Below are 56,019 nucleotides of genomic sequence, written 5' to 3'. Positions count from 1 at the left end.
CGGAGAAGGGGCTGGTCCGATCCGACAGGCTCACCGCGTCGGAGCGGGCGATGCTGCACACCGCCCGCGCACGGGCTTTCGCGAAGCTGCGCAACGTCCAGGAGACGCTGGCCGCAGTGGGCGCTGCCGACGACGCTTTCGCCGAGCGCCGTCCCGCCGAAGAACCACCATGGATGGCCTACTACGACGAGGCCCAGCACAACGGAGATACCGCGCACGCCCTTTGGGACCTCGCGGTGGGAGTGGACGGTCACGATCCGACGCCGGCCGCGGAGCGATTCCAAAGTGCTGTACGGGGGCACGCGCCGGCATTCGTCCGGTCCAAGGCGATCTCGTGCACCAAGCTCGCCGCGCTGGTCATGCTCAAGGGCGACCCGCGCGAGGCCGCGTCGATCGGCCACCGCGCCTTGGACTTCAGCGGCGGGCTGACCTCGCGCCGGGCCTCGGAAGACCTCCGTGAGCTGGGCCGCTTCGCCGCCCGGCATCCGAAGGTGCCGGAGGCGCTTGCCCTGCGCGGGAGGATCGGCGCTAGCTTGCATGCATGACGAGCACGTCGGAACGCGGCCGCGCGGCCCTCGACGAAGCGTGCGCTGCGGTCGGCATTGATTCGCGGGGCGCCGAGCCCGTACGGGTCGCTGAGAACCAGATATGGCGTGTCTCAGGAGTGGTCGTACGGATCGCACCGCCGGACCGGCTGGCCACGGCCTTGAGAGAAATACGCGTTGCCCGCTGGCTTGCCGACAACGGCGTCCGTACGGTCGCGCCCCTCGATGTCGAGCAGCCCCTTGAGCGAGCCGGACACGTCATCACCTTCTGGGAGGAGGTCCCGTCCCACACCCACGGCACGATCGACGATGTCGCCCTGGCCTTGCGGGACCTCCACGACCTGCCACCGCCCGACTTCGCGATTGGCCGCCTGGACCCTTTCGTGCGCGTACGGGAACGTCTTATGGCCGCCAATACGCTTCCCGACAACGACCGCCGCTGGCTCCTCGGCCTGCACGACGACCTCGCCCAGCGCTGGGACGCCGGCCTTCCGCCAGGACTGCCCGAATGCGCCATCCACGGCGACGCGTGGCCCGGCAATATCGTGCGCGTCAACGGTGAACGCCTCCTGATGGACTTGGAACGGTTCTCCGTCGGACCACCAGAGTGGGACCTCACTTCAACCGCGGTGCGCACCAGGACGACTGGGGCCGTCACCGAACACGACTACGCCCGCTTCTGCGCGCTGTACGGACGCGATGTCACGGAGTGGCAGGGCTACGACATGCTCGCCCGCACCCGCGAACTCCGCCTGGTCACTTACGCTGCCCAGCACGCGGCTACACGTCCCCGATGGAGCGATCAGGCTCAACACCGTGTGGACTGTCTGCGAGGACGTTGCGGTCCTCGGCCCTGGAAGTGGGAGGGGATTCTGTGAGAGGCGTGTCCGCAGCACGTGGGCACCTGTGGGAAACGGGGCTTCGCCGCTTGCTGCAGTTCGTCAGAACCGAGTTGGCTTTCGAGTGAACCCGCAGGTGGACGAGACTGCTCCCCGCGCCCGTGGGGATGGACCTTCCCACCCACCGGCCCTTTGGTCACATGGTGTGGTGCTGCTCCCCGCGCCCACGGGGATGGACCCGGGACGACGGAGATGCAGGGTATGTTCCCGACCTGCTCCCCGCGCCGCGGGGAGGGACTGGCTTCGACCGCGACACACTGAAGCCGAACTCCGGCCGTGCGCCACGTGCTGAGGCGCTGTCATTGTGGGCGAGCGCGGATTCCGGGTCGTCGCGGTTCAGCGTGCAGTCTGCCGGGCGAGGTCCTCCGCGAATAGTCGCGGACGGAATGGACGATGGCGCGGGTCCGCTTATGGCACGGCAGTGGCACGGCCCGTCTGGCTTCGGGCGGGCGCGTGGTCAGGCCGGTGATTGCCGGGACTCCGGCTTCACCATGGGGTGACATAGGGGGGCGAAAGGGGATCTTTTCCGGGACCTTTTGTGACGCGGCTCACTGGAAATGCATCTCGCTATTCGAGAGAGCCTCGGCGTCCAGCGGTCAACCGCGGTCACCGGGTGCATTCGCGCCCCGCAATTCGCCGTCCAATGGCACGGATATGGCACGCGGCCCTCGAATTGGTCTGGACAACAACAAAGCCCCAAGTCGATGACCTGGGGCTTTCTTGTGGAGCGGATGACGGGAATCGAACCCGCGCTCTGAGCTTGGGAAGCTCATGTTCTACCATTAAACTACATCCGCAGAAAAGTCCCCGAGGGGTGCTTCGGGGATACTCTACCCTACCTCCGGGTGGGGTGGGGGAGGGTAGGTTCGGGGGCGGTGTGGCTGCGTGGGGGTGGGGCGGGGGATCCCCTAATGTGTGGGTTTGTCGGCCACGCGGAGTTGGGGAAGGGGCTTCATGGAGCGCACTGTCGTTCGTTGTGCGGAGGGGCATGTCTTCAGTACCGGGTCGTTTCCGTTGCAGCAGTTGGGGGTGCAGCGGTTGGGGCCCGCTCGGCTGGTGAGGTGTCCCAGGTGTGCGCGGCTGCGGCATGCCGTGCCGGTCGGGGACGGGAGCGGCGGGGAGAAGTAGCGGGGGTAGGGTCGTCCCGTGCTGCTCTCAGACAAGGACATCCGGACCGAAATCGACAACGGCCGCGTACGCGTGGATCCGTTCGAGCCGTCGATGGTGCAGCCGTCGAGCATCGACGTGCGCCTGGACCGGTTCTTCCGGGTGTTCGAGAACCACCGGTATCCGCATATCGATCCGGCGGTGGAGCAGCCGGATCTGACGCGGCTGGTGGAGCCGGAAGGGGACGACTGCTTCATCCTGCATCCGGGGGAGTTCGTGCTGGCCTCGACCTATGAGGTCATCTCGCTGCCGGACGACGTCGCCTCGCGGCTGGAGGGGAAGTCCAGCCTGGGGCGGCTCGGGTTGCTCACGCATTCGACGGCGGGCTTCATCGATCCCGGGTTCTCCGGGCATGTGACGCTGGAGCTGTCGAATGTGGCGACGCTGCCCATCAAGCTCTGGCCGGGGATGAAGATCGGGCAGTTGTGCCTGTTCCGGCTGACGTCGCCGGCCGAATTCCCGTACGGCTCGCAGCAGTACGGCTCGCGCTACCAGGGGCAGCGCGGGCCGACCGCCTCCAGGTCGTTCATGAACTTCCACCGCACCAAGGTGTGAGACCGGGGGCAAGGGCGCTCACGGGTGCATGCGCGCACCCTTGAGGGTCTTGTCCACGGCGTTGCGCGGACCGTGGACGGCAAGGCCCACCAGGTCCAGGCCGGCGGTCGGGACGGCGCGGACGGCGGCGCGGTTGTCGGTGTCGTTGCCGGTGGCGAAGAGGTCGGCGGTGAAGACCGCGCTGGGCAGCATGCGGGAGAGCGCTCGCGTGTGGGCGGCGGTCAGTACGTCCTTGCTGCCCTCGAAGACCAGCACCGGCTGGCGGAACATCGGCAGGTACGGGGTGCCGTCGGCGTCCTCGTAGGGCTCGCCGATGAGTTCGGGCAGGTGCGTGCCGAGGCCGCTCACCAGGAACGCCGTCACGTTCAGCCGCTGCCACGGCTCCAGGTCCTCCCGCAGCAGCACGGCGATCTTCGTATCGAAAGCTGTGGTCATGCCCCCCACCCTGCGGGACCCGGGGGCCGGGGTCTTGTACGTTCCTTGCGTGATCGGCGCGTGATCGGCCGGCCGCGGCGCCGCCCCGAGCGTCCCGCCCGGGTCAGATCAGCGGCAGCTTGAACAGCATCAGCAGTGCCACCAGTTGGAGCGACGAGGCCCCCAACGCCTTGTGCCACGGCAGGTCGTGGGACTTGCCGACCATCGACGTCATCAGGGCCGCGCAGCCCAGCCAGGTGACCCAGCCCACCAGTTGGACGAAGTCGTTGGCGCCGCCCAGGAAGAGGGCGAAGAGCAGCCGGGGGGCGTCGGTGAGGGTGGTGATGAGCATCGCCAGGCCGATGGTCGGCGCCCAGGAACCGTCGCCGCCGAGCTGGCGGGCCAGCGTGTTGGTGACCGCGCCCAGCGTCAGGCCGCACAGGGTGACGGCGATGGCGGTGGTGATGACCCAGGGGACGCTGGCGGTCAGGGTGGCGTCGAGGATGTCCTTGCGGGCGGCGTCGAAGCCGAAGACGGCGAGCAGGCCGTAGACGAAGGTCACGGTGAGCGCGGGGCCCCACATGCGGTGGTCGCGCATCTGCCAGAAGGTGCGGCCGGGGCGCAGCAGGATGCCGCTGAGCAGCTGCTTCCAGTGCAGCCGCGGGCCGGCCGGCGGGGCGGTGGTCTGGCCGGCGCGATACGTCGCCACGTTGTCGCCGTCGTGGCCGTACGGGTCGGCCAGCGGGGCCGGCTCGCCCAGCGTGAAGGCCCGGGTGTTGCCGGGGGCGTCGTCGTACGCGGGCGGCTGGCCGTACTGCGGCTGCCGGGAGTCGTACGGCGGCGGGCCGCCGTGACCGTAGTGCCCGGGGTCGCCGGGGGATGCGTACGGCCCGGGCCCGGCGGGAGGGGGGTAGCCGCCCGGTGCGTTCGGGTCCTGTCCTCGTCGGTTCTCGAATCCAGCCACGCCTTCGAACGTACCCGCTCCCCGGCGCCCCAGGCCCGGGCGGTCCGCCCGGGGCGCCGCTTTGCTGCCAACCTGTGACACGTCCGGCGGCGCCCGGTGGACGGGGAGCCGTCAGCCCGCGGAGGTGTCCCCGGCCGCCGCTCCCGCCGCTCCCGCCGCACCCGCCGTCGCGTCGGCGGTGACCGCCGCGGCCGGGGTGCGTACCGAGTCGAGCAGCAGCTGGGCCACGTCGACGACCTGCACCGACTCCTTCGCCGTGCCGTCGTTCTTCTTGCCGTTGACCGAGTCGGTGAGCATCACCAGGCAGAACGGGCAGGCGGTGGAGATGATGTCCGGGTCGAGGGACAGGGCCTCGTCGACCCGCTCGTTGTTGATGCGCTTGCCGATCCGCTCCTCCATCCACATCCGGGCGCCGCCGGCGCCGCAGCAGAAGCCGCGGTCCTTGTGTCGGTGCATCTCCTCGCTGCGCAGGCCCGGCACGCTGGCGATGATCTCGCGCGGCGGTGTGTAGACCTTGTTGTGCCGGCCCAGGTAGCAGGGGTCGTGGTAGGTGATCAGGCCCTCGACCGGGGTGACGGGGACCAGCCGGCCCTCGTCCACCAGGGTCTGCAGCAGCTGGGTGTGGTGGATGACCTCGTACTCGCCGCCGAGCTGCGGGTATTCGTTGGCGATGGTGTTGAAGCAGTGCGGGCAGGTCGCGACGATCTTCTTCGCGGAGCGCGGCTTGCGGGTGGCGGGGTCGTCCTCGTCCTCGCCGAAGGCCATGTTGAGCATGGCGACGTTCTCCATGCCCAGCTGCTGGAAGAGGAATTCGTTGCCCAGGCGTCGGGGTGAATCCCCGGTGCAGTTCTCCTCGCCGCCCATGATGGCGAAGTTGACGCCGGCCATGTGCAGCAGTTCCGCGAAGGCCTTGGTGGTCTTCTTCGCCCGGTCCTCCAGCGAGCCCGCGCAGCCCACCCAGTACAGGTACTCCACCTCGGTGAGGTCCTCGACGTCCTCGCCGACGACCGGGACCTCGAAGTCGACCTCCTTGACCCACGCCAGGCGCTGCTTCTTGGGCAGGCCCCAGGGGTTGCCCTTCTTCTCCAGGTTCTTGAGCATCGTGCCGGCCTCCGAGGGGAAGGACGACTCGATCATCACCTGGTAGCGGCGCATGTCGATGATGTGGTCGATGTGCTCGATGTCGACCGGGCACTGCTCGACGCAGGCGCCGCAGGTGGTGCAGGACCACAGGACGTCCGGGTCGATGACGCCGTTCTCCTCGGCGGTGCCGATCAGCGGGCGCTCGGCCTCGGCCAGGGCCGCGGCCGGGACGCCGGCCAGCTGCTCGGGCGTCGCCTGCTCCTCGCCCTCGGCGTTCTTGCCCCCGCCGGCCAGCAGGTAGGGCGCCTTGGCGTGGGCGTGGTCGCGCAGCGACATGATGAGCAACTTGGGCGACAGCGGCTTGCCGGTGTTCCAGGCAGGGCACTGCGACTGGCAGCGGCCGCACTCGGTGCAGGTGGAGAAGTCGAGGATGCCCTTCCAGGAGAACTGCTCGACCTGGGAGACGCCGAAGACGTCGTCCTCGCCGGGGTCCTCGAAGTCGATCGGCACCCCGTTGCTGGTCATCGGCTGGAGCGGGCCGAGGGCGACCGGGCCGTGGGCCTCGCGCTTGAACCAGATGTTGAAGAAGGCCAGGAAGCGGTGCCAGGCGACGCCCATGCCGGTGTTCAGGCCCAGCACGATGGCCCAGATCATGGTGACGCTCAGCTTGACCATGGCGGTGGCGTAGACGACGTTCTGCAGCGTCCCGGTGCTCAGGCCGCGGAAGCCGGCCACCAGCGGATACGAGGCGAAGTACGCGGCCTCGTAGTGGTCGACGCCGTGCAGGGCGCCCTCCAGGCCGCGCAGCGTCATGATCGCCAGGCCGATGACCAGGACGACGTACTCCACGAAGTACGCCTGCCAGGCCGTCGAGCCGGCGAAGCGCGACTTGCGGCCCGCCCGGGAGGGGAGGTTCAGCAGCCGGATCACGATCAGCGTGATGATGCCCAGCGTGGTGAGGGTCGCGATGAACTCGGTGTAGACCTCGTACGGCAGCCAGTTCCCGATCCACGGCAGGAGCCAGTCGGCCTTGAAGAGCTGGCCGTAGGCGTTGACGATCGTCAGGGCCAGGGTCAGGAAGCCGACCGCGACGAACCAGTGGGCGACGCCGACGACGCCCCACTTGTTCATCCGGGTGTGGCCGACGAATTCCCGCAGCATGGTCGCCGTACGCGCCTGCGGGTCGTTCGTGCGGCTGCCGGCGGGCACCGGCCTGCCGAGCCGGATGAACCGGTGGATCTGCGCGATGGCGAGGCCGAAGAGCGCGACGCCGACCGCGGTGAGGACCAGCGACACGATGATCGCGGCGAGTTGCATGGGGGCTCCTCGGGCCTGCGCACGGTGAACGGGTACCGGACTACTAAGCGGTAACTTAATGCGGTCCTGGCTGAGATTACCCGGGATCGGGGAGGCCATAAAGCCGCACCGCTGGTGATCTGTGTCGCGCGCCGCACACGCGTCACGTATGCCACGCCGTTCCGATGGAAACCCGGGCGACCGTGACACATATGCAGGAAGTACGCGATCACGGACCGGGTGCGGTCGCCAGTCCGCCAGGAGGGTGACGCTGGTCACGCGGCCCGCCGGCGCCGGATCGCTGCGATGTCCCGCGCCGTCCGGCCGCCGGCCGCCTGTTCGCGGCGCTGCGGGCGGACCGACCGCCGGTGCCGGGGGCCGGCGCCCGGCCTCGGATGCGCGGGACGCGCGCCGCTAAGTTGAGTCGCCTCGGCTCACGTCTGTTGACAGGAGAAAATCACTCAGGCACCCTTGAGCGAGTTCCACTCAAGTCAGCAGGAGGATTTCACCATGGCACGTGCGGTCGGCATCGACCTGGGCACGACTAATTCCGTCGTCAGCGTTCTCGAAGGCGGCGAGCCCACCGTCATCACCAACGCAGAGGGCGCCAGGACCACGCCGTCCGTCGTCGCCTTCGCCAAGAACGGCGAGGTGCTCGTCGGCGAGGTGGCCAAGCGCCAGGCTGTCACCAACGTCGACAGGACCGTCCGGTCGGTCAAGCGCCACATGGGCACCGACTGGAAGATCAACCTGGACGGCAAGGACTTCAACCCGCAGCAGATGAGCGCCTTCATCCTGCAGAAGCTCAAGCGGGACGCGGAGTCGTACCTGGGCGAGAAGGTCACCGACGCGGTGATCACCGTCCCCGCGTACTTCAACGACTCCGAGCGCCAGGCGACCAAGGAGGCCGGCGAGATCGCCGGTCTGAACGTGCTGCGGATCGTGAACGAGCCGACCGCGGCGGCGCTGGCGTACGGCCTGGACAAGGACGACCAGACGATCCTGGTCTTCGACCTCGGCGGCGGCACCTTCGACGTGTCGCTGCTGGAGATCGGCGACGGCGTGGTCGAGGTCAAGGCCACCAACGGCGACAACCACCTCGGTGGTGACGACTGGGACCAGCGCGTGGTGGACTACCTGGTCAAGCAGTTCCAGTCCGGCCACGGCGTGGACCTCGGCCGCGACAAGATGGCCCTCCAGCGCCTGCGTGAGGCGGCGGAGAAGGCCAAGATCGAGCTGTCCTCGTCCACCGAGACCTCGATCAACCTGCCGTACATCACCGCGTCCGCCGAGGGCCCGCTGCACCTGGACGAGAAGCTCACCCGGGCGCAGTTCCAGCAGCTGACCAGCGACCTGCTGGAGCGCTGCAAGACCCCGTTCCACAACGTCATCAAGGACGCCGGCATCCAGCTGTCCGAGATCGACCACGTGGTGCTGGTCGGCGGCTCCACCCGTATGCCGGCCGTGGCCGAGCTGGTGCGCGAGCTGACCGGCGGCAAGGACGCCAACAAGGGCGTCAACCCCGACGAGGTCGTCGCCATCGGCGCGTCCCTGCAGGCCGGTGTGCTCAAGGGCGAGGTCAAGGACGTCCTGCTGCTCGACGTCACCCCGCTGTCCCTCGGTATCGAGACCAAGGGCGGCATCATGACCAAGCTGATCGAGCGCAACACGACCATCCCGACCAAGCGCTCGGAGATCTTCACCACCGCGGAGGACAACCAGCCGTCGGTGCAGATCCAGGTCTACCAGGGCGAGCGCGAGATCGCCGCGTACAACAAGAAGCTCGGGATGTTCGAGCTGACCGGTCTGCCGCCGGCCCCGCGCGGGATGCCGCAGATCGAGGTCACCTTCGACATCGACGCGAACGGCATCATGCACGTCGGCGCGAAGGACCTCGGCACCGGCAAGGAGCAGCGGATGACCGTCACCGGCGGCTCCTCGCTGCCCAAGGACGAGGTCGACCGGATGCGCCAGGAGGCCGAGCAGTACGCGGACGAGGACCACAAGCGCCGCGAGGCCGCCGAGACCCGCAACCAGGGCGAGCAGCTGGCCTACCAGACCGAGAAGTTCATCGCGGACAACAAGGACAAGCTCCCCGAGGACGTGAAGTCCGAGGTCGAGGCCGCCATCGCGGACCTCAAGGAGAAGCTCAAGAACGAGTCCACCGACGGTGAGAACACCGCCGCGATCCGCGAGGCCACCGAGAAGGTCGCGGCCACCAGCCAGAAGCTCGGCCAGGCGCTGTACGCCAACGCGCAGCCCGACGGTGCCGCCGGCGCCCAGGCGGGCCCGGGCGAGCCCGGTGCCGACCAGGCGGGTCCGGCTGACGACGACGTGGTGGACGCCGAGATCGTCGACGACGAGAACGCCAACAAGAGGGATGGTGCCGCGTGACGGAGGAGCCGAAGGGCTTCGAGCCGGAGCCCGACGTCCCTTCCGAGCCCAGCGACAAGCAGCCGGACGCCGCCAAGGACGCCGGGGCAGCCGACGAGGCGGCCCCGGGGGCGGGCGGTGGGGACGCCAAGGAGCTGACGGCCCTGCGGGCCCAGCTGGACCAGGTGCGTACCGCGCTCAACGAGCGCACCGCGGACCTCCAGCGGCTGCAGGCCGAGTATCAGAACTACCGCCGACGGGTGGAGCGGGACCGGACCGCCGTCAAGGAGATCGCGGTCGCCAACCTGCTCACCGAACTGCTCCCGGTGCTCGACGACATCGGCCGGGCGCGCGAGCACGGCGAGCTGGTCGGCGGCTTCAAGTCGGTCGCCGAGTCGCTGGAGACGGTCGCGGCGAAGCTGGGGCTGCAGCAGTTCGGCAAGGAGGGCGAGGCCTTCGACCCGCTGGTGCACGAGGCCCTGATGCACAGTTATTCGCCGGATGTCACGCAGACCACATGCGTGCAGATCCTTCAGCCCGGGTACCGCCTGGGTGAGCGCAATCTGCGGCCCGCCAGGGTCGCGGTCGCGGAGCCGCAGCCGGGCGCCGGCAAGGGCGACGAGGCGGCGGAGGATCAGGACGTGGCAGTGGACGCGCCGGACGACGAGGAGACCGGTGGCCCGGACCAGGGCTGACGGAGGACACGTGGGGGAAAGGAGGGACGCCGAGGATGAGCATCAGTAGGGACCTGCTGGAAAAGGACCTGTACAAGGTCCTCGGCGTCCCCAAGGACGCCACCGACGCCGAGATCAAGAAGGCGTATCGGAAGCTCGCCCGGGAATTCCACCCGGATGCCAACAAGGGCGACGCCAAGGCCGAGGAGCGTTTCAAGGAGATCTCCGAGGCCAATGACGTGCTCTCCGACGTCAAGCGGCGCAAGGAGTACGACGAGGGCCGCGCGCTGTTCGGCAACGGCGGTTTCCGCCCGGGTCCGGGCGCGGGCGGCACCGGCGGCTTCAACTTCGACCTGGGCGACCTCTTCGGCGGCGGCCAGGGCGGCCCCGGCGGCGGCACCGCCACCGGCGGCCAGGGCGGCGGCTTCGGCGGCGGTCTGGGCGACGTCTTCGGCGGGCTGTTCAACCGCGGCGGCGGCACCCGGGTGCAGCCCAGGCGCGGCCAGGACATCGAGTCCGAGGTCACGCTGAGCTTCACCGAGGCCGTGGACGGGGCCACCGTCCCGCTGCGGATGTCCTCGCAGGCGCCCTGCAAGGCGTGCTCAGGCACCGGCGACAAGAACGGCACCCCGCGGGTGTGCCCGACCTGTGTCGGCACCGGGCAGGTCTCGCGCGGCGGCGGTGGCGGCTTCTCGCTCACCGACCCGTGCGTGGACTGCAAGGGCCGCGGCCTGATCGCGGAGACGCCCTGCGAGGTCTGCCACGGCAGCGGGCGGGCGAAGAGCTCGCGCACCATGCAGGTCCGCATCCCCGCCGGGGTCACCGACGGGCAGCGGATCAGGCTGCGCGCCAAGGGCGCCCCGGGCGAGCGCGGCGGTCCCGCGGGCGACCTGTACGTGGTCGTGCACGTCGGGCGGCACCCGGTCTTCGGCCGCAAGGATGCCAACCTCACGGTGACCGTGCCGGTCAGCTTCGTGGAGGCGGCGCTGGGCGGCGAGGTCAAGGTGCCGACACTGGGCGGCCCCCCGGTCACCCTCAAACTCCCGCCCGGCACCCCGAACGGGCGTACGTTGCGGGCCCGTGGCAAGGGCGCGGTGCGCAAGGACGGTTCGCGCGGCGACCTGCTCGTCACCGTCGAGGTGGCGGTGCCGGAGAAGACCGAGGGCAAGGCGCTGGACGCGCTGGAGGCCTACAGGGAGGCGGTCGGGGACGCCGACCCGCGGGCCGAGCTGTTCAAGGCGGCAAAGGGAGCGTGAACGGATGAGCATCGACGGCCGGATGGACGGTATGACGCCCGGGCCGGGGCCGCGCGGCCCCGGTGGCCCGCGCGGCCGCAACCCGTACCAGCTGACCGAGGAGTCACCGGTCTACGTCATCTCGGTGGCCGCCGAGCTGTCGGGCCTGCACCCGCAGACCCTGCGGCAGTACGACCGCCTGGGCCTGGTCTCGCCCGACCGCACGGCCGGGCGGGGCCGCCGCTATTCGGCCCGCGACATCGAGCAGCTGCGCGAGGTGCAGCGGCTCTCCCAGGACGACGGCATCAACCTGGCCGGCATCAAGCGGATCATCGAGCTGGAGAACCAGGTCGCCGCGCTCCAGGCGAGGGTGGCCGAGCTCAGCGCGGCGGTCGAGGGCGCGGCCGCCGTCATCCAGCAGCGGGAGGCGGCGGTGCACGCCTCCTACCGCCGCGACCTGGTGCCGTATCAGGACGTGCAGCACACCAGCGCGCTGGTGGTCTGGCGGCCCAAGGCCTGACCGGGTCCAGGGCCTGACCGGGTCCAAGGCCTGACCAGGCCCAAGGCCTGACCGGGCGCGGCCCGCCCCTCCGGGCGGCGGGCCGCGCCCGGACCCGTACAGCCGGGCGCGCCCGGCTGTACGGGTACAGCCGGGCGCGCCCGGCGCGCCGGCCGCGTCAGGCGTTGCCCATGGCCCGGGTCAGGGCGATCTCGATCACCACCCGCTGCGGGTTGGGCGCCGGGGTGCGCCCGTAGCGGTCTGCGTAACGGGCGACGGCGTCGGCGACGCGCCCCGGGTCCTCCGAGACGGTGGCCAGGCCTTCGAGCGTGGCCCAGCGGCCGCGTTCGACCTGGCAGACCGCGACCCGCGCGCCGCCCGGCCCCGCCGCCCGTACGTGCGCGGCCTTGGCGCTCGCGGTGTTGGTGATCACCCGCGCGAGCCCGCCCTCCGGGTCGTACGTGACGCCCACCGGTACGACGTGCGGCGAACCGTCGGGGCGCGGCGTGGTCAGGGTGCACAGATGGTATTCGCGCCAGAAGTCGAGGTAGCCGGCCTCGGGGGCGCGGGGGTCACGTCGTGCCATGTCCCGACGTTAGCCCCGGCGGCACCGCCCAACGGCCCCCGCACCCCGTGCGGGTGACGACCCGTGTCGCACTGTCGGAACGAAGTTGAGCGGAGTAGACTCAACATCGTTCATGTTCCTTTACGCAACAAGTCATGCAATGTGCTGCGCAACGTCCGGTACGGCCAGCACAATGGACGGAACACAGCACCTTGAGGAGGATCAGGCCCCGTGGACGCCGAGCTGACCAACAAGAGCCGGGAAGCGCTCAACGCCGCCAACACGCGCGCGGTCTCCGAGGGCAACCCCGACCTGACGCCCGCGCACCTGCTGCTCGCACTGCTCAGCGGCGCGGACAACGAGAACGTGCTCGACCTGCTCGGCGCGGTCGGCGCCGACCCGGCCGAACTCACGGCCGAGGCCGGGCGGCTGGTGGCCGCGCTGCCCAAGGTGCAGGGCTCGACGGTGGCACCGCCGCAGGCCAACCGCGACCTGCTCGCGGTGATCGCGGACGCCGCGGAGCGGGCCAAGGAGCTCGGGGACGCGTACCTTTCCACCGAGCACCTGCTGATCGGGATCGCCGTCAAGGGCGGCCAGGCCGGCGACCTGCTCACCCGTCAGGGGGCCGGCGGCAAGCAGCTGCTGACCGCCTTCGAGACCGCCCGTGGGGGGCAGCGCGTGACCAGCCAGGATCCCGAGGGGACGTACAAGGCGCTGGAGAAGTACGGCACCGACTTCACCGCCGCCGCCCGCGAGGGCCGGCTCGACCCGGTGATCGGCCGCGACCAGGAGATCCGCCGGGTCGTCCAGGTGCTCTCCCGCCGCACCAAGAACAACCCGGTGCTCATCGGCGAGCCCGGCGTCGGCAAGACCGCGGTGGTCGAGGGCCTGGCCCAGCGCATCGTCAAGGGCGACGTGCCCGAGTCGCTGCGCAACAAGCGGCTGGTCTCGCTCGACCTCGGCGCCATGGTCGCCGGCGCGAAATACCGCGGCGAGTTCGAGGAGCGGCTCAAGGCGGTGCTCGCCGAGATCAAGGACAGCGACGGCCGCGTCATCACCTTCATCGACGAGCTGCACACCGTCGTCGGCACGGGCGCCGGTGGCGACTCGGCCATGGACGCCGGCAACATGCTCAAGCCGATGCTCGCCCGCGGCGAGCTGCGGATGGTCGGAGCGACCACGCTGGACGAGTACCGCGAGCGGATCGAGAAGGACCCGGCGCTGGAGCGGCGCTTCCAGCAGGTGCTGGTCGCCGAGCCGACCGTCGAGGACACCGTGGCGATCCTGCGCGGCCTCAAGGGCCGCTACGAGGCGCATCACAAGGTCCAGATCGCCGACTCCGCACTGGTGGCCGCCGCGACGCTGTCCGACCGCTACATCACCTCGCGCTTCCTGCCCGACAAGGCCATCGACCTGGTCGACGAGTCGGCCTCCCGGCTGCGGATGGAGATCGACTCCTCGCCGGTCGAGATCGACGAGCTGCAGCGTGCGGTCGACCGGCTGCGCATGGAGGAGATGGCGCTCAAGAACGAGACCGACCCCGCCTCCGTGCAGCGCCTCGACAAGCTGCGCAGGGACCTCGCCGACCGCGAGGAGGAGCTGCGCGGCCTGACCGCCCGCTGGGAGAAGGAGAAGCAGGGCCTCAACCGGGTCGGCGAGCTCAAGGAGCGGCTGGACGACATCGGCACCCGTATCGAGCGCGCCCAGCGCGACGGCGACTTCGAGACCGCCTCCAAACTGCTCTACGCCGAGCAGCCCAAGCTGGAGGCCGAGCTGGAGGAGGCCACCCGCGAGGAGCAGGAGGCCGCCGCCCAGGGTCCCTCGACGAACATGGTCAAGGAGGAGGTCGGCCCGGACGACATCGCCGACGTGGTCGCCGCCTGGACCGGCATCCCGGCCGGCCGGCTGCTCGAAGGCGAGACGCAGAAGCTGCTGCGGATGGAGGAGGAGCTGGGCCGCCGGCTCATCGGGCAGACCGAGGCGGTCCGCGCGGTCTCCGACGCCGTACGCCGCTCCCGCTCCGGCATCGCCGACCCGGACCGCCCGACCGGCTCCTTCCTCTTCCTCGGCCCGACCGGTGTCGGCAAGACCGAGCTGGCCAAGGCGCTGGCGGACTTCCTCTTCGACGACGAGCGGGCCATGGTCCGCATCGACATGAGCGAGTACGGCGAGAAGCACTCGGTCGCCCGGCTGGTCGGCGCGCCCCCCGGCTACGTGGGGTACGAGGAGGGCGGCCAGCTCACCGAGGCGGTGCGGCGGCGCCCGTACAGCGTGATCCTGCTCGACGAGGTCGAGAAGGCGCACCCCGAGGTCTTCGACGTGCTGCTGCAGGTGCTGGACGACGGGCGGCTCACCGACGGCCAGGGCCGCACGGTCGACTTCCGCAACGCCATCCTCATCCTGACCTCGAATCTGGGCAGCCAGTATCTGGTCGACCCGGCGCTGAGCGACGAGCAGAAGCGCGAGCACGTGCTGAGCACGGTCCGGTCGTCCTTCAAGCCGGAGTTCCTCAACCGGCTGGACGACATCGTGGTCTTCTCCGCGCTGTCCAAGGACGAGCTGCGCCTGATCGCCCGGCTGCAGACCGACCGGCTCGCGGCCCGGCTGCGGGACCGCAGGCTCACCCTGGACATCACCGACGGGGCCCTGGACTGGCTGGCCGACGAGGGCAACGACCCCGCCTACGGCGCCCGCCCGCTGCGCCGCCTGGTGCAGACCGCCATCGGCGATCCGCTGGCCCGCGCCCTGCTGTCCGGCGAGGTCGCCGACGGGCAGACGGTACGGGTGGACCGCGCGGCCGACGGCCTGATCGTGGGCGCCGCCACCGGTCCCGACCTGAGCAAATGACGTCAGCCCCGGGCGGTACGCGCGATGCGTGCCGCCCGGGGTTGTGACGAGCGGGGGAGGATGAGAGAGGATGGCAGGGAGACGTCACGAAGGGACTTCACGGTGAGCATCGACCCGTCCTCGATTCCCAGTTTCGGGGGCCAGCCGGACCCCGACCCGACCGGATCCAACGGCAGTGTGGTCATTCCGGACCAGGACCTGGTCAAGCAGCTGCTTGACCAGATGGAGCTGAAGTACCTCGTCGACGAGGAGGGTGACCTCGCCGCGCCGTGGGAGGACTTCCGCACCTACTTCATGTTCCGGGGCGAGGGGGACCAGCAGGTCTTCGCCGTCAGGACCTTCTACGACCGTCCGTATTCGGTCGACGACAAGCCGCAGCTGCACGAGGTCATCGACGACTGGAACCGTCGCACTCTGTGGCCGAAGATGTACACTCACACGCACGACGACGGCAGCGTCCGGCTGATCGGCGAGGCGCAGCTGCTGATCGGCCTCGGCGTCGGCCTGGAGCACTTCGTGTCCAGCACGGTGAGCTGGGTGCGCGCGTCCATCGAGTTCGACAAGTGGGTCGTGGAGACCCTGGGCCTGGCCAAGGACGCGGACAGCGAGGCCGACGGCGACGGACCGGCGGACGGTCCCGCCGAGGACTGACCCAGCCGCGCCACCCCGCCGCCGCGCCCGCCCGCGCGCCGGCAGCAGCCCGGTCCCGCGCACCCGGCCGACGTACCCACGGCGGCCGGGCGCGCGAGGCCGGGCTTTCGCGTGCGCCGATCCGCCCGTCCGCACGCCCTTCGCCAGGAAGAACGCGGCCGCCTCCCGGACACTGGTCCGGGGGAGGGACGGACGCGCGAGCCAAGGGAGCCCTGCCATGTCGGAGACCACCACCGTCGCCGTGCTCGGCGCGGGCGCGCTCGGCGCCGCGATGGCGACGCGGCTCGGCGGGACCGGGCACGAGGTGCGGCTGTGGAACCGCACGCCGGACAAGGCCCGCGCCGCCGCGGAGCACGCCGCCGGGGTGACGGCCGTGGCAGCCCTGGCCGACGCGGTCGCCGGCGCGTCCGCCGTCATCACCGTGCTGCGGGACGGCGAGGCGGTGTCCGCGGTCATGGCGGAGGCCCTCCCCCGGCTGGCCGAGGGCGCCGTCTGGGTGCAGGCCAGCACGGTGGGCCCGCAGAGCGCCGCCGCCCTCGCCGGGCTGGCCCGCGACCACGGGGCCGCCTACCTCGACGCACCGGTGTCCGGCAGCACCGCCCCCGCCCGGCAGGGCAAGCTCGTCTGGCTGGTCGCCGGCCGGGCGGACGTCCTGACCCGGGCGCGTCCCGTGCTCGACGCGCTCGGCTCGTCGGTGCTGCATCTGGGGACGGGGGTGGAAGGCAGCGCCGTCAAGCTCGCCGTCAACGCCTGGATGGCCGCCTCGACGGTCGCGATGAGCGACGTCCTCGCGCTGTGCGACGCGCTCGGCGTCGACCACGCGACCTTCGTCCGGGTGCTGGAGGCGGGCCCGCTCGCGATGCCGTACGAGGTGCAGAAGGTCGGCGCCATGGACGACGCCGCCTACGCCCCCGGCTTCGCCGTGCAGCTCGCCCTCAAGGACCTCGACCTGGCCTCGGCGGCCGCGCCTCCCAGCCCCCTGCTGCGCACCGTCCGCGACCGCCTCCGCACCACCGCCGCCGCCGGCCACGCGGACGACGACCTCGCGGCCGTCGACTACCTGCGGAACACCTGAGACCGCCGGTTGCTACCGGAGCGCGGGGGCGACCTCCTCGCGCAGGACGACCATGCCGTGGCCTTCGGCCAGGTCCACCGTGAGGTGTACCTGGCCGTCGCGGTAGGTGAACGGGAGCTCCGTGCCGTGCGGCTGGAGGGCGACCGCGGCGGGCGGTGCGGGGAAGCGTATCCGCAGCGGGACGCCGACCAGCGGGAAGGGGTCGTTGACCAGGTCGATGCCCTCGGTCCTTGAGGTGATCGGGCTGACCCCCTCGCCCTGCCGGGAGGGCGAGGGGGTCAGCAGGTGGACCACCCGGGACTCCGGCGTGTCGACGACCACCGCCTCCAGATGGGCCGGGCCCTGCGCCCGGACCTCCCGCTCGGGCAGGATGCGGGCGAAGACCTCCGCCAGCAGCCGGTGGTGCGCCTCGGCTGCGTGCCGGCCGATCGCGGTGAAGAGGGGGGCGCCCGTGGTGGCGGTCACGCCGTGGACGACCACCGCGGCACCGGCCGGCCCCGCGGTGCCGACCGGGGTGCAGTCGTGGCCGCTGAAACGGTCCCAGGTCCGCGGGAAGTACCCCGCCACCAGGTCGTACAGCGTCTCCGCCCCGGGCGCGGGCACCAGCGGGAGGCTCGGCTCGTACATCACCTCGGCGAACGCCGCCGCGTCGCCGGCCCGGCGCAGGAAGGCGTGGTCCAGCGGGGCACCGGCGCCCGCCAGGCCGAGGGCCGGCAGCACGGGGGAGCCGTCCTCGCCGAGCGCCGCGTCACCGCTGACCAGCAGGGCCCCGCCGGCGGCGGTGAAGTCGCCCAGCCGGGCCGCGAGGCCGGCGGTGATCCGGGTGGTCTCCGGGACCACGACGGCACGGTAGCCGTCCAGGGCGGCGTCCGGCGGCAGGATGTCGAACTGCAGCGCGAGCCGTTGCAGCCCGCGTACCGCTCCCGCGCCGGCCGGGCGACGGACCACCGGCTCCTGGTGCGCGCCGGGTCCTTCGGCCAGCACACCATGGGCACCCGCAGCTACACCGTGCCGCTGGGCACCACGACGCCCGTACCTCTCGACGCCACCATGAGTGACGGCGCCACCGTCGACGTCGCCGCCAGCGACGCCACCTACACCGTCGCCGACCCGTCGGTGGCCTCCGTCGACCCGGACGGCACCGTGCACGCCCTGGCGCCCGGGGTCACCGTCGTCACCGTCCAGGCCGTCTACCAGGGGCAGATGGCCACCGGCCAGTACACGGTCACGGTCCCCCCGGCCACCGTGCGACTGCCGGCCGGATACAGCGTCACCCACCTCGGCAGCGACATGGACGGCGGCGCCGCCAACGGCTTCGCCACCGTCGACCCCGCGACCGGCGCGGGCAGCATCGCCACCACCGGTTACAACATCTGGAGCAGCACCGACAGCGGCACCTTCCTGCACACCGAGGTGGCGGGCAGCAGCGACGTCACCGCGACGGTCACCATCACCGCCCAGTCCCTGCCGCCCAGCGGTGTCGGCCTGATGTTCAGGGACGGCAGCGCGGAGAACGCCAAGGAGGTCGGCTTCCGCTCGCAGGACGGCGGCCTGCGACTGGTCTACCGCAACGACTCCACGCTGCCGGTCACCGGCTACCTGACCACCGCCAAACCGGTGATCACGCTGCCGGTGCAGCTCAAGCTCGTCAAGTCCGGTTCGACCTTCACCGCCACCTACAACACCGGCTCCGGCTGGACCTCGATGGGGACCGCCACCGCGGCCATGGGCAACGACCTCCAGGTCGGCCTCGGCATCTACTCCGGCGCCTACTCCGGCACCGGGGCGACCTTCGGCGACCTGTCCGTGACCACGGCCTGACCGTCCCGGCGGGCCCCTCGAACACCCGACCCGTACCCGTGGCCCGGACCCCTGTCCCCTGCTGTCCCCGGAAAGGAGAAGGCCGTGCGACTGCCCGCCCCCGACCACGGACTCTCGCCCTACACGGGCTGGACCCGCAGCCACTGGGAAGCGGTGGCCGACCGGCTCCTTTCCGCCCGGCGAGCACACCAGCGACTCGGGCCGGTGGAGCGACGGCCTCGAAGGCTTCGCCCGCAGCTTCCTGCCGGCAGCCTTCCGCCTCGGCGCCGCCGGCCCGCCCCAGGACGGTCCAGGTGATCCGGCCGGGCCGTCCCGGCGCGCCGAACTCGCCGACTGGTACGCGCGCGGGATCGCGCACGGTACGGACCCGGCCGCCGCCGACCGCTGGCCCACCCTGCGGGAAAAAGGCCAGGCCAAGGTGGAGTGCGCCTCGATCGCGCTCGCCCTGCACCTGACCCGGCCGCTGATCTGGGACCGGCTGGACGACGCCGTGCGGGCCAGGACCGTGGCGTGGATGGCCGGCATGATCGGCGCCGGCACCCCGCGCAACAACTGGATCTGGTTCCAGAACATCACCGAGGCCTTCCTCCGCTCGGTCGGCGGCCCCTGGAGCCGCGCCGACCTGGACCGCAACCTCGAACTCACCGAGTCCTGGTACGCCGGCGACGGCTGGTACGCCGACGGTGAATTCGGCGGCGGCCTGCGCGACTTCGACTACTACAACGGCTGGGCGCTGCTCTTCTACCCGCTCTGGTACTGCCTGATCTCCGGCCCCGACACGGAGCCGGGGCTGCGGGACCGCTACGCGGCCCGGCTGGCCCGCTACCTGTCCGACGCCCAGCACCTGGTGGGCGCGGACGGCGCCCCGCTCTTCCACGGCCGCTCGCTCACCTACCGGTTCGCGATGCTCGCGCCCTTCTGGACCGGCGCGCTCTTCGACGCCACCCCGCCGGCGCCGGGGCTGACCCGGCGGCTGGGCAGCGGGGTGCTGCGGCACTTCGTCCGGGCCGGCGCGGTGGACGACCGGGGACTGCTGTCGCTCGGCTGGCACCGGTCCTTCCCCGCGATCCGCCAGACGTACTCGGGCACCGGCTCCCCGTACTGGGCGAGCAAGGGCTTCGCGGGGCTGCTGCTGCCCCCCGGCCACCCCGTGTGGACCGAGCCGGAGCAGCCCCTCGCCGTCGAACGCGCGGACGTGCAGAGGACGTTGGCGGTGCCTGGCTGGCTGGTGTCGGGCACCGTGGCCGACGGCGTGGTCCGGGTGGTCAACCACGGCGGCGACCACGCCCGCCCCGGGCGGGCCGCCCTCGACGAACCCTGCTACGACCGCTACGGCACCGTCGCCGCTCCCGATCACGGCGCGCCCGACGGCGCCGCCCCGCTGGACTCCCACGTGGCCCTGCTGACCCCCGACGGCCGGGCATCCGTACGACGCCCCAACGAGCGGCTGTTCATCGGCGGCCGGGTCGCGGTCTCCCGGCACCGCGCCCACTGGCCGCTCGAACCAGCCGTGCACGGCGGCCCGCCCCGGACCCGGCTCGGCCCGGTCCTGACCACCGGGTCGGTGCTGCGGGGGGCCGTCGAGGTGCGGATCGTCCGGGTCGACCCCGTCCCGCTGCCCCGGGCGAGCAGTCCCGAGGGCCTGCTGGGCGCCGAGGCCTGCGGGCTGCCGGACGGCGAGGCCCCGCATCCGGGTCCCTGGCGGCTGCGCATCGCAGGGGCGGCGCTGGCGGCGGCTGGCAGGACGGCCTGGTGGCCCGGGTCGGCGCCGACCCGGGCCGCGGTCGAGACGGCGGAGGAGATGGTGAGCGCGGTGGTCCTGCTGGGCGGACGCGCGCCGGCCGGCCGCTTCGAGACCGGCGTCAGCCGCCTGCGGGAGGCCAATCCGTTCGGGCGCCGGTCCGCGAGCCCGTGGGTGCGGACCGTCGCACCGGTGGCGGCGGGCGAGATCCACGCGGTCGCCGTCGTGCTCGGCAAGGCCGCCGAGGGCGCGGCCGCGGTACGGCTCACGGTGACGCGCGCCGGCGGCGGCGGGGACGCGGTCACGGTGACCTGGCCCGACGGCGAGCAGGACCTCGTACCGATGCAAGGACCGCCGCCGCCCTGAGCCGCGCGGGCCACTGAGTTCCCGGACCGCCCGGCCGTGGCGCGGCGCCGGTCCGACGCACCCCCGCGTACCCCTCCCGCGTACCCCCCTGCGTGACCTCCCGAAAGGACGCCCACCACCGTGGCACTCTTCGACCTCACCCCCGACGAGCTGCTTGACTACCGGGTCAAGCCCGAAATCCCGCCGGACTTCGAGGAGTTCTGGCGCCGCACGCTGGCCGAGGCCGCCGCCTTCCCGCTGGCCGCCCGCTTCACCCCGTACGACACGGCCCTGCCCAACGTCCATGCCTACGACGTGCGCTTCGCCGGCTGGGGCGGTGAACCGATCGCCGGCTGGCTGCTCGTACCGCGGACCGGGCAGGACGCGGATGGCGGCGGGAACCGGTGCCGTGCGTCGTGCAGTACCTCGGCTACGGCAGCGGGCGCGGCTATCCGCACGACCACACGGTGTGGCCGGCGGCCGGCTTCGCGGTGCTGGTGATGGACACCCGCGGGGTCAGCGGCACGGGCGGTATGCCCGGCGTCACCCCCGACCCGCACGGCGGGTCGGGGCCGCAGGTTCCCGGGTTCGTCACCGCCGGCATCCACGACCCCGAGCGCTACTACCACCGGCGGGTCTTCACCGACGCGGTGCGCGCCCTGCACGCCGCCGCGGCGGCGCCCGGCGTCGATCCGGCCCGCATCGCGGTGGCCGGCGGCAGCCAGGGCGGCGCCATCGCGCAGGCGGCGGCGGCCCTCCACGCCCACCTGCCCGGCCCGACCCCGGCCGCGGCCCTGATCGACGTGCCGTTCCTGACCCACGTCCGCCGGGCCGTCGACATCACCGACTCCGAGCCGTACCGCGAACTCGTCCGCTACCTGTCCACCCGACGGCACGACGTGGACGAGGTGTTCGCCACCCTGTCCTACTTCGACGGCCTGAACCTCGCGTCGTACGGCTCCGTCCCGGCGCTGTACTCGGTGGCCCTGCGCGACCCGGTCTGCCCGCCCTCCACCGTCTTCGCCGCCTACCACGCCTGGCCCGGACCGAAGGAGATCCGGGTGTGGCCGTTCAACCAGCACGAGGGGGGCGGCACGGAACAGCGCGGCGAGCAACTGCGCTACCTGCGCGACCTGTGGGGATGAGCCCGCCGGGAGGGGGACGGCCACCGGCCCGTCCCCCTCGGGCATACGTTCCCCTGGAGCGGAGGCTATTGTCCGGCCTCCCAGAGTGTCCTGAATCGCTGCACCCGCTTGGCCACCCGGTCGGCGCGTAGATCCATCATCGTCTTCATGTTGACTCCGCGCAGGTCGGAGGAGATCTCGTAGGAGAGCGACTCGTCGAAGACGATGAAGTCGTTGGTCTCGTCCATGCGGGCGACGGGCGGCAGTTCGGACAGCGCCAGCACCCGCACTTCAATGCCGAGGCTCTGCTGGTCGTCGCAGAGCCGGCCCAGCTCTGGACTGTCGTCCTCGGGCCTTTCGATGATGAAGAGCCGCCGGATTCGCACGTGCCGCATCTCGATCGCGTCGCGCTGTGCCCGCAGGTACCGCTGCCCGAGCTCGCTGGGCCAGAAGTCGCTGTCGACCGAGGTGCTGGTGGCCTCGATGGTCGTGGCGGCACAGCCGGTGAGGGTGACGATCCAGTCGTGGTCCTCCCCTTCGTAGTCGACGAGCTTCTGATTGAGGTTCTCCATGAGGCCGGTGAGCCGCTGGATCTCCTCGCGCACGAAGGCCTGCGTGATCGCCGGAGCGCTCGACCCGGCGAGGGCGGCGCTGCGGACCAGCCGGGTCACCCCGTCGGGCGGCAGTGCCGAGCGGTCGGCCGGTCCGAAAAGCCCGGTGGCCTCGCTCATGCGGGCGAAGCTGTCGGCAACCAGGTCTTTCATCTCGGAGTCGCGCGACGCGAGCGTCTCCTCGAACGAGCCGAGCCGCCTCTCGAAGCCGATCACGTACTGAACGACCAGTGCCGCGCTGCCGAGGACGATCGATGCGGTCAGCCGCCAGACCTCGGGCTGGCTGGTGATGTCGGCGACCAGATACGTCGCGGCCCCGACCACGGCGCTGATCAGCGTCTTGACCAGGAATAACGGAAGTCGGGGCGGGGCGGAAGGCGCTGTGGAAACTGCCGGGTCCATCGATCGGGCCATGCGACGTCATCTCCCCCGGTGGGACGGTGCGCGTGTACGCCCGTCGGTTGGCGGTCAGAACTGCGGGTGTCCGGCGGCCCGCAAAGCCGGTGTTCCTCTCATTCCCGCCTGCCGGGTGATGGACCCGCACACCCAGGAAGTCGTCCTCCAAGGTCGGCGTCGCAGTCATACGGTCGGGTGGCTGCCTCACCTGCCGTCCTGGGGGCTCAGCTGAAGTAGGGGCCCGTCGATCAGCACCGCCCTGCGCGAACGCGGCGCAGACGAGCTCACCGCGCGACTGGGCGCGCAGGTGGCGATGCTCGCGTTTTCAATCGCCGTCGAGCGCTGGATCGAGTCCAGCCACGACGAACGGTTCCCACTCCACGCCGCAGCGGCTCTGGGCGACCTGCGGGAACGCGCGGCCGAGCTGGACTCCCCGTCCCCCCTTTCCGCCTGACGCGAGCGCAGTGACGGGCCCGGCGGTGGTCCGCCGGGCCCGTCGTGCGGTGACTCAGCCCCGGCGGGCCGAGGAGCGCCGGCGTGTGCCGATCAGGGCCGCGGCACCGGCAGCGAGCACGACGCAGCCGCCGACTGCCGTCCACAGGGTGGCGGCGCCGGAGCCGGTGGCCGCGAGCTCACCGCCCTGGTCGCCGTCTCCGGACGGCGTGTTGGCGGTGGCCGTGGCCGTAGGCGTGGGCGAGGCCGCGGCGGTCGTCGCGTCGATCGCCACGTGCGCGGAGTTGTTCCGCTGGTCGGCCGTCTGGTCCTCCGACGCGAACACATACATCCCGGCGTACTGTCCGGACTCCGCCGTCAGCGGAACGATCTGGAAGGTGAAGCCGGTCGTCTGCCCGGGTTCGAGGGTGACGGTGCGCACGCAGTAGTACAGGACCGGCTTCTTCCCCTGCGGGTAGGCCGACAGCTCCTCGGGACTGCCCAACGCCGTGCGGCAGTCCTTCGGTACGTCCTTGACCTGTACCGACGACGGGAACTCCAGGTAGGCGCCGACACTGCCGCCGACGTTCTCGCTGTACCCGCTGATGGTGGTGGTCCCGGAGTTGCGGGCTTCGAAGGTGATCGCGCTCGGCCGGCCGATGACCGCGTCGAGGCTGCGGTCGACGCCCGCGACGTCGGTGACCGTGCCGGTGTCGAGCTGCGTGTAGTAGAGGTTGTTCTGGGTGTCGATGTCGATGGACGGGTCGTACATCTTCTTGGAGTTCGCGGCCGGGACCGGCACCAGCCTGAGTTCGCCGCCGGTCCCGGCAGTGCCCTCCGGACTGCCGACCCAGTCGTCGCCGGTGAGTCCGGCGCCGTACTGGATCTCGTCGCTGTGCGCCCCGGCGGGGGTCGATATCGTGAAGGGGTCGGACAGCTGGAGCTGCTGGCCGGGCTCGATGTCCGCGTCGGGGAAGGTGCAGTACGCGCCGCGCTGACCGTTGCCGGAATGCTCGTACAGGCAGTTGCTGTAGTTGCCCGGCACCTCCGCGTTGCCGAACTGGTCGTGGACGAAGACCACGATGCCCTTGCCGTCGCGGCTGCCCGCGTTGGCGAAGCGGAGCGGCAGCGCGGCGGTGCCGCCGGGCGTGACCTTGAAGGAGCTGCCGAGGTCGTTGACGACCAGGTCGGGGCCGTCCCCGACCGTCACCCCGACGCTCTGCGCACTCGCGTCCGTGCCGTTGGCCGCCGTCACCTTGAAGGCGACACTGCCGGTCTGCCCGGCCCTTGCCGCGGTCAGGGCACGTACCCCGACCGCCAACCGGCCCGACCCCCCACGGACATCGCCCAGGGCGCAGGACTCGTGCAGGTGATCGGCGGAGGTGTACGCACAGCCGGTCGGCAGGTCGAGCTCCGCGAAGCCGTGCAGCCCGGAGCCGTCGACGGACACCTTCACGCCGCGCAGCGTGTTGCCCGTGACGTCGAAGAACTGCACGCTGAGCGGGCGGTAGTCCGCCCCGTTTCCGGTGTCGCGCACGGGCACGGTGCGATCGAAGCCGGCCGACACCTGCAAACGCTCGGTGGCTGCAGCGTTCGCCACTCCCGTGCCCGCTCCCAGAGCGAAGCCCGTGGCCGCGACACACAGCGCGGAGACGGTGCTGACGAGGCGTGGCAAGGAGACGCGCTGTGCGTTTATGCGAGTCATGGGATCCTTCTGTGAATGGTGAAGATCAGATCGTATGGCCGGGAGTGTCGGCCTGTCCGCGGATTTCGCAGGGAGAACGAAGAACGCACGCGGGCCCCGCGAAAGCGGAATTCCCTTGGGCGGGGACTGCCTCGGGCTAGGAGTACCTCTGAAGGATCTGTGCAGCGATGTCTCGGATGCGCTCGCGGGCTTTTGCGGGGCCGGTGACGGTGACGCTGTTGCCGAACTGCAGGAGCAGGCGAACGTCCTCCACGTCCCGAGCGGTGACCGTGATGCGTACTCGTTGCGTTCCCGCGGTGTCCCGAACGGTCAAGCGGCGGCCGAGGATGCGCCTCGCTCGACTGAGTTGGTCCGAGTCGATTTCGGCGTGGATCCGGAAGGCTTCCGCGTTGTCCCAGTGCGCCGTCAGTTCGCTTGCGACGCTTTCCAGGGTCACGTTCGGACGCATTCGACGAGCTGCCCGAACCGGCTCCCAGTCGACGATCCGTTCCAGCGCGTGAAGCAGGGGACGGCCCGCGGAGTCCGCCACGAGATACCACCTCCCGGCTTTGGCCAGCAGCCCGTACGGGTCTACGACCCGCCAGGTGGCCTCGACGTCCTCGGATCGGCGGTAGCGGATACGCAGCCGCACACCTCGCCGCAGGTCACCCACCAGCGCTGCCGGAGGCAGTCCTTCGATGTCTCCGGAGAACCACGGTCTGTTGTCGGTGGTCACGACCGCGCTCAACGGCAGCACATCGGTGTTCGACAGGCGCAGGGCCGATCGCATCTTCTCGTGCGCGCGCTGGGTGTCGGCCGCGGCTCCCAGTTGCTCGCGCTGCATGTCGTCGAGGCCGTAGAGCGCGAGATGGTCCCGCTCGCCGGGGGTGAGCCGTGACGTGTCGAGCAACCCACCGGAGAGAAGGGTCACCCCGCCCCAACGGCCTCGTCGGATCAGCAGCGGGAAGCCCGCTTCTTGCAGCCACCGCAGGTCGCGCAGGACGGTACGGACCGACACACCGACGTGCGCCGCCAGATCGGCGGTCGTCACGGGCTCCCGAGTCTGCAGCGCCAGCAGCAGTGCGAAGAAACGATCCGAAGTCACGGGATCAAGAATCCCAGGAAACATGACGGAAGCCGTCATGTATGACGGGCAAGCTGCAGTCGTCCAGTGAGACCGACCGGCCCGAGGATGTACAAATGACGGTCCTTCTTGTAGGCGACAGCAACCTCGCTCGCCTGTACGACGAACTCCCCGACCTGGTGCCGCAAGCGTTCGGCGCCGACGTCGAGTGCCGCGCCGCAGGAGGCGCATGGTCCGGATCCCTTCGCCAGCAGATCGGCGACCGGACAGTGCGGGACTACGAGGCGGTCGTGGTGTCGATCGGAAGCAGCGACAGCCACCCGCCCTTCGGCAGTTCCCCGGCAGCCTTCCGCGAGAACCTGTCCCGGGAAATGGAAGGCGGAGGACGGTGGATCGCCCTTCTACCGCGTGACCTGCTGCGCGCTTTCGCCCCCTACACAGCCGACGAGGTCAACCCCCGGATCCGGGGCTTCGGTCGGATTCTGGCCGAGTTGGTCAAGGCGTCCGGCGGCATCGCACTGGATGTCGGGGCGATAACCGGACCACTCGCGCTGGCGGCGTACGACGACGATGGCATCCATCTGACGCGCGAGGCCTACGAGAAGCTGGTGCCCGAGATCGCCGACGCGATCAGGGCGGTCGCACGATGAAGTAGCTCCTCGCGGCATGGGAACGCGGGGCAGGTCGTCGGGCAGAAGGCGGAAGGACTTGTGGCGGCCGAGCGGGCGGACGGCGCGGAAGTCGCGGCGGTCGAGGGTGAGGACGGCGTCCGTGTCGTATTCGGCGGCGAGGGCGACGTTCACAGCGTCCGCGAGGCCGAGGTTGAGCGCGGCATACCGGGCTGGCAAGGTCTGTGCGCCGGAGAGGTGGGCCTCGCGGCCGGCTCACGGCCCCGCTGCGGCGCTGGGCTGGACCCACTGGAGCATCTGCTCCATGACAGTGGTGGGCAATGCCGGGTGCCGCGCTGCCGTCTGTGCGGTGTCAGTGTCCCGCAGCAGCCGGATCAGCACCTGTGCGGGCAGGCTGGGGTGCAGGGCGGCCGCGTGGCGTACGCGTTCGTGCGGGTCGTCAAGCAGGCGTACCGCCGATTCTGCTGTCAGCCGAGGGTCGGTGGCGGCTCGGTGTCGAACTTCCCCATCACTGTCCCGGCTGAACCGTTCGACCAGAACGGCTGTCGACTCCGGGTCGTCCAAGGCAAGTTGGCGCATCCGTGGGTTCGGGTCGTCGGCGTGACGGAGCAGGTCGCGGCGGGGGAAGTTCGGATGACCGTGGGGGCGGTCGGGAGTGCTGAGGCTGCCGGTCCACCACTGCCACACCCTGAGCAGCATGTCCGCGGGCGCGTCGTCGCAGGATTCCGCGAGAAAGAGCTGGACGACACGGTCTTCGTCGCCGGCAAGGCGTTCGACGACGTCCGGCGGGAGGTGCTGGGCCCGGGCGACGCTCCTGCGGACGAGGGGGTGGGTGGAGGCGGCCAAACGGCGCGTGGCGTCGGGATCCTGGTGAAGTGCCATGACCCAGTCGAGCGGAGAGTGGTGGCCGCGCGGGTCGAAGTCGATGGGAATGGAGGCCCGCTGTTCCTCGGAGAGGTCGGAGCGTATGGCCACCACGGACCGAACGCTCTCGTCGGGATCCTGGGATAGGAGGCTGACCAGGTCCGGGTCCAGGTGCGGATTGCCCGCGAGGGAGCAACGCTGAGCCGGACTGCCGTGGCGGGCCAGGTGTTCGGCGAGGCCGTGCTCCAGACGGCATGCGCCCAGCGCGCGGTCGGTGAATTCCGCGGTCTCAAAGACCGACCGGGGCATCGGGTGCTCCTGGTGGTATTGGAGCAGCGCCTCAACGCGGACCTTGCCGGAGGGATCGTTCAGCAGTGCGCGCCGGGCCGGAGTGTCCAGATGAGGCCAAGCCCTCCGGCAGGCCGAGGCTCGCACGGACGGGTCGACGTCGACGGCCAGGGCGGTGAGTATCCGTACGGGCAGGCCAGGAAGGCGAGCGGTCTCTTCGCGGACCCGCACGGACGGGTCGGTGGCGAGCTGCTCGTACGCGTAGCTGGTGAGTTCGGCACGCCGGTCCGCCGCGAGCATGGTGAGGATCCACCGGTGCCGGGATTCCGGTTCGCTCAGGATCAGGCGGCCCCACTGCTCAGCGGTGATGTTCGGCTGGGCCTCGGCGAGCAACTGCCGCAGCTTCCGATCCGGGTGGGCCATGGCCGCCTCGACGACCGCCGTCGGCAGGGGGCGCCACAGGAGGTGGTGCGACAGGCCCAGGAGGCGGGCGCGGAGGTCATCGGGTGCGGCCGGGTTGAGGGCAAGCCCGTGCGCCCACTTCTCGCCCAGTCTCGTCGAAGGCTTCGGTCCTTGAATCAGCCCTGCCCAAGCTGCTTCCCGTTGCTGAGGGGTTTCCCGGGCTGCCGCCCGAGCGGCTGCCTCCTGCCGCTCTGCGATGTGGTCCAGCAGGGTGAACCAGATCTCGTCCTCTTCGGTGGTCACCCCGATCAGGACGCTGCCGTCCGTCGAGAGAGTGACGAACTCCGGCTGCCCGGGCCGCTCACCGAGGACCCCGGCGAGGTCCCACTGACCGGTGAGCCGCACCCGTGTCCAGCGCCTGGGGGCACTTCCTGTCCAGCGGCCGGCGACATCGACGAGGAATACTCCGTCCTCGCCAATGACCCCGCTGCCGGCCGCGAGCAGGTGCCACTGCGCGTTGAGCTCGGCGATCAGGTCGGGCCGATCGTCCCGCACGGCCACGGTCGGTTTGGCGCTGCCCGAGATGACCGGTCGCCAAGCTGCTCGGGGCGGCAGTACCTCCTCGATCTGCCGGTCCCCTACGACTTCCAGCCCCGCACGCTGCAACAGCCCTATGAGCTCGTCCTTCCCACCCGCCATGCCCCTCATCCTGCCCGAAGCGGCTCTCTGCTTTCCCAACTACGGGCGGGGAGCAGACTCCATCCCCCTTGCCGACGGTCGCATTTTCACCCTGGACCTCGACGAACTTCCGCGCCCCGGGGAAGACGCCCGCTGACGAACGCGGCACCGACCCAGGACCGGCTCAGGAACCGCGGCCCGGCCGGAAGCCCGATCGCGTGAGGACACGTACACGGTTGCCGTGACGAAGGCCGCCCGGGGGGCGTCAGCGCGGTGGACATCCGCCTTGTAAGGGCGGGGCTCAGCCGTTGAAGGCCTTGCGAAGCTTTGATGCCGCTTCGGTGAGGACGTTTTCGCGTTTGCGGAAGGCGAAGCGGACCTGGGTGTGCGGCCGGCGGCGGTCAGGAACTGCTTCGCGGTGCGGACCGCGGCGCCCATATCCGCGGAGCCCGTCACCCAGCCCACTCCGCGTTCACACACCCATTCGGTTGAGTGCTCGGCGCCCGATGTGGGGCTCAGGAAACAGCGGATGGCAGTACCAGAGATATACCGTCTACTCGGGAATATAGACAGCAAGCCCTAGGCTGCATACCGTCTACTATAGAAGTAGACGGTGTACTATTGGAGAGGTCAGGCCGTGGAAGACCGAGACCGGCAGTTCGTCGCTGTTCATGTGCCGCAGGAGTACGTCATGAAGGTGTACGCGTTCATCGCCGAACTGGACGGGAGCGCAGACCTCGGAGCGGAAAGCCCTCTGCCAGGAGGTACGAAGGGCGCCGATCCGGACGCGAATCGGCCGTATGCCGAGTGGGAGGTGGCAGACCTCCGCTCCTTGGCCGCCACCAAGTTGCCGTCGATCAGCCGGGTCGCGGCGGTCCTCGATGTGTTGGCCGGACACCCCGGTACGAGATTCAGCACGACGGTCCTCGTCGATCGGCTCGGCATCGAGCGTGAGCAGTTGCGCGGATCGCTGGCTGCTCTCACACGGCATATCCACGCGCACTACGGCCGCGGGAACTGGCCCATGACCTTCACATGGGGTGGGGAGGTGGACGGCAAGCAGACAGCGGAGGCGTTCTACTCGGTGGATGAGACCTCCGCGGCACGCTGGCTCGAAGCACGTGCCGCCCGCTGATCAGGGGCGCATACGAAGGGCGACCGTCGGTACACGGCGGTCGGCCTGATGCACCTGGTGCGATCGACCTCGTTTGCGACTCATCGAGCCCGGTGACGCCGGACTGTTCGCCGTATTCTGACCACACACGGGAAGGAGCCGTCCATGAGCGTCGACGCGATCGCGCACACCGAGTTCCCCGAGGGGTACACGGTCCTGTTCGGGGCCGACGGAAAGGTGATCATGACCCCGCAGAGTGAAGAGCACTCCAGCACCATCAGGTCGATGCAGATCGACTCGGCTCTCGCTCTCGGCCGCCACGCGAAAGTCACCTCTGACGTCTACATCGACTTCCCCGCCGACGAGAACTCAGCTCCTGATCTGGCCATCCTCCGCGAGGATGCTCATAGACAAGGCAAGCGCTACAGCTTCGAAGACGTCCTGCTGATCTCGGAAGTGGTCTCCACGTCCTCGGCACGCAAGGACTACGACGACTGCACTGCGAAGTACGGCCGGTACGGCATTCCCGCCTACCTGGTGGTGGACCCGTACACCCAGGAAGTCGTCCTCCATACCCAGCCGACCGCCACCGGTTACATCGCTGCGCACACCCACAAGTACGGCACCGGCAAGCTCTCCATCCCCCTTGCCGACGGTCGCACTTTCACCCTGGACCTCGACGAACTTCCGCGCCCCGAGGAAGACGCCCGCTGACGAACGCGGCACCGACCCAGGACCGGCTCAGGAACCGCGGCCCGGCCGCGAGGCCCGATCGCGTGGGGGTACTCGCTCGACTGCCGTAGCGAAGGCCGCCCGTGGTGCCCATCCGTGTGGTCCTGTCCCGGGGGCGTGGCGGCGTGCGGGTCATCCCAGGTGGGTGGTGGGTAGGCCCAGGGCTGCTCGGAAGGCGCGTTCCTGGGGCGTTGTCGTCTGCGCCTGCGCGTTTCGCACCGCCTTCTTGAGGCTCGGGAGGGTCACCATCCGGGAGGCGTTGCGCCAGAGGGGGGTGAGCGTGGCAAGCCGTTGGAGGAGGGCGCTGGCCGGCCCTTGGTCCGGGACGGGCCAGCGGTGCATCTTCACCAAGTGCGCCTCGGTGGTCAGGGAGTCGGCGATACCGCCTGCCCAGTTCTGGTAGGAGTCCAGGCTGTTTTCTCCCCACTTCTGCGGGGTCTCCGCGAGTGCGGACTCGGGCCGCTGCGCCGCGTCGAGGTAAGCGTACTGGTCGGGGGACAGCGTGGTGTGGTCGTGCCGCAGGCTGGCGGCGGCTGGTCCGGGGGCCGGGGCCCAGTAGCAGACGCCGCTGTGGTCGCCGTCCGCCCACTGGCCCCGCGTCGGCAGGAAGAAGCGAACGGGGGCGACGGATGGTGCAAGCGTCCAGCTGTCCATGTCGTATTGCGGGGCCAGATTCCCGCAGTCGATGTCGGCAAGGGGACCCCAGGACCGCGTGGTCGGGTAGTCGGAGCCGGCGACGATGAATCTGCCGAACACCTCCGCGTTGTGTGGTCGGTCGCAGGGCACGACGTGAACTGCCCCCGGTGCTCCGATCCCGCCCTTCAACGTGACGCGACCGGCGGTGAAGCAGTCCCCGAGGACCAGGTGCCGCGGGTCGGGGTCGGAGGTGGGCGCAGCGCTCCGGGGACTCGCGGTGGTGCTTGCCCGGCTGGTGGACGCCGAGCCCGAGTCACCGCTCTTGGCGCCGGAGCACCCGGCCACGAGGGCGAGCGCCAGCGCCGCGGCACCCGCTCGTGCAATGACGGCGACCCCACGACGACAGTCCCCCATGCCCATCCCCCCCGACGAGTCCACGCGAGTGACGGCCCCCCACTCGTGGACCCGCCGACCGTACGCTGCCTTCTCCTTCGCGCGCCAGCGGCAGTTCCGTCAGCGCTCAGCTGTTGAAGGCTTTGCGGAGGCGGGAGGCTGCTTCGGTGAGGACGGTTTCGCGTTTGCAGAAGGCGAAGCGGACTTGGGTGCGGCCGGCGGTGGGGTGGTCGTAGAAGACGGAGTTGGGGACGGCGACGACGCCGCACTTCTCGGGGAGTGTGCGGCAGAAGGTCAGGGCGTCGGTGCCGGGGGCGAGGTCGGCGATGTCGGTGGTGATGAAGTACGTGCCCTGCGGGGCGTAGACCTGGAAGCCCGCGTCGGTGAGGCCCGCGGCGAGCAGGTCCCGCTTGGCCCGCAGGTCCTCGCGGAAGTCGGTCCTGACCGAAGTCTGCTGGCTGCTCTCATTCGCTGCCGCCTGCCCGACCCGTCGCTCGAACGGTGGTGGGCCGGCCAGCCGTGCCCCGCACGTGGTCTTCTCAGCGAGCGGGAGCGGGGGTACGACCAGGGGGCCGGCGGCCGTGATGGCCGCGGCGGCTCCCTGGATCGGGCCACTCCTTGACCGCTTACGCGGGCTCCTGCAGGACGGAGAGCACATTCCCGGCGGGATCGGTGAACCACGCGATCAGCGGGCCGCCGCCGCTGGAGATGCCCTTGTCGTCCGTCTTGACGTGGGCGTAGCGCTCGAAGTCCACGCCCCGTCGGCTCAACTCGTCGACCGCCGCCTCGATGTCGGCGACGGGAAAGTTGAGAATCGTGTATGTCGCCGGGGTGTGGTCGGCTTTGGGGTAGACCAGGGTGTCCCGGTCACCCGCGATGTGCAGGGTCAGCATGCCGTTCTGCTCGGACACCCTCAGCCCGAGCGTCTCGCCGTAGAACTTCCTGGCCGCCTCGATGTCGTCCACCGCGAATCCGCTGAACGCCTTGGTCGAACCGAACATGGTTGCCTCCTGGATATGGTTCCTCCCTATGAGGACCGGGACGCGGCCGGAAACTCATCGGTCGCGCGGACTCCGCCGTAGCCGCTCGCCGTGGCGTCTGCCGACGTCACCGGCCGCGGGGTGGTCGTAGAAGACCTCTCGCTGGGCGGAGTCGACGCATCGGTCATCGCCGTCGCCGAGCACTTCGGCGTGGACAGCGTGGCCACGCTGGATCGACGGCATTTCGGCGTCGTGAGGCCTGCCCATTTGCCCGCGCTCACGTTGCTGCCTCAGCGGCGGGGCTCAGCCGTTGAAGGCTTTGCGGAGGCGGGAGGCGGCTTCGGTGAGGACGTTTTCGCGTTTGCAGAAGGCGTAGCGGACTTGGGTGCGGCCGGCGTCGGGGTGGTCGTAGAAGACGGAGTTGGGGACGGCGACGACGCCGCAGCGCTCGGGGAGGGTGCGGCAGAAGGTCAGGGCGTCGGTGCCGGGGCCGAGGTCGGCGATGTCGGTGGTGATGAAGTAGGTGCCCTGGGGGGCGTAGACCTGGAAGCCGGCGTCGGTGAGGCCGGCGGCCAGGAGGTCGCGCTTGCGGCGGAGGTCCTCGCGGAAGGCGGCGTAGTAAGTGTCGGGCAGGGCGAGCGCCTCGGCGACGGCGTACTGGAACGGGCCCGAGGCGACGTACGTCAGGAACTGCTTGGCGGTGCGCACCGCCGCGACCAGTTCGGGGGAGCCGGTGACCCGGCCACTCCGCGTTCACACGCTCATTCCGTCACAGGGGCAAGTCGTCGGGCAGAAGACGGAAGGACTTGTGGCGGCCGAGTGGGCGCAGCGCCCGAAAGTCGCGGCGGTCGAGGGTGAGGACGGCGTCCGTGTCGTATTCGGCGGCGAGGGCGACGTTCACTGCGTCCGCGAGGTCGAGGTTGAGGGCGGCATACCGGGCTCGCTGGGTTTGTGCGGCGGAGAGGTGGGCCTCGGTGATTTCTGGCACGACGATCCGACCCGCTCGCATCCACCGCCTGATGTCGTCGATCGCGCTGACAGCCGCCTCGCGTCCCAGCTCGCGCGTCGCGACGTGGTCGATCTCAGCGAGCAGTAGCGGGGACATCACGAGGAGGCCGGCGGCCATGATCGCCTCGTTGGCTCCCTGGTGCTCGGGGTGCGTCGAGTCCAGCGCGGCCAGCAGGCCCGAGGTGTCGGCCACAACGATGATCACGCTGTGGTCCCGGAGCCGCCCTCGCGCCGGACGGCGTCAGCCACGGCGTTGCGGACGTGCTCTTTGGAGGGAGTACGCCCCGGGCCTTCAAAGGTTCGGGAGAAAAGTGGTTCGTCCCAGACCCGGTTTGCCATGGCCGCGAGGTGGATGCCCTGCCTGATGATCTCGGCCTCGCTGATACCGCGACGCGCGGCGGCTTCTTTGATGATGGCGAGATCTTCGGGGTCTGCGTAGACGTTTGTGCGCTTCATGGACATGTACCAATGATAGTTCATGTACCACTAGTGGGGCACGTGGGAGTTCGAACCGGTGCGGTCGAGTCATGGCCTTCCGGACGCGACATCCTCGCCGCCCACGGCGGTAGGGTCGCACGCATGTGGGCGGGACTGGATTCGGTTGACTGGGCGGGTCTGGAGCACAACTACGGGTCCGCCGAGGACGTACCAGGTCTGCTGCGCCGGTGTACGGGGCCGAATCCGGATGACGCGAACAGCGCGGCTTTCGATCTGCTCAACCATCTCTTCCATCAGGGTGGCTGGATCTGCTCCGCAGCGCCGGCCGCGCTGCCCTTCCTGCTGCGCCTGGCCGCGGCGCCGAACGTGCCGACCCGTCGGACGGTCCTGGAACTGTTGGTGCGACTGGCGGCCGAGGCCGGGCAGGTCGTTGAGAAGTTCCTGGATCCCGGCTGGCAGCCCGCCTGGGAACGGGCTCTGCCGGAGGTGCTCGCCCTGCTCACCGATCCCGAGCCGGAAATCAGGCGGGCGGCAGCCGACCTGATCGGTGCCTGCGGCAGTCCCGGTGAGTTCACGCTGCCCGCCCTGCTGCGGTGCTGGCGGTCGGAGGCGGATCCAGCGACCCGTCTCGATCTGATCCTCGCGCTCGGCGGGGCGGCCCGACGAGAGCCGGCCGGTGTGGACGCGGCCGGCACCTTCGACCTGCTTCGCGAGCTTCTCGACGCTTCGGATGCCCAGATACGTCTGGCAGCGGTGCACACGCTCACCCCATGTGACCCGACCCTTCCGGCCCGTCGGCTCGATCTCCTGTTGGAGGCGGTCCGAGAGCCCGGCGTCGAGTTGTGGCGCCGCACCAGTTCGGTGGAAGCCGGCGTTCAGGGTGTCCTGCGCTGGACGGCGGCACTCAACCCGGGACCGTGCCCAGCGTTCGCACTCGGCCTGCTAGTCGACCATTCCGACGAGGAGCAACGGGTCGGCGCCCTCGTTCAGGCGGGTGGGTTGCTGGCTCAGTGGCGCTCACCGACCGCTGCGATCCTTCCGAGACTCGTGGCGCGGCTGGACGACCCCGCTACCGAGGTCCGATTCCGGGCGGTCGAGCTGCTGGCCTGTCTCGGGCCGGCAGCTGCGGCTCACGTTGACGAGGTGGCCGCGATGATCGGCGACTCGGCCGCCCGGGCCACAGGCAAACGAGAGAAGGTCGTCGAGGCTGCGCTGTGGGCGTTGGCCCGCATGAACGATCCGCGCTGCGTACAAGGCTTGATCGAGGTGATGGCCGGCTCGCCGTCCGGTTTCGCGTCGAACTCCGGTCACTACCCCGCTGAGAGTTGGCACCACGCCGTCCTCCCCTCCGTTCCCGAGGTGCTCGGTTATCTGTCCGACCACGCCGAACCGCTCCTGCCGACGATCCGCGAACAGCTCGACGGAGCCACGGACGTCTCCGTGCTCGACAGGCTCTGCGCCGTGCTTGCGGACTGGGGTCCTGCGGCGAAGGCGGCGGTTCCGCAGCTGCTCGGCCTGCTGGAGGACGACCGGACCTGGACGGCGGCGGCCAAAGCCCTGGTGGGAATCGGCAGCGCGGGGAGCAGCGCACAAGACCTGCTCTTGGCCCGATGGGGCACTGGCGGGCCAGACGCAGAAATCGCCGCCTGGACCTACTGGAAAGTCAGTGGCGAGCCCGGACCAGCCCTGGAAGCACTCCGGCGCGCGCCCGACGAGGGAAGTATCCCGCGCCCCGTCCTCCTCAAGCTCGCTGACCTCGGCTCGCTTGCCGCCGAGCATGCGGATCGACTCCGGGTGATGACCGCGGACACCGACCCCTGGACGCGCATCGAGGCAGCGCACGCCCTGTGGGCAGTGACTGGAGACACCGACAGCACTGTCCCGGCCCTGATCAGTGCCGTGCGGGGCCTCGCCGAGGGCACCTACCGTCCGGTCATGCTCCCCGCAGTGCACTACCTGGTCCGGATCGGCCGCGCGGCCCGGCCTGCCGCCCAGCTCTTGGGCAGCGTGTCGGCCGGCGATCACCGGCTGCGCAGCGACGGCGGCTGGCGAGGATTCACCCAGGACGAGACGATCCGCACCGCCGTCGAGGCACTGCTCACCGTGTGCGAGGGACAGTCTTCCCCCGGCTCCTGACGGAGCACCGCATGGGCCCGATCCGGGCGGGGCTCAGCTGTTGAAGGCTTTGCGGAGGCGGGAGGCGGCTTCGGTGAGGACGGTTTCGCGTTTGCAGAAGGCGTAGCGGACTTGGGTGCGGCCGGCGGTGGGGTGGTCGTAGAAGACGGAGTTGGGGACGGCGACGACGCCGCACTTCTCGGGGAGTGTGCGGCAGAAGGTCAGGGCGTCGGTGCCGGGGGCGAGGTCGGCGATGTCGGTGGTGATGAAGTAGGTGCCCTGGGGGGCGTAGCCGGCGTCGGTGAGGCCGGCGGCCAGGAGGTCGCGCTTGGTGCGGAGGTCCTCGCGGAAGGCGGCGTAGTACGTGTCGGGGAGGGCGAGGGCCTCGGCGACGGCGTACTGGAACGGGCCCGAGGCGACGTAGGTCAGGAACTGCTTGGCGGTGCGCACCGCCGCGACCAGTTCGGGGGAGCCGGCGACCCAGGCCACTCCGCGTTCACACGCTCATTCGTATGTCGATGGCGGGCCCGTCAGGGCAGTCGGTACGGGTGGGGGCACTGGCCGAGATCGGTCCCCCCTCCTTGTCCGGACCGCTCAGCCAGCGGCCGGGCGACGACCTCAGAGCTCGGAGCACGGTTTCTGCGCTCGATCCGATGGGATCCCGTCAGCTCTCGTAGTGGTAACGGCACTGTGCGATCAGGACACTGTCCTCGGTCGCCTTGTGGATCAGTCGGTGCTCGTCGTTGATACGGCGCGACCAATAACCCTGGAATCCGTGCTTGAGGGGTTCCGGCTTGCCGATCCCGTCATTGCCGTTCCTGGCGATGTCGGCGATGAGCGTGTTGATGCGCTTCAGGGTTCCTCGGTCCTGAAGCTGCCACCACAGGTAGTCCGCCCAGGCACGGGAGGAGAAGGTGATCTTCATCGGTCGGCTCTTATTCGTCGGTCGCCAGCTTGCGTACCGTGCCGCCGCCGGTTTCCAGCTCATCGATCGAGGCGAGCAGGCGCCGGGCGTTCGCCGGACTACGCAGCAGGTAGGCCGTCTCTTTCAGGGACTCGTAGTCCTCAACGGCAGCCGACCCGGTCGGCTCCGGCGTGACGATGCCGATGCTGAGGTGCCGCACGTCAGGTGGGACGTGGCCGATGTCCTCGAGGGTGGCCTCGTAAGGAGAACGCCATCTGCGCCTCCGCGGTTGCGCACCGGTGGTCCAGCTCGAACATGACGACGTCGTCGCGACCTCGTCCACGCCGGTTTCCGTATCCACCCCGCCGCAGGCACACCTGAGCCACGACCAGATCCGAACCGTATGGGGGAGCCGGTCTTCCAGTACGCGGACTTCCCCCTCGGCAGAGTCGACGCCTCGGTCATTGCTGTCGCCGAGTGTTTCGGCGTGAACCGCGTGGCCACCCTCGACCGTCGGCACTTCGGCGTCGTGAAACCCACCCATGTGCCTGCCTTCACCTTGCTGCCGTAACCACCCGTGAACGCCAATGACTCCGCACGCTGCGACGGCCGTATGAACTCATTGCCGGGCGAGGACGCGGTGATCATTTCAGCCCTCCCGCCGTCGCGGGTCCCGTCTCCTCGGCCCAACGTCGACTCCAGGCGTCCAGCGGGCTCAGCGCCTCGACGAGGTCCTGGCCGAGCTGGGTGAGGTGGTAGCCATCGCCGTCCGGGGCGAGTAGGCGGGCGCCGGACAGTTCCTCGATCCGGGTACTGAGCACGCTGGAGGACATGCGCTCGCACCGGCGCTGCAATTCTCGGAAGCCGATCGGAGCTTGACTCAGTTCCCACAGGATCCGCATCGTCCAACGCCGTCCGAGCAGGTCGAGTGCGGCCATCACTGGGCGACCCGATTCGGACCCCCGCACTGGCACACCCGGACGTGGCGCGCTTGCTTCCATGCTCACTCCTTGCGCTTCGGTTATCGAAGCATCATACTGATTCGAAAATCGAAGCAGGAGGCACGATGCCACGCATCGAACCGCTCACCCCGCCCTACGCCGCCGACGTCGACCGGGCGCTCCGCCGATGGATGCCGCCGGGGGTGCCGCATGAGCCACTCGCGCTGTTCCGCGTCGTGCACCGCAACCCGGATCTGGCCTCACGAATGTTCGCCCTCGGCGCTGGACTGCTGGCCCACGGACTCCTCCCCGCCATAGACCGGGAGATCGTCATCGCCCGCGTGACCGCGCGATCCGCGTGCGCTTATGAATGGGGCGTCCACGCCGCGACCCTGGCGCCGCAGGCCGGACTCAGCTTGGAACAACTCCGGGCAACTACCCAACCCGACGCAGCAGCCAGTGCTCCATGGTCGCCACACCACACGGCACTGCTCCACGCGGTTGACGAACTGAACGACACGGCCCAGCTCACACAGTCCACCTGGGACACCTTGCGCATGGACTACGAAGAGACTCAACTACTTGAACTGCTCGTACTGATCGGCTGGTACCGAACCATCAGCCATCTGGCCAACGGGCTCCTCCTGGAAGAGGAACCCTGGGGTACTCGGTTCCCCACCCGCTGACTACGTTTCGCCCCTACCCGCCACCGCGGCGCCGGTCGGCATCGGCGCCATGGTGATCACGAGGCTGACAAGCCTCGCTCTCGCCCGCCGACTCTCGTCCGAGACAAATCCGTAAGTCAGATGCACTCATCCCAACACTGGAGGTTCCATGTCTAAGGGCTACTGGGTCAGCGTCTACCGCACCATTTCAGACTCCGAGAGGCTGGCTGCCTACAACAAACTGGCCGCTCCCGCCGTCAAGGCCGCGGGCGGTCGAACCTTCGCCCGTGGCGGCCGGGTTGTGGCGTATGACGCCGGAATCGCCAAGCGTACCGTCCTCGTCGAGTTCGACAGCTTCGAACAGGCCGTCGCGGCACGCGAGAGTGCGGCCTACCAGGAGGCGCTGGTCGCCCTCTCCGACGGCGTCGACCGCGACTTCCGCATCGTCGAAGGCATCGACTGACCGAGGTCCGGTCGGATCCTCACTGAGGTTCATTGCGGGACAAGCACGTGATGTCTTCCGTGGCTCGCAAAATCGTGCTCGGGCTCCTGGTCGACGGATTTGAGGTGAGGGTTGAACAGGGGGAATGCGGTCCGACTGCTGGGGCATCTGCGTGGCTCGAGAGATTCGGTCTCCCGTCCCACGTCGCGCACGTCCGGTTCAGCTCGCTGGAGGGTCTGGTTCGTCCTGCGGGGGACTGCTGGCCTTCGCGTCGGATATCGAACCGCAACGGGCTCAGCCACTTGAGCAGCGGTGGGTGGCATCGCTCCAAGGCGGAGGCCGGACCACTGGTTTCACCCCGTGAAGGCCTTGCGGAGGCGGGAGGCGGCTTCGGTGAGGACGTCTTCGCGTTTGCAGAAGGCGTAGCGGACTTGGGTGCGGCCGGCGTCGGGGTGGTCGTAGAAGACGGAGTTGGGGACGGCGACGACGCCGCACTTTTCCGGTAGCTCGCGACAGAAGGTCAACGCGTCGACGCCGGGGGCGAGGTCGGCGATGTCGGTGGTGATGAAGTACGTGCCCTGGGGGGCGTAGACCTGGAAGCCGGCGTCGGTGAGGCCGGCGGCCAGGAGGTCGCGCTTGGTGCGGAGGTCCTCGCGGAAGGCGGCGTAGTAAGTGTCGGGCAGGGCGAGCGCCTCGGCGACGGCGTACTGGAACGGGCCCGAGGCGACGTAGGTCAGGAACTGCTTCGTGGTGCGGACCGCGGCGACCAGTTCGCGCGACCCCGTCACCCAGCCGACCTTCCAACCAGTGAAGGAAAAGGTCTTCCCCGCCGAGGAGATGGAGACCGTGCGGTCGTGCATGCCCGGCAGGGAGATCAGCGGGGTGTGTTCGCCGTCGAAGACCAGGTGTTCGTAGACCTCGTCGGTGACGACCAGGAGGTCGCGCTCGACGGCCAGTTCGGCGATCGTGGTGAGTTCGGCGCGGGTGAGGACCATGCCGGTCGGGTTGTGGGGGGAGTTGAGGAGCAGCAGGCGGGTGCGGGGGGTGACGGCGGCGCGCAGGGCGTCCAGGTCGGGGCGGAAGTCGGGGGCGCGCAGGGTCAGCGGGACGCGGACCGCGCCGGCCATGGCGATGCAGGCGGCGTAGGAGTCGTAGAAGGGCTCGAACGCGACCACCTCGTCGCCCGGTTCGAGCAGCGCGAGCATCGCCGCCGCGATCGCCTCGGTCGCCCCCGCGGTGACCAGCACCTCGGTGTCGGGGTCGAAGTCCAGGCCGTAGAAGCGGCGTTGGTGTGCGGCGACGGCCGTGCGCAGTTCGGGGACGCCGGTCCCCGGCGGGTACTGGTTGCCGCGCCCGTCGCGCAGGGCGCGAACCGCCGCTTCGCGTACGGACTCCGGCCCGTCGGTGTCGGGGAAGCCCTGGCCGAGGTTGATGGCACCCGTCGCCGCGGCGAGCGCCGACATCTCCGCGAAGATCGTCGTCCCGAGCCCGTCCAGCCTGCGGTTCAGCGGAGGCCTTGCCATCATCTCGGCTCCTCGTGCGCGTCCGGTGGTCATGTCGGCGGTGTGCCGGCCACGCAGCGGCCGGCCCACGACAGCGTATGCGGCGGCCGGCCCGCGGCAGGGTCCGCCGGGCGCTCGCCGCGGGTGTGTCCGCGGGGCGGACGGGTCCGGTGTGCGCAACGGGGCGGACGTGGGTGAACACGTGAACTTGTCGGCGCTCCAAGGGATGGAAAGTGCGCACAGATGGGTAAAAACGCTGAAGGCGACCCGCGATTCATGATTCGGTAGCTCTCGGACCCATTTCGAGGGCTTCAGCAGAGACCACTCGGAGACTCCCCGGCCTCTCCGGGGGCGGCTCGGAGGGCCCGGAGGACTTCGGAGGTGTTTCGGGGGCTCCATCAGGACCTCCGGGGATCGTTCGGGTTCAGCGGACCCCACGTGGGCACGAGCCGACGCGCGCCCTGTTGCCGGGCGCGCGGACCGGCCCATCTCATCCACTGCGTGCTCGATCCACTGCGTGCTTGCGGAGCCGACCCATGCTCACCACCCTGCATACCTCCTACACCGACACCCGCGCGGGAGACCTCGCCTGGTGCCTCGGCAAAGCCGCGCTGCCCGCGCTCGCCACGCTCAACGTCGAGGTCGGCGACGCCCGCAGGCTGCGGGCCAAGGTCGAATTACGCCTGCTGGGCGCCTCCCACCAGGTGCTGGTCGACGCCGGGCGCGGCGAGTGCTCGGAGACGGTCGCGTGCATGCCGGGCAGCCGGGCGCCGCTGCCGTTCGGGGTGGCGCGCAGGGAGGGTGTGTGGGACTACGAGTTCGCGGCCCGCATCGAGACGCTGTCGCAGGGCTCCTTCGCGGGCCGGGCACAGGAGTTGCTCGCGCTGGTCGCCGACCACCCGCACGGGCTCGCCGGTACCTTCCCCGGCGACCCGCACGCCTTCACCGCGATGCTGGTGCAGTACGCGGAGGGGGGCGTGCGCTGGCGCACCTGGCACGCGTATCCGCAGGAGGGGCGACTGGTCACCACCAGGACCCGGGTGAACGCGCTGGACTGACCCGAATACTGCCCCGGTTTGCCGCCCGCGGCCGCCGATTGCACCCCTGTGGGTGACCGGTGGCGGCTCGACCCTGACATAGCGTGCACTCATGATCGACCAGCGTCACCGCAACGAGGCCCCGCGACTCGCCCTGCGGTTACCGGTGCCCGCGGCCGCGGCCCGCGCGCTGGTGCTCGCCGCCGTCTTCGTCTGTGCCGCCTGCGGGCTGGTCTACGAGCTGGAACTGGTCGCACTGGCCTCGTATCTGGTCGGTGACTCGGTCACCCAGGCCTCGGTGGTGCTGTCGGTGATGGTCTTCGCGATGGGCTGCGGCTCGCTGCTGGCAAAACGGTTACGCGGCCGCGCCGCCGCCGCCTTCGCCGCCATCGAGGCCGGACTCGCCCTGGTCGGCGGCCTGTCGGTGATGGTGCTCTACGGCTTCTTCGCGTGGTTCGGCCAGGCCACGCCCGCCATGGTGGGCTGCGCTTTCGCCATCGGGGTGCTGACCGGGGCGGAGGTGCCGCTGCTGATGACGCTGGTGCAGCGGATCAGGCGGCAGGACGCGGGCGGCGCCGTCGCCGACCTCTTCGCCGCCGACTACGTGGGCGCGCTCGTCGGCGGGCTCGCCTTCCCCTTCCTGCTGCTGCCGCACTTCGGCCAGCTCACCGGGGCGCTGGCCACCGGCGTGGTCAACGCGGCGGCCGGCGGCGCCACCGTGCTGTGGCTCTTCCGCGGCGACCTCAGCCGCCGCGCCCGCGGCTGGCTGCTGGTCGCCAACGTCCTGGTGCTCGCGGTGCTCGCGGGCGCCGCGGCCGCCGCGGGACCCTTCGAGCGGGCGGCGCGGCGCGCGGTCTACGGCGGCGACGTGCGGGTCGCCGAGCAGAGCGCCGTCCAGGAGATCGTCCTGACCGGCGGCGAGAGCGGCGGCCGCCCGTTGCGGCTCTACCTCGACGGCCGGCTGCGGGTCTCCGGCCCCGCCACGGCCCGCTACGCCCAGGCACTCGTCCACCCGGCGATGAACGGCCCGCACGCCCGGGTGCTGCTCCTCGGCGGCGGCGACGGCCTGGCCCTGCGCGAGGTGCTGCGGTACGGGGACGTGGCCGAGGTCACCGCCGTCCAGCCCGACGCCGAGCTGCTGCGTCTGGCCCGCGCCGACCCGGGCCTGAGCGCGCTCAACGGCCACGCCTACGCGGACGCCCGGGTGCGGGCGGTCACCGCCGACCCCTTCGACTGGTTACGCGGCCTGCGCGGTGACGGTCCCGGCAGCTACGACGTGATCGTCGCGGACCTGGCGGACCCGGGGCTCTCGCGCAGTGCCAAGCTCTACTCGCAGGAGTTCTACGGTCTGGCCGCCCGCGCGCTGGCCCCCGGCGGCCGGCTCGCCGTACGGGCGGGCACGGCGGCGGGCGCGGCCCGCACGTTCTGGACCATCGACGCGACCGTACGGGCCGCGGGGCTGCGCACCTCGCCGTACTGGCTGCCGGCCGACTCGCGGCCGGCGGATTCCCCCGACCAGGCCTATCTGCTCGCCGCCCGTTCCGGCGCCCCCCGCCTGGCCCTGCCCCCGGGCACCCCGCCGACGCTCACCCCGCCGGCCCTGCGGCTGGCCGCCCGGGCCCCGCTGCCGACCCGGCCCAGCCGCGCGCTGCCGCCGTCGACGCTGCTGCGGCCGCGCATACCGGCGTCATAGGGGGCGGCGGGAGGGTGCGCCGGTGGTCCCCGCCGGGTCCCCCGCCGGGGCAAAAAGTAGCGGCCGCGGGAACGTCAGCCGGGCGTGCTGGTGGGTAGGCTCCGCCGCATGGAGCATGAGTCCTTCGTTCCGGGCATGACCACCGTGCGTATGGTGCAGGCGCTGCGCACGCCGGATGTGGTGCGGGCCAGCCTGCCCGGCTGGCAGCCCGATGCCGGGGAGGGCGCCGCAGCCGCGTCCGGCGGTGCCGCCGTGGGGCGGCTGCGGCTGCGGGTCGGCGGGTCCACGATCACCTACCGCGGCACGGTGGCGGTGAGCGGCGAGGGGCCGGGCTTCACGGTCACGGCGGCCGGTACGGAGGTACGCGGCGGTGGCGGTGTCACGGCGACCGCCGAGGTCAGCGTCGTGTCTGCGGTGCAGCCCGAGGCCGGGGTGACGCTGGTCTGGCGGGCCGAAGCGGAGGCGCAGGGCCGGCTCACGACGTACGAGCCTGCGGCCGTGGAAGCGGCCGTACGGCGGCTGCTCGACCGCTTCTGCGCCGACCTGGCGGCGAACGCCCCGGACGCCGACGGACGCGGGACGGACGCGGCGGACGTACCGGAAGGCGAAGCCGAGCCCGAGGCGCCGCCCGCCGAGGCCGCGTCGGCCGAGGCGACGCCCGGCGACGCTGCGGACGAGGCCCCGGAAGAAGCCCTGGACGAGGCCCAGGATGAAGCCCCGGACGAGGAGCCCGAGCCCGAGGCGGACGTTGTGGACGACCTCGGCGAGCCCGGGCCGGCCGCCGAGCTGGACGACTTCGAGCTGGTCGAGGTCGAGGTGGAGGTCCCGGAGAGCGCCGCGGCGCTGGACGACCTCGTACCGCCCGCCGAGGCCGCGCACGCCCGCCGGACGATGATCGGCCGCAGCGCGGAGGAGGTCGACCACGCGCCGCCGCGCGGCCGGTACGCGCCCGTGCCCGCGCCGGACAGCTCCTCGGCGGCCGCCACCCTGCGGTGGGCGGCCCCGGTGGCCGCGGCGCTGGTCGCGTCCGCGGTCGTGGTGGGCCGCGTGCTGCGCCGCCGCGGATAACCGCGGAAGCCGCACGGGCTGGCGCGCCACGCCACCCGCTCGCCGGACCATAAGTGAACGTCAGAGCACCCGCCCGATACGCTCGTCGCGTGGAGAACGAGACGAAGCTGACGGCGGGCGACGCCGAACTGACCTTGGAGCCCGGGCACGGCTGCCGGATCGCCTCCCTGCGGGTCGCCGGAACGGAACTCCTGCGCCAGGGCGACCGGTTCGGTGCCTTTCTTATGGTGCCCTGGGCGGGCAGAACCGAGAACGGGGTCTTCCGCAACGGCGGGGTCACCCACCAGCTCCCGGTGGACGCCGCCCCACACGCCATCCATGGCACCGGGCGGCACGTCGCCTGGCAGGAGGCGGCCCCCGCGACGGAGACCAGCGCGGCCTACTACTTCGACCTGGCCGACCCGTGGCCCTACCCGGGCCGCGTCACGCACACCGTGGAGCTCGCACCGCACTCGGTGACGCTGAAGCTGAGCGTCGAGGCGGCGGCGGACGGCGACTCCTTCCCGGCGCAGGCCGGCTGGCACCCGTGGTGGAAGCGCAACCTCGGGCAGGGCGGCCAGGACGTCGAGTTGGCGTTCAGCGCGGCCTGGCAGGAGGAGCGCGGCAGCAACCACCTGCCGAACGGCAACCGCATCGACCCCAAGCCGGGCCCCTGGGACGACTGCTTCGGCATGCCCGACGGGGTGGACGTGACGCTGACCTGGCCGGGCGAGATGCGGCTCGACGTGCGCAGCCCGGCTCAGTGGGTGGTGATCTACGACGAGCAGCCGGAAGCCGTGTGCGTCGAGCCGCAGTCCGGGCCGCCGAACGGCCTCAACACCGCGCCGCGCCTGGTGACCCCGATCGACCCGCTGGAGATCTCCACCGTCTGGACCTGGCACCGGATCGGTTGACCCCGGACCTGCCCGCACCTTCCTGGATCTCCCCCGGACCGGACGGACCTGGCCCGGACCCGGCCCCGTGACCGGCGCTGCGTGCGCCCGGCTGCGGGGCCGGATACTTGTGGGCATGAGTGACGACGTACGCAGTGCGCTGCTGCAGCAGATCAAGGACAAGGCCGTGGTGCACGGCAAGGTGACCCTCTCCTCCGGGCTGGAGGCCGACTTCTACATCGACCTGCGGCGCATCACGCTTGACGGCGACGCGGCGCCGCTGGCCGGCCAGGTGATGCTGGACCTCACCGCGGACCTGGACTTCGACGCCGTCGGCGGTCTGACGCTGGGCGCCGACCCGGTGGCGGGCGCGATGCTGCACGCCTCCGCCGCGCGCGGGCAGCGGCTGGACGCCTTCGTGGTGCGCAAGGCCAACAAGGCGCACGGGCTGCAGCGCCGTATCGAGGGCACCGAGGTCAAGGGCCGCCGGGTGCTGGTGGTGGAGGACACCTCGACCACCGGCGGCTCACCGCTGACCGCGGTCGAGGCGGTCAGGGAGGCGGGCGGCGAGGTCGTCGCGGTCGCCGTGATCGTGGACCGGGGCGCGGAGCGGAAGATTACGCAGGAGGGTCTGCCGTATCTCGCCGCCTATTCGCTGGCCGACCTCGGCCTGGGCTGACCCGCCCGCCGCCGTGGCCCGTCTCCCGGGCGGCGGCGGCCTGACGGCCTCTCCCCAACGCCGCGTTGACCTGCGGTTTTACGGCCCTGATGATGTTTCACGTGAAACACTGCGCGGGGCGCGGAAGACTGCCGCCCTACCAAGGTGGTGTATCCGTTCGAGAATGGGAAGATAGGGCCGACGATGACGTCGCCACGCCAGCACCACCACCCCGCGGAATCTGAGGAGCGGAAACGATGCCCATCGCAACCCCCGAGGTCTACAACGACATGCTCGACCGGGCGAAGGCAGGCAAGTTCGCCTACCCGGCCATCAATGTCACCTCGTCGCAGACGCTGCACGCCGCGCTGCGCGGCCTCGCCGAGGCGGAGAGCGACGGCATCATCCAGATCTCCACGGGCGGCGCGGAGTTCCTGGGCGGCCAGTACAAGAAGGACATGGTGACCGGCGCGGTCGCGCTCGCCGAGTTCGCGCACATCGTCGCCGAGAAGTACCCGGTCACCGTCGCGCTGCACACCGACCACTGCCCCAAGGACAAGCTGGACGGCTACGTGCGTCCGCTGCTGGCCATCTCGCAGGAGCGGGTCGACGCCGGCCGCAACCCGCTGTTCCAGTCCCACATGTGGGACGGGTCCGCCGAGATCCTGGACGACAACCTCGCCATCGCCAAGGAGCTGCTCGCCCAGGCGGCCAAGGCCAAGATCATCCTGGAGATGGAGATCACCCCGACCGGCGGTGAGGAGGACGGCGTCTCGCACGAGATCAACGACAACCTCTACACCACCGTCGACGACGCCTTCCGCACCGTCGAGGCCGTCGGCCTGGGCGAGCAGGGCCGCTACCTGCTGGCCGCCTCCTTCGGCAACGTCCACGGCGTCTACAAGCCGGGCAACGTGGTGCTGCGCCCCAGCATCCTCAAGGAGCTCCAGGACGCCGTCGCGCAGAAGTACGGCAAGCCCAACCCGTTCGACTTCGTCTTCCACGGCGGCTCGGGCTCCACGATCGAGGAGATCAACGAGGCGCTGGAGAACGGCGTCGTCAAGATGAACATCGACACCGACCTGCAGTACGCCTTCACCCGGCCGGTGGCCGGGCACATGTTCAGCAACTACGACGGTGTGCTGAAGGTGGACGGCGAGGTCGGCAACAAGAAGGCCTACGACCCGCGCGTGTGGGGCAAGGCGGCCGAGGCGGGCATGGCCGCCCGCGTCGTCGTCGCCGCGCAGAACCTGCGCTCGGCGGGCAACAAGCGCAAGTAGGGCCGCTTCCGTAGTCGCCCCGCAGGACGACTCGCAGACCGACCCGCCGGACGGACCGGAGGCCGACGTCTTCCGCGCACCGCGGCGGCGCGGCCGTACCGCTGATGAGGACCCCTGGCGACTGCCGGGGGTCCTTTCACGTGCCGGCTCGGGCAGACTGGAACCCATGGTCAATCACCAGAACCTGCTCGGGGGCCCCGCCCCCACCCACCTGCCCGACGACCCGGAGCCGCGCGAACTGCTCGCCTCCGGGGCCGCGCCCGCCGAGGTCGCGGCGAAATACCCGGCGTCCTCGCTGGCCTGGGCGCAGCTCGCCGACGATGCCTTCGACGGCGGCCGCGTCGTGGAGTCCTACGCCTACGCCCGCACCGGCTACCACCGCGGCCTGGACTCGCTGCGCCGGGCCGGCTGGAAGGGCCACGGCCCGGTGCCCTTCGAGCACGAGCCGAACCGCGGCTTCCTGCGCGCGCTGCACGCGCTGGGCCGGGCCGCCCAGGCCATCGGTGAGCAGGACGAGTACGAGCGCTGCACGGTCTTCCTGCGGGACAGCTCGCCGACCGCCGCCGACACCCTGAGCTGAGCTCCCGCCGGCCCGTCCCCGGCCCCCTTCGGTCCGTTATCTGACGGGCCGGCTCAATGTTGCAGTCGTGCCACAGACCGGCAGCGCTTGGTATTGCCACGTATCCGTGTGCGATCGTTGGGCCCTGTTGTTCGTGTCGTACACGCGTGTGTCCGACCGCATGTCCACACGCAGCACGGATACGCCATGGGGGGCCGGTGCGGGGCCGGGGCCGTGGACCCGGCTGCGCGGCCGCAGGGGGAGTCTTGGCAGCACAGCGCAGCCGCCGTCAGCACGGGCGCCGGCGAGGGAAGGGCCGTGCCGCGGTAGTCGCGCCGCTTGCCCTGGGCGTCGTCCTGGTCGTCGCCGTCAGCGCCGGTTACGCGGCCTGGCACAAGACCCAGGGGACCACTACGGGCTCCGCGGTGCTCGACAACGGCGTCACCGCGACCGACACGGCCACGTCGTCGCCCTCGGCCACCGCGGACGCAATCGACGACAGCCCGTCCGCCCGGCCGTCCACCAGCCACACCCCGACGACCACCCCGCCCAGCGCCTCCCGCACGCCGTCCGCACCGCCGCCGACAGCCGTGCCGAAATCCGGCACCGGGAAGTTCACCATCGCCAAGGCCGACGGAAGCGCTTCCGGCCACGGCGTCATCCGCCGCTACAAGGTCGAGGTCGAGGGCGGCATCATGCTGTCCGCCACCGACGCGGCCCACGAGATCGCCGACGTCCTGGCCAATCCGCGCGGCTGGACCGCGGACGGCCGCGACGGCTTCCAGCTGGTCTCCTCCGGGCGTGCCGACTTCGTGATCAAGATCGCGACGCCGGACACCGTGGACGACATCTGCGGCGCCGCCGGCCTGCTCACCCGCGGCGAGGTCAACTGCGACGTCGGCGCCACCGTCGTGGTCAACCTCAAGCGCTGGATGCTCGGCTCGCCCGAATTCGACGGGCCGATCGAGGACTACCGCGCCCTGATCATCAACCATGAGGTCGGCCACCGCATCGGCCACCACCACGAGGGCTGCCCGGGTCCCGGCAAGCCCGCCCCGGTGATGATGCAGCAGATCAAGGGCCTGAAGGGCTGTGTCGCGAACCAGTGGCCCTACGACGTCCACGGCCACTACATCTCCGGGCCGCCCGTCGCCTGACCAGGCCCCCGGCCACGGCCCGGACCGGCCGGGCGGCGGCGCGCCGCCGGGGGCTCGGCCTTGCCGGATTCGTCCGCACCACAGATGATCTCGGCGTGGCCCGGTGATCCCGGGCGACCCGTTCTGGAGGTAACCCATGTCCGACACACCGACCGACGAGGCGGCGACCCCGAACCTCTCGTTCGAGGGCAGCACGCCGTACGAGGACTACGTGCAGGCGTCCGTGCTCACCCATATGCAGCACCCGCTGTCCGACGAACCCGGCGAGATGGCCTTCCTGGTCACCACCCAGGTCATGGAGCTGTGGTTCACGCTGCTGGTCCACGAATGGACCACCGCCGCCCGGGCGCTGCGGCAGGACGACCTGCCCACGGCCATGGCGGCGCTGCACCGCAGCCTTCCGGAGCTGGAGTCGCTGAACGCCTCCTGGAAGCCGATCGCACACCTGACCCCCGGGCAGTTCAACGCCTACCGCTCCGCCCTCGGCGAGGGCTCCGGCTTCCAGTCCGCGATGTACCGCCGCCTGGAGTTCCTGCTCGGCGACAAGTCCGCCTCCATGCTCGTACCGCACCGCGGCACCCCCAGCGCGCACGCCGAACTGGAGAAGGCGCTCACCGAGCCCAGCCTCTACGACGAGGTGCTGCGGCTGCTCGACCGGCGCGGCTACGCCATCCCCGCCGCCGTACTCGACCGCGACCCGTCGCTGCGCTACGAGCCGCACCCCGAGGTCGAACGGGCCTGGCAGCGCGTCTACGCCGCCGACGACCAGGACTCCGACCTCATCCGGCTCGGCGAGACCCTCACCGACGTCGCCGAATACGTCTGGCGCTGGCGCAACGACCACCTGGTGGCGACCCGCAGGGCCATGGGCGCGAAGACCGGGACCGGTGGCTCCGCGGGGGTGGCCTGGCTGGAGAAACGGGCCACGAAGAACGTCTTCCCCGAGCTGTGGACGGCCCGCAGCCATGTCTGAGCTCACCGAGGTGTCCGAACTGACCTCCCGTGCGGCCGCCCTGGACGCCGCCGACCCGCTCGCCGCCGTACGCGACCGCTTCGTGCTCGACGACGCCACCGTCTATCTCGACGGCAACTCGCTGGGCGCGCTGTCCACCGGGGTGCTGCCCCGGCTGGCGGACGTCGTCAGCCGGGAGTGGGGCGAGCTGCGGATCAGGTCCTGGGAGGAGAGCGGCTGGTGGACGGCCCCCGAGCGGATCGGCGACCGCATCGCCCCACTCGTCGGCGCCGCACCGGGGCAGGTGGTGGTCGGCGACTCGACCAGCGTCAACATCTTCAAGGCCCTGGTCGCCGCGGTGCGGATGGCACCGCGGCGACGCACCGAGATCCTGGTGGACGCCGCGACCTTCCCGACCGACGGCTACATCGCCTCCGCCGCCGCCCGGCTGACCGGGCACACCATACGGCCGGTGCCCGCCGGGCAGATCGGCGCCGAGGCCGGAGAGCTGACCGCGGCGGCCCTGGTCAACCACGTCGACTACCGCACCGGACGGCTGCACGACCTGGCCGGCACCACCGCCGCCCTGCACGCGGCGGGCGCGCTGGCCGTCTGGGACCTGTGCCACAGCGCGGGCGCGCTGCCGGTCGCGCTGGACGCGGACGGGGTCGACCTGGCGGTGGGCTGCACCTACAAGTACCTCAACGGCGGCCCTGGCTCGCCGGCCTACCTCTACGTCCGCCGCGAGCTGCAGCCGCGCTTCGACTCGCCGCTGCCCGGCTGGAACTCGCACGCCGACCCCTTCGGCATGGCGCCCGGCTACGAGGCGGCCGACGGCGCGCTCCGCGGCCGGGTCGGCACGCCGGAGATCCTGTCGCTGCTCGCCCTGGACGCGGCCCTCGACGTCTGGGACGGGGTGACAACCGACGCCGTACGGGCCAAGAGCCTCGGGCTGACCGACTTCTTCCTGGACTGCGCGGCCGCGCTGCTGCCGCCCGGGCGGGTCGAGTCCGTCACGCCCGCCGAGCACGCGGAACGCGGCAGCCAGGTCTCGCTGCGGTGCGCCGGGGCCGCGGAGGTGATGCGCGAGCTGACCGCTCGGGGCGTCGTCGGCGACTACCGCCGGCCCGATGTGCTGCGCTTCGGCTTCACCCCGCTCTACACCCGTTACGCCGACGCGCTGCGCGCCGCACGCGTCCTGGCCGATGTGATCGAAGGGACCCCCTGACCGATGGCCGCCGACTCCGCCGCGTCCCCGCCCGTGTCCCAGGCCGAAGCGGAGGAGGCGTCGGCCTTCCGGCACGCGCCGGTGCCGGCGGATGCCACAGCCGCCTACGGTGACCACCCGGACCAGCTGGTCGACTTCTACCGCCCCCGCGTCCCGCGCGGCGGCGACGCCCGGCCGGCCCCGCTGGTCGCCCTGCTGCACGGCGGCGCCTGGCGGGCCCGCTACGACCGCCTGCACGTCTCGCCGCTGGCCGCCCACCTGGCCGGGCACGGCTTCGCGGTGGCGTCGGTGGAATACCGCAGGGGGGCAACGGACCAGGGGCCGGCCGCCGGGCGCTGGCCGGACTCCTTCGACGACGTGGCCGCCGCCGTCGACGCGCTGCCCGCACTGGCCGTACGGGCGCTCGGCCCCGACGCGGTCGACCCGCGCCGCGTCGTGCTCACCGGGCACAGCGCGGGCGGCCACCTCGCGCTCTGGGCCGCCGCCCGGCACGTCCTGCCCCCCGACTCCCGCTGGCACCGCCCCTCACCTCCCCCGTTGCGCGGCGTCGTGGCACTCGCGCCGATCGCCGACTTCACCTCCGCGATGCGGCTGGGCGTCTGCTCCGACGCGGTGATCGAGCTGCTCGGCGGCCCCGACCACCTCACCGCCCGCCTCCCGCACACCGATCCCGCGGCGCTGCTCCCCACCGGCATCCCTGTCACCATCGTGCACGGCACCACTGACATCGACGTCCCGCCGCAGGTCAGCCGCGCATTCGCCCGCGCGGCAGCAGCAGCCGGCGAGGAGATCGTCACCTCCTGGCTCCCGGGCACGGGCCACTTCCCCCTGATCGACCCCACCACCCCAGCGGCCTCCGCCGTCACCGACGAACTCACCCAACTGGCCTGGTAGCCGACAAGGAGGGGGCACCCACCCGGGGGCGCGGGGAACTGCGCGCGCAACCACGGCGGTGTGGAGGATGCAGCACCACAGCGAGGGGCACCCACCCGGGGGCGCGGGGAACTGCGCGCCCAGTCACGACGCAGGCGACGAGGCAAGGCCACAGCAAGTGGCAGGGACGGGGCGCGCCCCCCGTAAACCCGGAGCGGCTAGCGACTGCGCTTGGCCAGGCGCTCCACATCGAGCAAGATCACCGCACGCGCCTCAAGGCGCAGCCACCCGCGTCCGGCGAAGTCGGCCAGCGCCTTGTTCACGGTCTCCCGCGACGCGCCGACCAGCTGGGCCAGCTCCTCCTGGGTGAGGTCGTGGACGACGTGGATGCCCTCTTCCGACTGGACGCCGAAGCGTCGGGAGAGGTCGAGCAGGGCCTTGGCGACCCGCCCGGGCACGTCGGAGAAGACCAGGTCGGACATGACGTCGTTGGTCCGCCGCAGCCGGCGGGCGACGGCCCGCAGCAGGGCCGTGGAGACCTCGGGCCGTACGTTCAGCCAGGGCTGCAGGTCGCCGTGGCCGAGGCCGAGCAGCTTGAGCTCGGTCAGCGCGGTGGCGGTGGCGGTCCGCGGGCCGGGGTCGAAGAGCGACAGCTCGCCGATCAGCTCACCGGGTCCGACCACGGCCAGCATGTTCTCCCGGCCGTCGGGCGACGTGCGGTGCAGCTTGACCTTGCCTTCGGTGACGACGTACAGCCGGTCCCCGGGGTCGCCCTCGTGGAACAGCGAATCGCCACGCGCCAGCGTGACCTCGGTCATGGAGGCACGCAGTTCAGCGGCCTGCTCGTCATCGAGCGCCGCGAAAAGCGGGGCACGGCGCAGAACGTCGTCCACGAGCTCTCTCCTTGTCGGCATCGCTGGGATGTCCCCATGATGCATGACGTCTCAAACAGTGCGATCAATCACAAGGATGTCTTATCCGGGGCCGTATCCGTGCTCCGGGGGTCCGATTGGGCGTCGCCGGATGTGCCCTCGACGGCTGAACGGGTGGCCTTGAGCACGAATTCCGCTGTCAGCGAACAACCCCTGGTGCGGCCCGCCGACATCGGCCGGAGTGATCTCCGCCGGGTGTCGGTGGCTGCCCGTAGTCTTTCGGCATGGCGACAAGTAGTGGCGCGAGTGGCGGCGACCTGGCCGGCGGGGCCGCCGTCAAGAAGGCGAAGGTCGCGCAGACGCATACGGGCCTGGTGCGGCAGGCCCGCCGGATCAACCGCGAGCTGGCCGAGGTGTATCCGTACGCGCACCCCGAGCTGGACTTCGAGAACCCCTTCCAGCTGCTGATCGCCACGGTGCTGTCCGCGCAGACCACCGACCTGCGGGTGAATCAGACGACTCCGGCGCTGTTCGCGCGGTATCCGACGCCGGAGGAGATGGCGGCGGCGAAGCCGGAGGCGCTGGAGGAGATCCTGCGGCCCACCGGTTTCTTCCGCGCCAAGGCCCGCGCGGTGCTCGGCCTGTCCACGGCCCTGCGCGACGACTTCGGCGGCGAGGTGCCCGGCCGCCTTGAGGACCTGGTCAAGCTGCCCGGCGTCGGCCGCAAGACGGCCAACGTGGTGCTCGGCAATGCCTTCGGCGTGCCGGGGATCACCGTCGACACCCACTTCGGACGGCTGTCCCGCCGGTTCGGCTGGACCACCTCGCAGGACCCGGAGAAGGTCGAGCAGGACGTCGCGGGGCTCTTCCCGAAGTCGGACTGGACGATGCTGTCGCACCGCGTCGTCTTCCACGGCCGCCGGATCTGCCACGCCCGCAAGCCCGCCTGCGGCGCGTGCCCCATCGCGCACCTGTGCCCGTCGTACGGCGAGGGCGAGATGGACCCGGAGAAGGCGAAGAAGCTGCTCAAGTACGAGAAGGGCGGCGCCCCGGGCCAGCGGTTGAAGCCGCCGCCGGACTATCCGGGGCAGCCGGCGCCCCCGCTGGCGGCCTCATGACGCAGGCACGGGGGACGGGGGCCGGGGTGGCGGTCAGCCGGGAGGGCCTGCCCGGCTGGCTCGACGCGGTCGCGGACGCGGCGGAGGGGATACGCCCCGAGCAGCTGAGCCGCTTCCTGCCGCCCGCGACCGGTGGGCGGCAGTCCGCGGTGCTCATCCTCTTCGGCGAGGCGCCGGCCGAGGTCCCCGGGAACGGCTCGGCGAAGGGCCCGGGTGAGGACTCCGGGGCGGCCACCGCCCCCGACCTGCTGCTCATCGAGCGTTCCGCCGCCCTGCGCTCGCACGCCGGGCAGCCGTCCTTCCCCGGTGGCGCCCTGGATCCGGAGGACGGCGACCCCGAGGGCGACGGGCCGCTGCGTGCGGCGCTGCGCGAGGCCCGCGAGGAGACCGGCCTGGACCCGGCGGGGGTGCAGGTCTTCGGGGTGCTGCCGCGGCTCTACATCCCGGTCAGCAGCTTCGTGGTGACGCCCGTGCTGGGCTGGTGGCGTGCCCCGAGCCCGGTCGGCGTGGTCGACCCGGCCGAGACCGCCCGGGTATTCCGGGTCCCGCTCGCCGAGCTCACCGACCCCGCCAACCGCGCGACGCTCACCCACCCCAGCGGCTTCCGCGGCCCGGCGTTCCTGGTCCGCGGCGCCCTGGTGTGGGGTTTCACCGCCGGCCTGATCGACAAGATCCTGCACTTCGCCGGCTGGGAGCTGCCCTGGGACCGGGACCGTACCGTCCCGCTCGGCTGACCGGGCCCGCCGGCGTAGGGACGTCGCGGCGGCGCGCGGGGCCCGGCCGGTCCGGCCGCGTACGGCACGCACGCACTTGTGAGGGCCGTACGGTCCCGCGCGCTCAGGTCGCCGTGAGACCGTGTTCCCCGTGAACGTGCTGGACTTCCTGCTCATCCTCGCCGCCGCCTGGTTCGCCGTGATCGGCTACCGGCAGGGTTTCGTCGTCGGCATCATGTCGGTGGTCGGTTTCCTCGGCGGCGGGCTCGTCGCGATCTACCTGCTGCCGCTGCTGTGGGACAAGGCCACCGGCCATGCGAGCCCCGGTTCCGCGGCGGTGGTGACGGCGGTGGCGATCGTCATCGTGTGCGCGTCGGTGGGGCAGGCGTTCACCACCCACCTGGGCAACAAGGTCCGTACGAAGATCACCTGGTCGCCGGCCCGGGCGGTCGACGCGAGCGGCGGCGCGCTGGTCAACGTGCTGGCGATGCTGACGGTCGCTTGGCTGATCGGCAGCGCCCTGGCCACCACGGCGCTGCCGACGATAGGGCGCGAGGTGCGGTCCTCGAAGGTGCTGCTCGGGGTGTCGCGGGTGGTGCCGGCGGAGGCCGACACCTGGTTCACCGACTTCAGCTCGACCCTGGCGCAGAACGGCCTGCCGCAGGTCTTCGGCACCTTCGGCTCCGAGCCGATCACCTCGGTGCCGCCGCCCGACCCCGCGCTGGTCGACAACCCTGTGGTGACCAAGGCCCGGCGCAGCATCGTGAAGGTCGTCGGCACCGCGCCGAGCTGCGGGAAGGTGCTCGAAGGCTCGGGCTTCGTCTTCGCCAAGGACCGGGTCATGACGAACGCGCACGTCGTCGGCGGCGTCTCCGAGCCGACCGTCCAGGTCGGCGGCAAGGGCAAGCTGCACGATGCCCGGGTGGTGCTCTACGACTGGCGGCGCGACATCGCGATCCTGGACGTGCCGGGCCTGGACGCGCCGGAACTGCACTTCGCCACCGCCGACGAGCAGAGCCGCGACGACGCGATCGTGGCCGGTTTCCCGGAGAACGGCGCCTTCGACGTCCGCGCCGCGCGCGTCCGCGACCGTATCGAGGCCAACGGCCCCGACATCTACCACCGCGG

53 protein-coding genes, 1 tRNA gene and 4 pseudogenes (2 of these 58 only partly in view) are annotated in these 56,019 nt (G+C 71.0%); 35 read left to right on the top strand and 23 right to left on the bottom strand.

Annotated elements, in window-relative coordinates:
* Both OG702_RS16600 and OG702_RS16595 read left to right on the top strand, forming a co-directional pair.
* A protein-coding gene (locus tag OG702_RS16600) for a helix-turn-helix domain-containing protein (RefSeq protein ID WP_327289661.1) crosses the window boundary here: on the top strand, positions 1-545 show its end. The gene continues 859 nt to the left of window position 1, outside the view; 545 of the gene's 1,404 nt are visible here — the last part of the coding sequence; its start codon lies beyond the left edge, outside the window; it ends in the stop codon at positions 543-545.
* Complete coding sequence (locus OG702_RS16595) at positions 542-1,423, top strand: aminoglycoside phosphotransferase family protein (protein ID WP_327289660.1); 882 nt, start codon at positions 542-544, stop codon at positions 1,421-1,423. Before OG702_RS16600 ends, OG702_RS16595 begins: the two co-directional genes overlap by 4 nt.
* Before the next feature lie 744 nt (positions 1,424-2,167).
* On the opposite strand, the gene OG702_RS16590 is transcribed toward OG702_RS16595, so the two are convergent.
* A tRNA-Gly gene (locus OG702_RS16590) sits at positions 2,168-2,241 on the bottom strand.
* A gap of 349 nt (positions 2,242-2,590) precedes the next feature.
* Between OG702_RS16590 and dcd the strand changes: the two genes are divergently transcribed.
* Positions 2,591-3,166 carry a dCTP deaminase gene (gene dcd / locus OG702_RS16585; protein ID WP_327289659.1) on the top strand — a complete coding sequence of 192 codons (576 nt, stop codon included), beginning with the start codon at positions 2,591-2,593 and terminating at the stop codon, positions 3,164-3,166.
* Between the two features lie 18 nt (positions 3,167-3,184).
* On the opposite strand, the gene OG702_RS16580 is transcribed toward dcd, so the two are convergent.
* The 3 genes from OG702_RS16580 to OG702_RS16570 form a co-directional block, all read right to left on the bottom strand.
* Complete coding sequence (locus OG702_RS16580; protein WP_327289658.1) at positions 3,185-3,601, bottom strand: DUF2000 domain-containing protein; 417 nt, start codon at positions 3,599-3,601, stop codon at positions 3,185-3,187.
* A gap of 103 nt (positions 3,602-3,704) precedes the next feature.
* Positions 3,705-4,544, bottom strand: coding sequence for a Yip1 family protein (locus tag OG702_RS16575; protein ID WP_327289657.1), 840 nt, complete (start codon positions 4,542-4,544; stop codon positions 3,705-3,707).
* Positions 4,545-4,655: 111 nt separating this feature from the next.
* Positions 4,656-6,944, bottom strand: a complete 2,289-nt coding sequence (locus OG702_RS16570) for a (Fe-S)-binding protein (RefSeq protein WP_327289656.1) — start codon at positions 6,942-6,944, stop codon at positions 4,656-4,658.
* Between the two features lie 489 nt (positions 6,945-7,433).
* Between OG702_RS16570 and dnaK the strand changes: the two genes are divergently transcribed.
* The 4 genes from dnaK to OG702_RS16550 are packed head-to-tail and all read left to right on the top strand — an operon-like array spanning position 7,434 to position 11,725.
* Positions 7,434-9,317, top strand: coding sequence for a molecular chaperone DnaK (gene dnaK / locus OG702_RS16565; protein WP_327289655.1), 1,884 nt, complete (start codon positions 7,434-7,436; stop codon positions 9,315-9,317).
* Positions 9,314-9,991 (top strand): nucleotide exchange factor GrpE, encoded by a 678-nt coding sequence (grpE, locus tag OG702_RS16560; RefSeq protein ID WP_327289654.1) that lies wholly within the window; start codon positions 9,314-9,316, stop codon positions 9,989-9,991. The genes dnaK and grpE overlap by 4 nt, the downstream gene beginning before the upstream one ends.
* A 35-nt stretch (positions 9,992-10,026) precedes the next feature.
* Entirely contained in the window at positions 10,027-11,226 is a 1,200-nt protein-coding gene (gene dnaJ, locus OG702_RS16555) for a molecular chaperone DnaJ (protein ID WP_327289653.1), read from the top strand.
* A gap of 31 nt (positions 11,227-11,257) precedes the next feature.
* Positions 11,258-11,725, top strand: a complete 468-nt coding sequence (locus tag OG702_RS16550; protein ID WP_327293252.1) for a heat shock protein transcriptional repressor HspR — start codon at positions 11,258-11,260, stop codon at positions 11,723-11,725.
* A 157-nt stretch (positions 11,726-11,882) separates the two neighbouring features.
* Here OG702_RS16550 and OG702_RS16545 read toward each other — a convergent pair whose 3' ends face one another.
* Complete coding sequence (locus OG702_RS16545) at positions 11,883-12,290, bottom strand: pyridoxamine 5'-phosphate oxidase family protein (RefSeq protein ID WP_327289652.1); 408 nt, start codon at positions 12,288-12,290, stop codon at positions 11,883-11,885.
* A gap of 210 nt (positions 12,291-12,500) precedes the next feature.
* Between OG702_RS16545 and clpB the strand changes: the two genes are divergently transcribed.
* From clpB to OG702_RS16530, 3 genes are all read left to right on the top strand, one after another.
* Entirely contained in the window at positions 12,501-15,116 is a 2,616-nt protein-coding gene (gene clpB / locus OG702_RS16540) for an ATP-dependent chaperone ClpB (protein ID WP_327289651.1), read from the top strand.
* Positions 15,117-15,218: 102 nt separating this feature from the next.
* A complete protein-coding gene (locus tag OG702_RS16535; protein WP_327289650.1) occupies positions 15,219-15,767 on the top strand; it encodes a YbjN domain-containing protein in 549 nt (182 codons plus the stop codon).
* A 172-nt stretch (positions 15,768-15,939) separates the two neighbouring features.
* A complete protein-coding gene (locus OG702_RS16530; RefSeq protein ID WP_327293251.1) occupies positions 15,940-16,842 on the top strand; it encodes an NAD(P)-dependent oxidoreductase in 903 nt (300 codons plus the stop codon).
* Positions 16,843-16,854: 12 nt separating this feature from the next.
* Here OG702_RS16530 and OG702_RS16525 read toward each other — a convergent pair whose 3' ends face one another.
* Positions 16,855-17,826: a beta-galactosidase trimerization domain-containing protein gene (locus tag OG702_RS16525; RefSeq protein ID WP_327289649.1), complete on the bottom strand. Its 972-nt coding sequence runs from the start codon at positions 17,824-17,826 to the stop codon at positions 16,855-16,857.
* On the opposite strand from OG702_RS16525, the gene OG702_RS16520 reads away from it, so the two are divergent.
* The 4 genes from OG702_RS16520 to OG702_RS16505 all read left to right on the top strand — a co-directional run bounded on the left by OG702_RS16520 (position 17,800) and on the right by OG702_RS16505 (position 21,894).
* Entirely contained in the window at positions 17,800-18,663 is an 864-nt protein-coding gene (locus OG702_RS16520) for an Ig-like domain-containing protein (RefSeq protein ID WP_327289648.1), read from the top strand. The two genes, OG702_RS16525 and OG702_RS16520, sit on opposite strands and share 27 nt — an antisense overlap.
* Before the next feature lie 58 nt (positions 18,664-18,721).
* Positions 18,722-20,770, top strand: a complete 2,049-nt coding sequence (locus OG702_RS16515) for a DUF2264 domain-containing protein (RefSeq protein ID WP_327293250.1) — start codon at positions 18,722-18,724, stop codon at positions 20,768-20,770.
* Positions 20,771-20,890: 120 nt separating this feature from the next.
* Positions 20,891-21,250 (top strand): acetylxylan esterase, encoded by a 360-nt coding sequence (locus OG702_RS16510; RefSeq protein WP_327289647.1) that lies wholly within the window; start codon positions 20,891-20,893, stop codon positions 21,248-21,250.
* Positions 21,166-21,894 carry an acetylxylan esterase gene (locus OG702_RS16505; protein WP_327289646.1) on the top strand — a complete coding sequence of 243 codons (729 nt, stop codon included), beginning with the start codon at positions 21,166-21,168 and terminating at the stop codon, positions 21,892-21,894. The genes OG702_RS16510 and OG702_RS16505 overlap by 85 nt, the downstream gene beginning before the upstream one ends.
* Before the next feature lie 65 nt (positions 21,895-21,959).
* Here the strand turns inward: OG702_RS16505 and OG702_RS16500 are convergent, their stop codons facing one another.
* Positions 21,960-22,898 carry a hypothetical protein gene (locus tag OG702_RS16500; RefSeq protein WP_327289645.1) on the bottom strand — a complete coding sequence of 313 codons (939 nt, stop codon included), beginning with the start codon at positions 22,896-22,898 and terminating at the stop codon, positions 21,960-21,962.
* 295 nt (positions 22,899-23,193) lie between these two features.
* On the opposite strand from OG702_RS16500, the gene OG702_RS16495 reads away from it, so the two are divergent.
* The gene (locus OG702_RS16495; protein WP_327289644.1) at positions 23,194-23,334 is read left to right on the top strand and encodes a hypothetical protein; all 141 of its coding nucleotides are present in this window, start codon (positions 23,194-23,196) and stop codon (positions 23,332-23,334) included.
* Between the two features lie 54 nt (positions 23,335-23,388).
* On the opposite strand, the gene OG702_RS16490 is transcribed toward OG702_RS16495, so the two are convergent.
* Positions 23,389-24,912, bottom strand: a complete 1,524-nt coding sequence (locus OG702_RS16490) for a hypothetical protein (protein WP_327289643.1) — start codon at positions 24,910-24,912, stop codon at positions 23,389-23,391.
* A 241-nt stretch (positions 24,913-25,153) separates the two neighbouring features.
* The gene (locus OG702_RS16485) at positions 25,154-26,101 is read right to left on the bottom strand and encodes a helix-turn-helix transcriptional regulator (RefSeq protein ID WP_327289642.1); all 948 of its coding nucleotides are present in this window, start codon (positions 26,099-26,101) and stop codon (positions 25,154-25,156) included.
* Between the two features lie 41 nt (positions 26,102-26,142).
* Between OG702_RS16485 and OG702_RS16480 the strand changes: the two genes are divergently transcribed.
* Positions 26,143-26,730, top strand: coding sequence for an SGNH/GDSL hydrolase family protein (locus OG702_RS16480; protein WP_327289641.1), 588 nt, complete (start codon positions 26,143-26,145; stop codon positions 26,728-26,730).
* 27 nt (positions 26,731-26,757) lie between these two features.
* Here OG702_RS16480 and OG702_RS16475 read toward each other — a convergent pair.
* Together OG702_RS16475 and OG702_RS16470 are read right to left on the bottom strand one after the other, a co-directional pair.
* Positions 26,758-26,919: pseudogene (locus OG702_RS16475) on the bottom strand (VapC toxin family PIN domain ribonuclease); the annotation flags it as partial.
* A 45-nt stretch (positions 26,920-26,964) separates the two neighbouring features.
* Positions 26,965-28,962 carry a PE-PGRS family protein gene (locus OG702_RS16470; protein WP_327289640.1) on the bottom strand — a complete coding sequence of 666 codons (1,998 nt, stop codon included), beginning with the start codon at positions 28,960-28,962 and terminating at the stop codon, positions 26,965-26,967.
* 616 nt (positions 28,963-29,578) lie between these two features.
* Between OG702_RS16470 and OG702_RS16465 the strand changes: the two genes are divergently transcribed.
* A complete protein-coding gene (locus OG702_RS16465) occupies positions 29,579-30,076 on the top strand; it encodes a hypothetical protein (RefSeq protein WP_327289639.1) in 498 nt (165 codons plus the stop codon).
* Positions 30,077-30,220: 144 nt separating this feature from the next.
* The gene (locus tag OG702_RS16460; protein ID WP_327289638.1) at positions 30,221-30,769 is read left to right on the top strand and encodes a Uma2 family endonuclease; all 549 of its coding nucleotides are present in this window, start codon (positions 30,221-30,223) and stop codon (positions 30,767-30,769) included.
* A 150-nt stretch (positions 30,770-30,919) separates the two neighbouring features.
* Here OG702_RS16460 and OG702_RS16455 read toward each other — a convergent pair whose 3' ends face one another.
* The 6 genes and pseudogenes from OG702_RS16455 to OG702_RS16430 form a co-directional block, all read right to left on the bottom strand.
* On the bottom strand, positions 30,920-31,543 hold the full coding sequence (locus OG702_RS16455; RefSeq protein WP_327289637.1) for a hypothetical protein: 624 nt from the start codon (positions 31,541-31,543) through the stop codon (positions 30,920-30,922).
* Positions 31,544-31,943: 400 nt separating this feature from the next.
* Positions 31,944-32,318: pseudogene (locus tag OG702_RS16450) on the bottom strand (aminotransferase class I/II-fold pyridoxal phosphate-dependent enzyme); the annotation flags it as partial.
* A 124-nt stretch (positions 32,319-32,442) separates the two neighbouring features.
* Positions 32,443-32,817 (bottom strand): VOC family protein, encoded by a 375-nt coding sequence (locus tag OG702_RS16445; RefSeq protein ID WP_327289635.1) that lies wholly within the window; start codon positions 32,815-32,817, stop codon positions 32,443-32,445.
* Positions 32,818-33,099: 282 nt separating this feature from the next.
* A pseudogene (locus OG702_RS16440) lies at positions 33,100-33,540 on the bottom strand (aminotransferase class I/II-fold pyridoxal phosphate-dependent enzyme); the annotation flags it as partial.
* Between the two features lie 25 nt (positions 33,541-33,565).
* Positions 33,566-34,009 carry a PIN domain-containing protein gene (locus OG702_RS16435; RefSeq protein ID WP_327289634.1) on the bottom strand — a complete coding sequence of 148 codons (444 nt, stop codon included), beginning with the start codon at positions 34,007-34,009 and terminating at the stop codon, positions 33,566-33,568.
* Entirely contained in the window at positions 34,006-34,266 is a 261-nt protein-coding gene (locus OG702_RS16430) for a CopG family transcriptional regulator (protein ID WP_327289633.1), read from the bottom strand. The genes OG702_RS16435 and OG702_RS16430 overlap by 4 nt, the downstream gene beginning before the upstream one ends.
* A gap of 117 nt (positions 34,267-34,383) precedes the next feature.
* Here OG702_RS16430 and OG702_RS16425 point away from each other — a divergent pair, with 117 nt between their 5' ends.
* A complete protein-coding gene (locus OG702_RS16425; RefSeq protein ID WP_327289632.1) occupies positions 34,384-36,378 on the top strand; it encodes a HEAT repeat domain-containing protein in 1,995 nt (664 codons plus the stop codon).
* A 33-nt stretch (positions 36,379-36,411) separates the two neighbouring features.
* Here OG702_RS16425 and OG702_RS16420 read toward each other — a convergent pair.
* The 4 genes and pseudogenes from OG702_RS16420 to OG702_RS16405 form a co-directional block, all read right to left on the bottom strand.
* Positions 36,412-36,846 (bottom strand): annotated as a pseudogene (locus tag OG702_RS16420) (aminotransferase class I/II-fold pyridoxal phosphate-dependent enzyme); the annotation flags it as partial.
* Positions 36,847-37,021: 175 nt separating this feature from the next.
* Complete coding sequence (locus OG702_RS16415) at positions 37,022-37,282, bottom strand: Txe/YoeB family addiction module toxin (RefSeq protein WP_327289631.1); 261 nt, start codon at positions 37,280-37,282, stop codon at positions 37,022-37,024.
* Between the two features lie 10 nt (positions 37,283-37,292).
* Positions 37,293-37,805, bottom strand: coding sequence for a hypothetical protein (locus OG702_RS35480; protein WP_442814441.1), 513 nt, complete (start codon positions 37,803-37,805; stop codon positions 37,293-37,295).
* Positions 37,806-37,905: 100 nt separating this feature from the next.
* Positions 37,906-38,262: a winged helix-turn-helix transcriptional regulator gene (locus OG702_RS16405; RefSeq protein ID WP_327289630.1), complete on the bottom strand. Its 357-nt coding sequence runs from the start codon at positions 38,260-38,262 to the stop codon at positions 37,906-37,908.
* Positions 38,263-38,327: 65 nt separating this feature from the next.
* Here OG702_RS16405 and OG702_RS16400 point away from each other — a divergent pair, with 65 nt between their 5' ends.
* Together OG702_RS16400 and OG702_RS16395 are read left to right on the top strand one after the other, a co-directional pair.
* Entirely contained in the window at positions 38,328-38,888 is a 561-nt protein-coding gene (locus tag OG702_RS16400; RefSeq protein ID WP_327289629.1) for a carboxymuconolactone decarboxylase family protein, read from the top strand.
* 148 nt (positions 38,889-39,036) lie between these two features.
* Positions 39,037-39,330: a DUF1330 domain-containing protein gene (locus tag OG702_RS16395; protein WP_327289628.1), complete on the top strand. Its 294-nt coding sequence runs from the start codon at positions 39,037-39,039 to the stop codon at positions 39,328-39,330.
* A gap of 332 nt (positions 39,331-39,662) precedes the next feature.
* Here OG702_RS16395 and OG702_RS16390 read toward each other — a convergent pair whose 3' ends face one another.
* Positions 39,663-40,835, bottom strand: a complete 1,173-nt coding sequence (locus OG702_RS16390) for a pyridoxal phosphate-dependent aminotransferase (protein WP_327289627.1) — start codon at positions 40,833-40,835, stop codon at positions 39,663-39,665.
* Positions 40,836-41,347: 512 nt separating this feature from the next.
* On the opposite strand from OG702_RS16390, the gene OG702_RS16385 reads away from it, so the two are divergent.
* The 11 genes from OG702_RS16385 to OG702_RS16335 all read left to right on the top strand — a co-directional run bounded on the left by OG702_RS16385 (position 41,348) and on the right by OG702_RS16335 (position 52,209).
* On the top strand, positions 41,348-41,869 hold the full coding sequence (locus OG702_RS16385; RefSeq protein ID WP_327289626.1) for a DUF2617 family protein: 522 nt from the start codon (positions 41,348-41,350) through the stop codon (positions 41,867-41,869).
* A gap of 91 nt (positions 41,870-41,960) precedes the next feature.
* Positions 41,961-43,541, top strand: coding sequence for a polyamine aminopropyltransferase (locus tag OG702_RS16380; RefSeq protein WP_327289625.1), 1,581 nt, complete (start codon positions 41,961-41,963; stop codon positions 43,539-43,541).
* Positions 43,542-43,649: 108 nt separating this feature from the next.
* Entirely contained in the window at positions 43,650-44,609 is a 960-nt protein-coding gene (locus OG702_RS16375) for an SRPBCC domain-containing protein (RefSeq protein ID WP_327289624.1), read from the top strand.
* Between the two features lie 89 nt (positions 44,610-44,698).
* Entirely contained in the window at positions 44,699-45,502 is an 804-nt protein-coding gene (locus OG702_RS16370; RefSeq protein ID WP_327289623.1) for an aldose epimerase family protein, read from the top strand.
* A 115-nt stretch (positions 45,503-45,617) separates the two neighbouring features.
* Complete coding sequence (gene pyrE / locus OG702_RS16365; RefSeq protein ID WP_327289622.1) at positions 45,618-46,160, top strand: orotate phosphoribosyltransferase; 543 nt, start codon at positions 45,618-45,620, stop codon at positions 46,158-46,160.
* A 236-nt stretch (positions 46,161-46,396) separates the two neighbouring features.
* The gene (gene fbaA, locus OG702_RS16360; RefSeq protein WP_327289621.1) at positions 46,397-47,419 is read left to right on the top strand and encodes a class II fructose-bisphosphate aldolase; all 1,023 of its coding nucleotides are present in this window, start codon (positions 46,397-46,399) and stop codon (positions 47,417-47,419) included.
* A gap of 166 nt (positions 47,420-47,585) precedes the next feature.
* Positions 47,586-47,999, top strand: coding sequence for a DUF3151 domain-containing protein (locus OG702_RS16355; RefSeq protein WP_327289620.1), 414 nt, complete (start codon positions 47,586-47,588; stop codon positions 47,997-47,999).
* A gap of 245 nt (positions 48,000-48,244) precedes the next feature.
* Complete coding sequence (locus tag OG702_RS16350) at positions 48,245-49,135, top strand: DUF3152 domain-containing protein (protein WP_327289619.1); 891 nt, start codon at positions 48,245-48,247, stop codon at positions 49,133-49,135.
* 136 nt (positions 49,136-49,271) lie between these two features.
* Complete coding sequence (locus OG702_RS16345; RefSeq protein WP_327289618.1) at positions 49,272-50,108, top strand: tryptophan 2,3-dioxygenase family protein; 837 nt, start codon at positions 49,272-49,274, stop codon at positions 50,106-50,108.
* Positions 50,101-51,315: a kynureninase gene (gene kynU, locus OG702_RS16340; protein WP_327289617.1), complete on the top strand. Its 1,215-nt coding sequence runs from the start codon at positions 50,101-50,103 to the stop codon at positions 51,313-51,315. The genes OG702_RS16345 and kynU overlap by 8 nt, the downstream gene beginning before the upstream one ends.
* Positions 51,316-51,318: 3 nt before the next feature.
* A complete protein-coding gene (locus OG702_RS16335) occupies positions 51,319-52,209 on the top strand; it encodes an alpha/beta hydrolase family protein (protein WP_327289616.1) in 891 nt (296 codons plus the stop codon).
* A gap of 197 nt (positions 52,210-52,406) precedes the next feature.
* Here the strand turns inward: OG702_RS16335 and OG702_RS16330 are convergent, their stop codons facing one another.
* A complete protein-coding gene (locus OG702_RS16330; RefSeq protein ID WP_033174884.1) occupies positions 52,407-53,081 on the bottom strand; it encodes a Crp/Fnr family transcriptional regulator in 675 nt (224 codons plus the stop codon).
* Between the two features lie 263 nt (positions 53,082-53,344).
* Between OG702_RS16330 and nth the strand changes: the two genes are divergently transcribed.
* From nth to OG702_RS16315, 3 genes are all read left to right on the top strand, one after another.
* Positions 53,345-54,178 (top strand): endonuclease III, encoded by an 834-nt coding sequence (nth, locus tag OG702_RS16325; RefSeq protein ID WP_327289615.1) that lies wholly within the window; start codon positions 53,345-53,347, stop codon positions 54,176-54,178.
* Positions 54,175-54,912, top strand: a complete 738-nt coding sequence (locus tag OG702_RS16320; RefSeq protein WP_327289614.1) for an NUDIX hydrolase — start codon at positions 54,175-54,177, stop codon at positions 54,910-54,912. Before nth ends, OG702_RS16320 begins: the two co-directional genes overlap by 4 nt.
* Before the next feature lie 130 nt (positions 54,913-55,042).
* A protein-coding gene (locus OG702_RS16315) for a MarP family serine protease (protein ID WP_327289613.1) crosses the window boundary here: on the top strand, positions 55,043-56,019 show its 5' portion. It continues 223 nt past the right edge of the window; 977 of the gene's 1,200 nt are visible here — the first part of the coding sequence; its start codon is at positions 55,043-55,045; the stop codon falls past the right edge of the window.

Source organism: Streptomyces sp. NBC_01198 (assembly GCF_036010485.1).
Classification (GTDB): Bacteria; Actinomycetota; Actinomycetes; order Streptomycetales; family Streptomycetaceae; genus Actinacidiphila.
Note: the sequence above shows the minus strand (reverse complement) of the source record. Positions and strands in the feature narration are given on the sequence as shown.

What these genes read in the sequence shown, in the direction of transcription:
- OG702_RS16595 (WP_327289660.1), top strand. Translation starts at nt 542, where the DNA reads ATGACGAGCACGTCGGAACGCGGCCGCGCGGCCCTCGACGAAGCGTGC.
- OG702_RS16580 (WP_327289658.1), bottom strand. Translation starts at nt 3,601, where the DNA reads ATGACCACAGCTTTCGATACGAAGATCGCCGTGCTGCTGCGGGAGGAC.
- OG702_RS16570 (WP_327289656.1), bottom strand. Translation starts at nt 6,944, where the DNA reads ATGCAACTCGCCGCGATCATCGTGTCGCTGGTCCTCACCGCGGTCGGC.
- dnaK (WP_327289655.1), top strand. Translation starts at nt 7,434, where the DNA reads ATGGCACGTGCGGTCGGCATCGACCTGGGCACGACTAATTCCGTCGTC.
- dnaJ (WP_327289653.1), top strand. Translation starts at nt 10,027, where the DNA reads ATGAGCATCAGTAGGGACCTGCTGGAAAAGGACCTGTACAAGGTCCTC.
- OG702_RS16550 (WP_327293252.1), top strand. Translation starts at nt 11,258, where the DNA reads ATGACGCCCGGGCCGGGGCCGCGCGGCCCCGGTGGCCCGCGCGGCCGC.
- OG702_RS16545 (WP_327289652.1), bottom strand. Translation starts at nt 12,290, where the DNA reads ATGGCACGACGTGACCCCCGCGCCCCCGAGGCCGGCTACCTCGACTTC.
- OG702_RS16500 (WP_327289645.1), bottom strand. Translation starts at nt 22,898, where the DNA reads ATGGCCCGATCGATGGACCCGGCAGTTTCCACAGCGCCTTCCGCCCCG.
- OG702_RS16495 (WP_327289644.1), top strand. Translation starts at nt 23,194, where the DNA reads ATGCTCGCGTTTTCAATCGCCGTCGAGCGCTGGATCGAGTCCAGCCAC.
- OG702_RS16480 (WP_327289641.1), top strand. Translation starts at nt 26,143, where the DNA reads ATGACGGGCAAGCTGCAGTCGTCCAGTGAGACCGACCGGCCCGAGGAT.
- OG702_RS16470 (WP_327289640.1), bottom strand. Translation starts at nt 28,962, where the DNA reads ATGGCGGGTGGGAAGGACGAGCTCATAGGGCTGTTGCAGCGTGCGGGG.
- OG702_RS16460 (WP_327289638.1), top strand. Translation starts at nt 30,221, where the DNA reads ATGAGCGTCGACGCGATCGCGCACACCGAGTTCCCCGAGGGGTACACG.
- OG702_RS16445 (WP_327289635.1), bottom strand. Translation starts at nt 32,817, where the DNA reads ATGTTCGGTTCGACCAAGGCGTTCAGCGGATTCGCGGTGGACGACATC.
- OG702_RS16430 (WP_327289633.1), bottom strand. Translation starts at nt 34,266, where the DNA reads ATGTCCATGAAGCGCACAAACGTCTACGCAGACCCCGAAGATCTCGCC.
- OG702_RS16425 (WP_327289632.1), top strand. Translation starts at nt 34,384, where the DNA reads ATGTGGGCGGGACTGGATTCGGTTGACTGGGCGGGTCTGGAGCACAAC.
- OG702_RS16415 (WP_327289631.1), bottom strand. Translation starts at nt 37,282, where the DNA reads ATGAAGATCACCTTCTCCTCCCGTGCCTGGGCGGACTACCTGTGGTGG.
- OG702_RS35480 (WP_442814441.1), bottom strand. Translation starts at nt 37,805, where the DNA reads ATGGGTGGGTTTCACGACGCCGAAGTGCCGACGGTCGAGGGTGGCCAC.
- OG702_RS16405 (WP_327289630.1), bottom strand. Translation starts at nt 38,262, where the DNA reads ATGGAAGCAAGCGCGCCACGTCCGGGTGTGCCAGTGCGGGGGTCCGAA.
- OG702_RS16400 (WP_327289629.1), top strand. Translation starts at nt 38,328, where the DNA reads ATGCCACGCATCGAACCGCTCACCCCGCCCTACGCCGCCGACGTCGAC.
- OG702_RS16395 (WP_327289628.1), top strand. Translation starts at nt 39,037, where the DNA reads ATGTCTAAGGGCTACTGGGTCAGCGTCTACCGCACCATTTCAGACTCC.
- OG702_RS16390 (WP_327289627.1), bottom strand. Translation starts at nt 40,835, where the DNA reads ATGATGGCAAGGCCTCCGCTGAACCGCAGGCTGGACGGGCTCGGGACG.
- OG702_RS16385 (WP_327289626.1), top strand. Translation starts at nt 41,348, where the DNA reads ATGCTCACCACCCTGCATACCTCCTACACCGACACCCGCGCGGGAGAC.
- OG702_RS16380 (WP_327289625.1), top strand. Translation starts at nt 41,961, where the DNA reads ATGATCGACCAGCGTCACCGCAACGAGGCCCCGCGACTCGCCCTGCGG.
- OG702_RS16375 (WP_327289624.1), top strand. Translation starts at nt 43,650, where the DNA reads ATGGAGCATGAGTCCTTCGTTCCGGGCATGACCACCGTGCGTATGGTG.
- pyrE (WP_327289622.1), top strand. Translation starts at nt 45,618, where the DNA reads ATGAGTGACGACGTACGCAGTGCGCTGCTGCAGCAGATCAAGGACAAG.
- fbaA (WP_327289621.1), top strand. Translation starts at nt 46,397, where the DNA reads ATGCCCATCGCAACCCCCGAGGTCTACAACGACATGCTCGACCGGGCG.
- OG702_RS16355 (WP_327289620.1), top strand. Translation starts at nt 47,586, where the DNA reads ATGGTCAATCACCAGAACCTGCTCGGGGGCCCCGCCCCCACCCACCTG.
- OG702_RS16345 (WP_327289618.1), top strand. Translation starts at nt 49,272, where the DNA reads ATGTCCGACACACCGACCGACGAGGCGGCGACCCCGAACCTCTCGTTC.
- kynU (WP_327289617.1), top strand. Translation starts at nt 50,101, where the DNA reads ATGTCTGAGCTCACCGAGGTGTCCGAACTGACCTCCCGTGCGGCCGCC.
- OG702_RS16335 (WP_327289616.1), top strand. Translation starts at nt 51,319, where the DNA reads ATGGCCGCCGACTCCGCCGCGTCCCCGCCCGTGTCCCAGGCCGAAGCG.
- nth (WP_327289615.1), top strand. Translation starts at nt 53,345, where the DNA reads ATGGCGACAAGTAGTGGCGCGAGTGGCGGCGACCTGGCCGGCGGGGCC.
- OG702_RS16320 (WP_327289614.1), top strand. Translation starts at nt 54,175, where the DNA reads ATGACGCAGGCACGGGGGACGGGGGCCGGGGTGGCGGTCAGCCGGGAG.